The organism is Cellulosimicrobium sp. E-16 (assembly GCF_049913115.1).
In the GTDB taxonomy this organism is placed as follows: domain Bacteria; phylum Actinomycetota; class Actinomycetes; order Actinomycetales; family Cellulomonadaceae; genus Cellulosimicrobium.
Genome location: NZ_CP183974.1, coordinates 4,452,203 through 4,508,296 on the forward strand (window position 1 = coordinate 4,452,203; position 56,094 = coordinate 4,508,296).

Annotated in this window: 49 protein-coding genes and 1 riboswitch (2 of these 50 only partly in view); of the genes, 26 read left to right on the top strand and 23 right to left on the bottom strand. The window is 73.7% G+C overall.

Annotation, left to right across the window (positions count from 1 at the left end; all coding sequences use genetic code 11):
* Window positions 1-978: the 3' portion of a cation acetate symporter gene (locus ACN9MS_RS19565; protein WP_426310046.1), read on the top strand. Its footprint begins 546 nt before the window's first position; 978 of the gene's 1,524 nt are visible here — the last part of the coding sequence; the start codon falls outside the window, past its left edge; it ends in the stop codon at window positions 976-978.
* A gap of 69 nt (window positions 979-1,047) precedes the next feature.
* On the opposite strand, the gene ACN9MS_RS19570 is transcribed toward ACN9MS_RS19565, so the two are convergent.
* Complete coding sequence (locus ACN9MS_RS19570; RefSeq protein WP_426310047.1) at window positions 1,048-1,311, bottom strand: hypothetical protein; 264 nt, start codon at window positions 1,309-1,311, stop codon at window positions 1,048-1,050.
* A 148-nt stretch (window positions 1,312-1,459) separates the two neighbouring features.
* A riboswitch (SAM riboswitch) is annotated at window positions 1,460-1,562 on the top strand.
* Window positions 1,563-1,725: 163 nt separating this feature from the next.
* Between ACN9MS_RS19570 and ACN9MS_RS19575 the strand changes: the two genes are divergently transcribed.
* The 3 genes from ACN9MS_RS19575 (at window position 1,726) to ACN9MS_RS19585 (ending at window position 6,856) form a co-directional block, all read left to right on the top strand.
* Window positions 1,726-2,721, top strand: a complete 996-nt coding sequence (locus ACN9MS_RS19575) for a methylenetetrahydrofolate reductase (protein ID WP_426311936.1) — start codon at window positions 1,726-1,728, stop codon at window positions 2,719-2,721.
* Between the two features lie 32 nt (window positions 2,722-2,753).
* A complete protein-coding gene (gene metE / locus ACN9MS_RS19580; RefSeq protein WP_426310048.1) occupies window positions 2,754-5,252 on the top strand; it encodes a 5-methyltetrahydropteroyltriglutamate--homocysteine S-methyltransferase in 2,499 nt (832 codons plus the stop codon).
* A 149-nt stretch (window positions 5,253-5,401) separates the two neighbouring features.
* Window positions 5,402-6,856, top strand: coding sequence for an ATP-binding protein (locus ACN9MS_RS19585; RefSeq protein ID WP_426310049.1), 1,455 nt, complete (start codon window positions 5,402-5,404; stop codon window positions 6,854-6,856).
* Window positions 6,857-6,940: 84 nt separating this feature from the next.
* Here the strand turns inward: ACN9MS_RS19585 and ACN9MS_RS19590 are convergent, their stop codons facing one another.
* Both ACN9MS_RS19590 and ACN9MS_RS19595 read right to left on the bottom strand, forming a co-directional pair.
* Window positions 6,941-7,174: a hypothetical protein gene (locus tag ACN9MS_RS19590; protein WP_378230060.1), complete on the bottom strand. Its 234-nt coding sequence runs from the start codon at window positions 7,172-7,174 to the stop codon at window positions 6,941-6,943.
* Window positions 7,175-7,194: 20 nt separating this feature from the next.
* Window positions 7,195-7,443, bottom strand: a complete 249-nt coding sequence (locus ACN9MS_RS19595; RefSeq protein WP_426310050.1) for a DUF2630 family protein — start codon at window positions 7,441-7,443, stop codon at window positions 7,195-7,197.
* Window positions 7,444-7,535: 92 nt separating this feature from the next.
* On the opposite strand from ACN9MS_RS19595, the gene ACN9MS_RS19600 reads away from it, so the two are divergent.
* Complete coding sequence (locus tag ACN9MS_RS19600) at window positions 7,536-7,934, top strand: VOC family protein (protein WP_426310051.1); 399 nt, start codon at window positions 7,536-7,538, stop codon at window positions 7,932-7,934.
* 3 nt (window positions 7,935-7,937) lie between these two features.
* On the opposite strand, the gene atpC is transcribed toward ACN9MS_RS19600, so the two are convergent.
* Window positions 7,938-8,252 carry an ATP synthase F1 subunit epsilon gene (atpC, locus tag ACN9MS_RS19605; protein ID WP_052877342.1) on the bottom strand — a complete coding sequence of 105 codons (315 nt, stop codon included), beginning with the start codon at window positions 8,250-8,252 and terminating at the stop codon, window positions 7,938-7,940.
* A 682-nt stretch (window positions 8,253-8,934) separates the two neighbouring features.
* Between atpC and ACN9MS_RS19610 the strand changes: the two genes are divergently transcribed.
* Window positions 8,935-9,441, top strand: a complete 507-nt coding sequence (locus ACN9MS_RS19610; RefSeq protein WP_426310052.1) for an FBP domain-containing protein — start codon at window positions 8,935-8,937, stop codon at window positions 9,439-9,441.
* A 12-nt stretch (window positions 9,442-9,453) separates the two neighbouring features.
* Here ACN9MS_RS19610 and ACN9MS_RS19615 read toward each other — a convergent pair whose 3' ends face one another.
* On the bottom strand, window positions 9,454-11,652 hold the full coding sequence (locus tag ACN9MS_RS19615) for an MMPL family transporter (protein ID WP_426310053.1): 2,199 nt from the start codon (window positions 11,650-11,652) through the stop codon (window positions 9,454-9,456).
* 255 nt (window positions 11,653-11,907) lie between these two features.
* On the bottom strand, window positions 11,908-15,231 hold the full coding sequence (locus ACN9MS_RS19620) for a family 16 glycoside hydrolase (protein ID WP_426310054.1): 3,324 nt from the start codon (window positions 15,229-15,231) through the stop codon (window positions 11,908-11,910).
* A gap of 167 nt (window positions 15,232-15,398) precedes the next feature.
* Between ACN9MS_RS19620 and ACN9MS_RS19625 the strand changes: the two genes are divergently transcribed.
* From ACN9MS_RS19625 to ACN9MS_RS19635, 3 genes are all read left to right on the top strand, one after another.
* Window positions 15,399-16,349: a PhzF family phenazine biosynthesis protein gene (locus ACN9MS_RS19625; protein WP_426310055.1), complete on the top strand. Its 951-nt coding sequence runs from the start codon at window positions 15,399-15,401 to the stop codon at window positions 16,347-16,349.
* 120 nt (window positions 16,350-16,469) lie between these two features.
* Entirely contained in the window at window positions 16,470-17,807 is a 1,338-nt protein-coding gene (locus tag ACN9MS_RS19630; RefSeq protein ID WP_426310056.1) for an MFS transporter, read from the top strand.
* 98 nt (window positions 17,808-17,905) lie between these two features.
* A complete protein-coding gene (locus ACN9MS_RS19635; protein WP_426310057.1) occupies window positions 17,906-18,703 on the top strand; it encodes an alpha/beta hydrolase in 798 nt (265 codons plus the stop codon).
* Window positions 18,704-18,764: 61 nt separating this feature from the next.
* Here the strand turns inward: ACN9MS_RS19635 and ACN9MS_RS19640 are convergent, their stop codons facing one another.
* From ACN9MS_RS19640 to ACN9MS_RS19660, 5 genes are all read right to left on the bottom strand, one after another.
* Complete coding sequence (locus ACN9MS_RS19640) at window positions 18,765-19,751, bottom strand: sugar phosphate isomerase/epimerase family protein (protein ID WP_426310058.1); 987 nt, start codon at window positions 19,749-19,751, stop codon at window positions 18,765-18,767.
* Between the two features lie 378 nt (window positions 19,752-20,129).
* Window positions 20,130-20,522 (bottom strand): nuclear transport factor 2 family protein, encoded by a 393-nt coding sequence (locus ACN9MS_RS19645; protein WP_426310059.1) that lies wholly within the window; start codon window positions 20,520-20,522, stop codon window positions 20,130-20,132.
* A gap of 28 nt (window positions 20,523-20,550) precedes the next feature.
* Window positions 20,551-21,246 (bottom strand): DNA alkylation repair protein, encoded by a 696-nt coding sequence (locus ACN9MS_RS19650; protein ID WP_426310060.1) that lies wholly within the window; start codon window positions 21,244-21,246, stop codon window positions 20,551-20,553.
* A 75-nt stretch (window positions 21,247-21,321) separates the two neighbouring features.
* Complete coding sequence (locus ACN9MS_RS19655; protein ID WP_426310061.1) at window positions 21,322-22,116, bottom strand: SDR family NAD(P)-dependent oxidoreductase; 795 nt, start codon at window positions 22,114-22,116, stop codon at window positions 21,322-21,324.
* Window positions 22,117-22,256: 140 nt separating this feature from the next.
* On the bottom strand, window positions 22,257-22,829 hold the full coding sequence (locus ACN9MS_RS19660) for a DUF6993 domain-containing protein (protein WP_426310062.1): 573 nt from the start codon (window positions 22,827-22,829) through the stop codon (window positions 22,257-22,259).
* 134 nt (window positions 22,830-22,963) lie between these two features.
* On the opposite strand from ACN9MS_RS19660, the gene ACN9MS_RS19665 reads away from it, so the two are divergent.
* A complete protein-coding gene (locus tag ACN9MS_RS19665) occupies window positions 22,964-23,446 on the top strand; it encodes a glutathione peroxidase (protein WP_378230090.1) in 483 nt (160 codons plus the stop codon).
* Window positions 23,447-23,495: 49 nt separating this feature from the next.
* Here the strand turns inward: ACN9MS_RS19665 and ACN9MS_RS19670 are convergent, their stop codons facing one another.
* A complete protein-coding gene (locus ACN9MS_RS19670) occupies window positions 23,496-24,143 on the bottom strand; it encodes a uridine kinase (protein ID WP_426310063.1) in 648 nt (215 codons plus the stop codon).
* 5 nt (window positions 24,144-24,148) lie between these two features.
* Window positions 24,149-24,754, bottom strand: a complete 606-nt coding sequence (locus ACN9MS_RS19675; protein ID WP_426310064.1) for a TetR/AcrR family transcriptional regulator — start codon at window positions 24,752-24,754, stop codon at window positions 24,149-24,151.
* Between the two features lie 116 nt (window positions 24,755-24,870).
* On the opposite strand from ACN9MS_RS19675, the gene ACN9MS_RS19680 reads away from it, so the two are divergent.
* The 3 genes from ACN9MS_RS19680 (at window position 24,871) to ACN9MS_RS19690 (ending at window position 27,515) form a co-directional block, all read left to right on the top strand.
* Entirely contained in the window at window positions 24,871-25,734 is an 864-nt protein-coding gene (locus ACN9MS_RS19680; RefSeq protein ID WP_426310065.1) for an SDR family NAD(P)-dependent oxidoreductase, read from the top strand.
* 65 nt (window positions 25,735-25,799) lie between these two features.
* Window positions 25,800-27,068 carry an MFS transporter gene (locus ACN9MS_RS19685; protein ID WP_426310066.1) on the top strand — a complete coding sequence of 423 codons (1,269 nt, stop codon included), beginning with the start codon at window positions 25,800-25,802 and terminating at the stop codon, window positions 27,066-27,068.
* 9 nt (window positions 27,069-27,077) lie between these two features.
* A complete protein-coding gene (locus ACN9MS_RS19690) occupies window positions 27,078-27,515 on the top strand; it encodes a VOC family protein (RefSeq protein WP_426310067.1) in 438 nt (145 codons plus the stop codon).
* 27 nt (window positions 27,516-27,542) lie between these two features.
* On the opposite strand, the gene ACN9MS_RS19695 is transcribed toward ACN9MS_RS19690, so the two are convergent.
* Window positions 27,543-28,223: a FadR/GntR family transcriptional regulator gene (locus tag ACN9MS_RS19695; RefSeq protein WP_426310068.1), complete on the bottom strand. Its 681-nt coding sequence runs from the start codon at window positions 28,221-28,223 to the stop codon at window positions 27,543-27,545.
* 3 nt (window positions 28,224-28,226) lie between these two features.
* Here ACN9MS_RS19695 and ACN9MS_RS19700 point away from each other — a divergent pair, with 3 nt between their 5' ends.
* The gene (locus ACN9MS_RS19700) at window positions 28,227-29,522 is read left to right on the top strand and encodes a CynX/NimT family MFS transporter (RefSeq protein WP_426310069.1); all 1,296 of its coding nucleotides are present in this window, start codon (window positions 28,227-28,229) and stop codon (window positions 29,520-29,522) included.
* A gap of 197 nt (window positions 29,523-29,719) precedes the next feature.
* Here ACN9MS_RS19700 and ACN9MS_RS19705 read toward each other — a convergent pair whose 3' ends face one another.
* Window positions 29,720-33,112: a CARDB domain-containing protein gene (locus ACN9MS_RS19705; RefSeq protein WP_426310070.1), complete on the bottom strand. Its 3,393-nt coding sequence runs from the start codon at window positions 33,110-33,112 to the stop codon at window positions 29,720-29,722.
* A 410-nt stretch (window positions 33,113-33,522) separates the two neighbouring features.
* Between ACN9MS_RS19705 and lepB the strand changes: the two genes are divergently transcribed.
* On the top strand, window positions 33,523-34,176 hold the full coding sequence (gene lepB / locus ACN9MS_RS19710) for a signal peptidase I (RefSeq protein ID WP_426310071.1): 654 nt from the start codon (window positions 33,523-33,525) through the stop codon (window positions 34,174-34,176).
* On the opposite strand, the gene ACN9MS_RS19715 is transcribed toward lepB, so the two are convergent.
* Complete coding sequence (locus ACN9MS_RS19715) at window positions 34,098-34,706, bottom strand: TetR/AcrR family transcriptional regulator (RefSeq protein ID WP_426310072.1); 609 nt, start codon at window positions 34,704-34,706, stop codon at window positions 34,098-34,100. The two genes, lepB and ACN9MS_RS19715, sit on opposite strands and share 79 nt — an antisense overlap.
* Before the next feature lie 129 nt (window positions 34,707-34,835).
* Between ACN9MS_RS19715 and ACN9MS_RS19720 the strand changes: the two genes are divergently transcribed.
* Window positions 34,836-36,365, top strand: coding sequence for a serine hydrolase domain-containing protein (locus ACN9MS_RS19720; RefSeq protein WP_426310073.1), 1,530 nt, complete (start codon window positions 34,836-34,838; stop codon window positions 36,363-36,365).
* 51 nt (window positions 36,366-36,416) lie between these two features.
* Window positions 36,417-37,586, top strand: a complete 1,170-nt coding sequence (locus ACN9MS_RS19725) for a serine hydrolase domain-containing protein (RefSeq protein WP_426310074.1) — start codon at window positions 36,417-36,419, stop codon at window positions 37,584-37,586.
* A gap of 138 nt (window positions 37,587-37,724) precedes the next feature.
* Here ACN9MS_RS19725 and ACN9MS_RS19730 read toward each other — a convergent pair whose 3' ends face one another.
* Complete coding sequence (locus ACN9MS_RS19730) at window positions 37,725-38,930, bottom strand: SLC13 family permease (protein ID WP_426310075.1); 1,206 nt, start codon at window positions 38,928-38,930, stop codon at window positions 37,725-37,727.
* 65 nt (window positions 38,931-38,995) lie between these two features.
* Here ACN9MS_RS19730 and ACN9MS_RS19735 point away from each other — a divergent pair, with 65 nt between their 5' ends.
* Window positions 38,996-40,012: an FUSC family protein gene (locus ACN9MS_RS19735; RefSeq protein WP_426310076.1), complete on the top strand. Its 1,017-nt coding sequence runs from the start codon at window positions 38,996-38,998 to the stop codon at window positions 40,010-40,012.
* Here the strand turns inward: ACN9MS_RS19735 and ACN9MS_RS19740 are convergent.
* Together ACN9MS_RS19740 and ACN9MS_RS19745 are read right to left on the bottom strand one after the other, a co-directional pair.
* Window positions 39,991-40,719: a cation transporter gene (locus ACN9MS_RS19740; RefSeq protein WP_426310077.1), complete on the bottom strand. Its 729-nt coding sequence runs from the start codon at window positions 40,717-40,719 to the stop codon at window positions 39,991-39,993. The two genes, ACN9MS_RS19735 and ACN9MS_RS19740, sit on opposite strands and share 22 nt — an antisense overlap.
* Entirely contained in the window at window positions 40,716-41,051 is a 336-nt protein-coding gene (locus tag ACN9MS_RS19745) for an ArsR/SmtB family transcription factor (protein ID WP_047230949.1), read from the bottom strand. The genes ACN9MS_RS19740 and ACN9MS_RS19745 overlap by 4 nt, the downstream gene beginning before the upstream one ends.
* A gap of 188 nt (window positions 41,052-41,239) precedes the next feature.
* Here ACN9MS_RS19745 and ACN9MS_RS19750 point away from each other — a divergent pair, with 188 nt between their 5' ends.
* The 3 genes from ACN9MS_RS19750 (at window position 41,240) to ACN9MS_RS19760 (ending at window position 44,500) form a co-directional block, all read left to right on the top strand.
* The gene (locus ACN9MS_RS19750; RefSeq protein ID WP_426310078.1) at window positions 41,240-41,653 is read left to right on the top strand and encodes an ArsR/SmtB family transcription factor; all 414 of its coding nucleotides are present in this window, start codon (window positions 41,240-41,242) and stop codon (window positions 41,651-41,653) included.
* On the top strand, window positions 41,650-42,675 hold the full coding sequence (locus tag ACN9MS_RS19755; RefSeq protein WP_426310079.1) for a cation diffusion facilitator family transporter: 1,026 nt from the start codon (window positions 41,650-41,652) through the stop codon (window positions 42,673-42,675). Before ACN9MS_RS19750 ends, ACN9MS_RS19755 begins: the two co-directional genes overlap by 4 nt.
* A gap of 175 nt (window positions 42,676-42,850) precedes the next feature.
* Window positions 42,851-44,500: an ATP-dependent DNA ligase gene (locus tag ACN9MS_RS19760; RefSeq protein WP_426310080.1), complete on the top strand. Its 1,650-nt coding sequence runs from the start codon at window positions 42,851-42,853 to the stop codon at window positions 44,498-44,500.
* 5 nt (window positions 44,501-44,505) lie between these two features.
* On the opposite strand, the gene ACN9MS_RS19765 is transcribed toward ACN9MS_RS19760, so the two are convergent.
* Window positions 44,506-45,135: a hypothetical protein gene (locus tag ACN9MS_RS19765; protein WP_426310081.1), complete on the bottom strand. Its 630-nt coding sequence runs from the start codon at window positions 45,133-45,135 to the stop codon at window positions 44,506-44,508.
* A 132-nt stretch (window positions 45,136-45,267) separates the two neighbouring features.
* Window positions 45,268-50,397, bottom strand: a complete 5,130-nt coding sequence (locus ACN9MS_RS19770; RefSeq protein ID WP_426310082.1) for a glycoside hydrolase domain-containing protein — start codon at window positions 50,395-50,397, stop codon at window positions 45,268-45,270.
* Window positions 50,398-50,667: 270 nt separating this feature from the next.
* Between ACN9MS_RS19770 and ACN9MS_RS19775 the strand changes: the two genes are divergently transcribed.
* The 4 genes from ACN9MS_RS19775 to ACN9MS_RS19790 all read left to right on the top strand — a co-directional run bounded on the left by ACN9MS_RS19775 (window position 50,668) and on the right by ACN9MS_RS19790 (window position 53,734).
* Entirely contained in the window at window positions 50,668-51,564 is an 897-nt protein-coding gene (locus ACN9MS_RS19775; protein WP_426310083.1) for a DUF4397 domain-containing protein, read from the top strand.
* Window positions 51,561-52,283 carry a class F sortase gene (locus tag ACN9MS_RS19780; protein WP_426310085.1) on the top strand — a complete coding sequence of 241 codons (723 nt, stop codon included), beginning with the start codon at window positions 51,561-51,563 and terminating at the stop codon, window positions 52,281-52,283. Before ACN9MS_RS19775 ends, ACN9MS_RS19780 begins: the two co-directional genes overlap by 4 nt.
* 130 nt (window positions 52,284-52,413) lie before the next feature.
* Window positions 52,414-52,986, top strand: coding sequence for an RNA polymerase sigma factor (locus ACN9MS_RS19785; protein WP_426310086.1), 573 nt, complete (start codon window positions 52,414-52,416; stop codon window positions 52,984-52,986).
* Window positions 52,970-53,734 (top strand): anti-sigma factor domain-containing protein, encoded by a 765-nt coding sequence (locus ACN9MS_RS19790; RefSeq protein ID WP_426310087.1) that lies wholly within the window; start codon window positions 52,970-52,972, stop codon window positions 53,732-53,734. Before ACN9MS_RS19785 ends, ACN9MS_RS19790 begins: the two co-directional genes overlap by 17 nt.
* Before the next feature lie 23 nt (window positions 53,735-53,757).
* Here ACN9MS_RS19790 and ACN9MS_RS19795 read toward each other — a convergent pair whose 3' ends face one another.
* A complete protein-coding gene (locus tag ACN9MS_RS19795) occupies window positions 53,758-54,336 on the bottom strand; it encodes a dihydrofolate reductase family protein (protein WP_426310088.1) in 579 nt (192 codons plus the stop codon).
* A gap of 76 nt (window positions 54,337-54,412) precedes the next feature.
* On the opposite strand from ACN9MS_RS19795, the gene ACN9MS_RS19800 reads away from it, so the two are divergent.
* On the top strand, window positions 54,413-54,985 hold the full coding sequence (locus ACN9MS_RS19800; RefSeq protein ID WP_426310089.1) for a TetR/AcrR family transcriptional regulator: 573 nt from the start codon (window positions 54,413-54,415) through the stop codon (window positions 54,983-54,985).
* A 36-nt stretch (window positions 54,986-55,021) separates the two neighbouring features.
* On the opposite strand, the gene ACN9MS_RS19805 is transcribed toward ACN9MS_RS19800, so the two are convergent.
* Window positions 55,022-56,094 carry the 3' portion of a BTAD domain-containing putative transcriptional regulator gene (locus tag ACN9MS_RS19805; protein ID WP_426310090.1) on the bottom strand. 874 nt of this gene lie beyond the right edge of the window, so 1,073 of the gene's 1,947 nt are visible here — the last part of the coding sequence; the start codon falls outside the window, past its right edge; it ends in the stop codon at window positions 55,022-55,024.

The following is a 56,094-nucleotide window of genomic DNA, read 5'->3' on the forward strand; positions in this document are numbered from 1 at the left end:
TGGGTCAAGCTCACGGCGCTCGCACTGCCCCTCGTGTTCGTGCTCATGGCGCTGGGCGGCGCGTTCGAGCCGGGTGGCGCCACCGTGACCTTCGACCCCGCGGCGGTCTTCCCGCACGACGCCGGCCCCGGCGGCCTCGACGCGTACGCGACCGTGTCGCTCCTGCTCGCGCTGCTGCTCGGCACGACCGGCCTGCCGCACGTCCTCGTGCGCTTCTACACCTCGCCCGACGGCGGCTCGGCCCGCCGGACGACCGTCGTCGTGCTCGTGATGATCAGCGTGTTCTACATGGTGTCCAGCACGCTCGGGCTCGTCGCGCGGGTCGTCGCACCCGACCTCGCCGCGCCCGGCGTCGCCGACACCGTCGTCCTCACGCTGCCGACCCGCCTCGTGCCCGGGCTCGGCGGCGAGCTGCTCGCGGCCCTCGTCGTCGCCGGCGCGTTCGCGGCGTTCCTCGGCACGTCGTCGGGGCTGGTCGTGGCGCTCGCGGGCGTCGTGAGCCAGGACCTGTTCGGCGGGACCGTGCGGTCGTTCCGGTGGTCGGCGGTCGCGTGCACGCTCATCCCGCTCGCGTTCGCGCTCGTCACCATCCCGCAGGGCCTCGTGACGAGCGTCGGCACGGTGTTCGTGTTCGCCGCCTCCGCGCTGTCGCCGGTGATCCTGCTCGGCGTGTGGTGGCGCGGCCTCACCGCGCGCGGCGCGGTGGCGGGGATGGTCGTGGGGTCCGTCCTGTGCGCGACGGCGCTGCTCGCGTCGTCCGCGCTCGTCGCCGCCGGCTACGGGGCCGGCACGTCCGGCACGACGGCGGAGGGCATCCCCGGCGTCGTGCGCGCCCTGCTCGCCCAGCCCGCGGCGTGGACGATCCCGCTCGCGACGGCGACCGTCGTCGTCGTGTCCCTGCTCGACCGCCACGGCCCACCGCTGCGCACCGACCGGTTCCTCCGACGCCTGCACGTCCCGGAGCTCCGGCGCCGTTGACGACGGTGCGGGGCCTGAGATATTTAGCGTAGAAAGCGTGAGATCTGTAGCGCAGGGGCTCTGACCTGGTCAGATCCAGCGCGCGCCGATCTCGTCGTGGAGCTGCTGCGTCTTCTGCACGCGGAGCACGCCGTCCTCGACCGCGGCGTCCAGCCCGACCTCCCGCGCGATCGCGACGATCGCGTCGCGCTGCTCCGGGTGGTCGTCGGCGTCGCCACCGTCCCACAGCTCGAGCCACCGGTCGGTCGGGTCGTCGCTGCCGCAGTCGGCCCACACCCGGCAGATCCGGTCGAGCTCGTCCTGGGTCATGGGGCGGGTCGGGGTGGCGTACACGGCGGGCTCCTGGGTGGGACAGGGTCAGAGGGCGGTCGGGTCCCACCCTAGGTGCGCGCCCCTCGCGTCGACCGCTCGGCACGGACCACGGCACATCTCACCTGGCGGGCACGCTCGACCGCATGTCGGATGGGCCGTAGGATCGTGGCAACCATCCAGAGCGGTCGAGAGTCCTGGCTCGACGACACCGCAGCAACCCGCCGACGGAAGCCTCCCGAGGACAAAGGTGCTAACGCCAGGGTCGATGGAGCGACTAATGGTCTCAGAGGCATCCTTCGCGCACCGTCAGGGCAGCCCGTGCCCGACGGCGGTCGCGCACGCACGCACCCCGGTCGGGACGACGCCGTGAGCGTCGCGGACGCCGTCGGGCAGGCGCACGGCGGCGCGGCCCGTCCGACGGTCTCGTTCGAGCTCATGCCCCCGCGCCGCCCGGACGCGGCGCCGAAGTTCTGGGAGACGGCACGCCGTCTCGTCGCGACCCACCCCGACTTCGTGTCCGTGACGTACGGGGCGGCCGGCACCGACCGCGCGACCGCGCGCCAGGTCGTCGGTCGCCTGCTCCAGGGCACGCCCGTGCTGCCGATCGCGCACCTCACGTGCGTCGGTGCGTCGCGCGAGGACGTCGAGGAAGTCATCAACGACTTCCTCGACGAGGGCGTGCGCAGCTTCCTCGCGCTGCGGGGCGACCCGCCGCGCGACCAGCCGGACTGGCAGCCCGCGCCCGACGGCGTGCGGTCGTCGACCGAGCTCGTCGCGCTGCTGCGCGAGGTCGAGGCGTCGCGCTGCGCGTCCGACCCGGCCGCCGCCCTGCGTGGCGCCGCCCGCCCGCTGACGATCGCCGTCGCGACGTTCTGCGACGGCAACCCCGCCGCCGGCACCACACGGAGCCAGGAGGTGCGCCGCCTGTGGCAGAAGCAGCAGGCCGGCGCGAGCTTCGCGATCACGCAGCTCTTCTACGACGCGTCGTCGTACACCGACTTCGTCGCCGAGGCCCGCGCGGCCGGCGTGACGATCCCCATCCTCGCCGGGCTGCTGCCCACGACGGAGCCCGCGCGGCTCCGCCGCGTCGAGGAGCTCACGGGCGTGCGCGCGCCCCAGCACCTGCTGGACGCGCTCGACGCCCTGCCCGACCCGGAGGCGCAGCACGCCTACGGGATCGCGTACACCGTGGACCTCGCGCAGCGCGTCCTCGACGCGGGCACGCCCGGTCTGCACGTGTACACGTTCAACAAGCACCGCGCCGCTCTTGACCTGCTCGAGGGTGTCCACCTCGGCGGCGGGTCGCGCGGGACCGGGGGCAGCACCAGCGCTGCCGCCGCCCCGCTCGTCCCGGACCTGGCCAGCGGGCCGTGGGTCACCGGCACCTCCCTGCCCACGACGAGCGCCGCCACGCACGGCACGCCCGTCTGACCGGTCCTCCGGACCAGCAAGAGGTTTCGATCATGGCCACTTCCGTACCCTCCCCTACCCAGATTCAGGTCGGCTTCCCCGCGGGCACCGTGCTCGGCTACCCGCGCATCGGGCGTCGTCGTGAGCTCAAGAAGGCCGTCGAGGCGTTCTGGGCCGGCAAGACGTCGGCCGAGGAGCTCGAGGCCACGGCCCGCGAGCTGCGCCTCGCGACCGTCCGCCGGCTCGTCGACCTCGGCCTCGGCGCCGACGACGCGTCCGTCCCCGGGTCGTTCTCCTTCTACGACCAGGTGCTCGACGCCGCGGTCCTCCTCGGGGCGGTCCCGTCGCGGTTCGCGTCGCTCACCGACGACGCCGGGCGCCTCGACCTCGCGGGCTACTTCACCGTGGCGCGCGGCCAGGGTGACGACGCTCCGCTCGAGATGACCAAGTGGTTCGACACGAACTACCACTACCTCGTGCCCGAGATCGGCCCGGACACCCCGATCCGGTTCGTCGACGACCGCGTCGTGCGCGAGTTCGTCGAGGCGAAGGAGGCCGGCGTCGTGACGCGGCCCGTCGTCGTCGGGCCCGTGACGTTCCTCGCGCTGTCCAAGGCCGCCGACGACGCCCCCGCCGGGTACTCGCCTCTCGACCGCCTGGACGACGTCGTCGCCGCCTACGCCGAACTGCTGCGCGCGCTCGCCGCCGCGGGCGCGCCGTGGGTGCAGCTCGACGAGCCGATCCTCGTCACCGACTCGGTCGACGTGCCGTTCGCCGACCTCGCCGCCGCGGTGGAGTCGGCGTACCGCGCCCTCGCGACCGACCTCCGCCCCGTGCCGAACCCGGGGTCTGCGCCGGACTCGTCCGCGGACCCGGCCGCGAACCCGGGTTCGGCGCAGGACGCGCGGCCCGCGATCCTCGTCGCCGCGCCGTTCGGCGCGCTCCAGGCCAGTGCCGAGACCGCCGGTGGAGCGGCCCGGGACGGGCTTGCGCTCCTCGCGGGCACCGACGTCGACGCGATCGCGATCGACCTCGTCAAGGGCGCCGTCCCTACGGCGGCCGACGGCGGCGTCCCCGGCCTCGCCGGCAAGACGCTCGTCGCGGGCGTGATCGACGGGCACAACGTGTGGCGCGCGGACCTCGCAGCGAAGCTCGAGGTCGTCGACGCCGTCGAGGGACTGGGTGCCGGCGCGGTCTCGGTCGGCACGTCGACGTCGCTGCTGCACGTGCCGCACGACGTCGAGGACGAGACGTTCGCCGAGCCGGGCACCACGTCAGGCACGACGCTCGACCCGCGCCTGCGCGACTGGCTCGCGTTCGCGGACCAGAAGGTCGGCGAGGTCGCGACGCTCGCCCGCGCGCTCACCAAGGGTCGCGACGCCGTCGCGGCGGAGATCGAGGCGTCCCGCGCGGCCGTGGCGTCGCGCGTCGAGGCGAGCGGCGTCGTCGTGCCCGCGGTGCGCGAGCGTGCCGCCGCGCTGACCGACGCGGACTTCGCCCGCGGCGACTACGCCGAGCGCGCGGCCGCGCAGCACGAGCGCCTGAACCTGCCGCCGCTGCCGACGACGACCATCGGGTCGTTCCCGCAGACCCCGGAGATCCGCCGCGCCCGTGCGCAGTGGACCAGGGGCGACCTCTCCGACGCGGACTACACGGTCGCGATGCGCGAGGAGATCGCGCGCGTCGTCGCGCTCCAGGAGGAGCTGGGCCTCGACGTGCTCGTGCACGGCGAGCCCGAGCGCAACGACATGGTCCAGTACTTCGCCGAGCACCTCGACGGGTTCGCCGTCACCGCGAACGGCTGGGTGCAGTCGTACGGGTCGCGCTGCGTGCGCCCGCCGATCCTGTGGGGCGACGTCACGCGCCCGGAGCCCATCACGGTCGAGTGGTCCGCGTACACGGCGTCGCTCACGGAGAAGCCGGTCAAGGGCATGCTCACCGGACCGGTGACGATCCTCGCGTGGTCGTTCGTGCGCGACGACCAGCCGCTCGGCGACACCGCGAACCAGGTGGGCCTCGCACTGCGCGACGAGATCGCGGACCTGGAGGCCGCGGGCATCGGGATCGTGCAGGTCGACGAGCCCGCGCTGCGCGAGCTGCTGCCGCTGCGCAAGGACGACCAGCCCGCGTACCTCGACTGGTCGGTCGGCTCGTTCCGGCTCGCGACGTCGGGCGTGGAGGCGGCGACGCAGATCCACACGCACCTGTGCTACTCGGAGTTCGGCGAGGTCATCGGCGCGATCGACGGCCTCGACGCCGACGTGACGTCGGTCGAGGCGGCGCGCTCGCGCATGGAGATCGTGCCGGAGCTGCGCGACGCCGGGTACGCGCGCGGCATCGGGCCGGGCGTCTACGACATCCACAGCCCGCGCGTCCCCTCCGCGGAGGAGGTCACGGAGCTGCTCGAGCTCGCCGTGAAGTCGATCGACCCGAAGGTCGTCTGGGTCAACCCCGACTGCGGGCTCAAGACGCGCCGTTACGAGGAGACCGTGCCGTCGCTCGAGCACCTCGTCGCCGCAGCGAGGGCGGTCCGCGCGAGCCTCGCGAGGTAGTACCGCAGTCCGCGAGGTAGTACCGGGGTCCTGACCCCGGTACTACCTCGGCCCGCGGCGCCGTGAGCGACGGCTCACAGCACGCCCGAGCCACCGCACGAGGCCCTTTCGCGATTCCATTAACAGACATGCGATGTATGCTTCACGGTATGTCTGCTACCTTCAATGAAGGTTTGGTCCGCCGTGCGACGAGCACGAACGCTCTCCGGTCGCATCTGGATGCCGTGGTCGACCACGGGACCGGACGGATCGTTGCACTGCGCGGGCGAAGGCAGGTCGGCAAGTCCACCCTGGTCGGACAGTTCGTGGAGTCGGTCGAGGTGCCGTCCGTCTACGTCCCCGGCATCTACGGGTCGTCGTTGCGACGCCAGCTCGACGACGCCACCCGGGCGATCATCGAGTCTCGCCGGCCGCTGCCGGACGCCGAGCTCTTGACCCAGACACCTGCCGTCTCGTGGCGGGAGTGGCTCGGACGCCTCGCCGTCGCGGCACGTTCAGGACCCGTGATCGCCGTCCTCGACGAGTTCCCGTGGATGGTCGACGGCGATCCGTCCCTCGAGGGCGAGCTGCAGGCCCAGTGGGATCGCACCCTGGAGAAGCTGCCGGTCCTGATGGTCCTCATCGGCTCCGACGTGGCGATGATGGAACAGCTCGCGTCGCACGGTCGCCCTCTCTTCGGGCGACTGCGACCGTGCGCCGTGGCATCGCTCGACCCGGCCGAGGTGGCGTCGGCACTCCCTGGTCGCAGCGCGTTCGACGCCTTCGAGGCCTACCTGGTCACCGGCGGGTACCCACGCCTCGTCACCGACCTCGCGAGGTCGGGGCTGAGCCCGGAGGAGTACGTCTGGGCCGCACTGGCCGACCCCTACAGCCCGCTCGTCACCACGGCGCGGCTGACGCTCGACGCCGAGTTCCCCGACGCACCCGCCGCGTACCGGGTGCTCGCGGCGATCGGCTCGGACGACACGGCGAACCCCGGGTTCAGCGACGTGCTCTCCGCGATCCAAGACTCCTCCGACCGCAAGGCGCTGGAGACCGCGACCACCCGGGCGCTCAAGAGCCTGACGGAGACGAAGTCGCTCGTCGAGCGCGAGGTCCCGGCCTGGGCCGCACCCACGGGCCGCCTCCGTCGCTACCGGGTCACGGATCCGTACCTGCGCTTCTGGTTCCGCTACGTCGAGCGGAGGGTGGAGCAGATCGCGCGCGGTCGGGAGGATCTTGCCATCACCGCGTTCGATCGCGACTGGGCGAGCTGGCGAGGACGAAGCATCGAACCGGTCGTCCGAGAGGCGCTCACCCGCCTCTCGCGGTCCGACGAGCGGCTGGCAGAGGTCGAGACGGTGCGTCCGTGGTGGACCCGGGACGGCAGCGTCGAGATCGACGTGGTCGCCATGACACGCGATCGCTCGTCGCTGATCGGCTCCATCAAATGGCGGCGGGAGCGCGGCGTGTCGCCCCGGGAGGTCGCCGCGCTGCACTCCGTCCGTGACCGGGTCCCGCGCTCGGCTGACGCGCGGATCGTCGCCATCAGCCCGTCGGGCGAGACTCCCACCGGCGCCGACCTCGCCTTCAGCGCAGACGATCTGCTGGGCGCCTGGGCGTAGACGACGGGACGGGGCGCGCCGCGGCGGTCGCGACTCCGGAGGCTCCCGCACGGCGCCGCATGACGCCGCGCGGGAGCGGGCCGGTCAGCGCTCCGCGGCGCCCGACATCGGGAGTGCGAACGCGAGCGTCGAGGCGGCGAGGCCGCCGACGAAGAGCCACACGCCGCCGTCCACGCCCGACATGCCCGAGCCCATGAGCACGAGCCCGCCCACGAACAACGCGAAGGCGACGACGAACCGGGCGACCGCGCCCGCGCGGTCCGCGACGTCGCGCCCCTCGGTGCCGGTGGGGATCTGCTGCGTGTCCTGCGTGCTCACAAGGGCTCCTTCGGTGCGGGTCAGTCCAGGTACCCCTCCACGGTACCGGGGTCGCGCACGGTCGCGGCATCCGGGTCGCTCCCGAACTCGCGGGCCGCGTCGCGCTGGCGCAGCAGGTCCCAGCACTGGTCGAGCTCGACCTCGATCGCGCGGAGCCGCTCGTGCTCCTGCCCCCCGGTGATCTCCCCCTGCGCGAACTGTTCGCGGAGCTCGCGCTCCTGCGCCACGAGGTCGCTGATCGTCCTGCGGATGCCGCCGTCGGTCGCCATGCGTCCACGGTATGCCCGACGGCGCACGTGCGCCCCGGGAGGTCGGGCGTCGGGCGGGCGGGGACGTCGGCGGCACGGCCTAGGCTCGCCGCATGACGACGACGATCGGCCGCACGGTCATGCTCTGCCGTGACCTCGACGCGAGCGCCGCATTCTGGTCGGACGGGTTCGGGTTCGGGACGCTGTTCCGCGGCGAGACCGAGGGGTTCCCGCTGCTGCACGTCGGACCCGGCCGCGTCGACGAGCCCGGGCTGTGGCTCGTCCCGCTCCCCGACGGCGGCGCGCCCCTCGTGCGCCACGGGCTGCCGAACCTCGTGCTCTACGTCGACGACCTCGATGCGATCCTCGCCCGGCTGGCCGACGTGGGGGTCGAGCCGTTCGTCGGCCCCGACGCCGACGCCGAGTCCGGGGACCGGTTCGCGCACGTCAACGACCCCGACGGGCACCGGATCGTCGTCGTGCAGCTCGGTCCGGTGGTCGACCCCGCGTAGGGACTAGCGGGCCTGCACCCAGGTCGCGTCGTCGGCGAGGATCGTCACCTCGTCGTCGTCGACCACGACGAAGCCGCCGCCGATGCGCAGCTCCGCCGTCGGGCGGTCGGGCGTGCGCAGCCGCACCCGCCCCGCCTTGAGCGTCGCCGCGACGGGCTGGTGCCGGGCGAGGATCCCCAAGGTCCCGGACACCGACGGCACCGTGACGCTGCGCGCCGGGCCCGACCAGAACACCCCGGACGGCACCACCACCTCGACGGACACCAGGCGCTCCCCCACGGGTGCGGCGGTCTCGGACGGTGACGGCGCGACAGGCACGGAGGATCCTCCTCGACGACGGGTGGCGGAGCCTCCGAGTCTCGCGCCCGGCAGAGCCCGGACCCGTCGTCTTTCGTCCCGTTCCGGGCGCCGGAGGTCACCCGGGCGCGACACGCGATGCCGAACCCGGGGTCGCTCCCCACGCGGAGCGCATCCTGAGGAGGAACCCCGGGTTCGGCGGCTGGACGTCGCCGCGCGAGCGGAATCACGTTGACGGCGGCGGTGTGCGAGGCGCACCATCGAGGGTGACGGTTGCCGAGGGCAGCCGTTCGTCGTGCCGGACGGGCACGACCACGGATCAGGTCGCGCCGGACGGCGCACCGAACGGGACGAGGAGACGCGGATGCACGGCACCGCAGGCTGCGAGGTGGCCATGGCGGCCTGCTCGGGCGCCCTCCCCTCCCGCACCGTCACCCGCTGAGCCGTTCAGCGGGACGCCGACCCGGCGCCCCGCCCCGTCGAGCGCTGGGCATTCGTCGTCATTTCCCCGACGACAGATGACCCGCGCTCAGCAGGTCTTGGCGACGGCGGTCGCGGGCACGCCGTCATCCCCACCCTCCCCGCTCGGCCGAGCGGCGCCGTCGTGCGCCATGGCGACCCTGCGTCGTCGTGAGCCGACCGCCTGCGCCGCGGCACGCCGTCGGGCAGGGTGGGACCGTACCGACACGGAAGCCCTGAACCCATGATTCCCCTGACCGAGAAGCAGATCCGCGCGTCGTTCGTCAACGCCTCCAAGCGCGAGGCCGCACAGGCGACCCTCCCCGACCTCGACGCGCTCGACTGGGACCGCCTCGACTACCTCGGGTGGCGCGACCGCAAGGCGCCGCTGCTCGCGTACGCCGTCGTCGTGGTCGACGGCGAGCCGCGCGGCGTCCTGCTGCGCTCCACCGACGCCAAGACGGGCGGCATGCGCAAGCGCGCCGTCTGCGCGTGGTGCGAGGACGTCGTCGTGACGGACGACGTCAGCCTCTACGTCGCGCGGCGTGCCGGCGCCGCCGGACGCCGCGGCAACACCGTCGGCACCCTCATCTGCACGCAGTTCCTGTGCTCGCAGAACGTGCGGCGTGCCCCGACCCGCACCGAGATCGGCGACGACGAGTCGATGCGCGAGCTGTTCGTCGAGCTCCGCGTCGACGGCCTCCGCGAGCGCTCCGCCCGCTTCGTCACCGAGGTCATGCGCGACGCCTGACGCACCACGGCTCTACCTCGGCCCAGCAGAGACCCGCCCCGCCCCCGCGGAGGTCTCGGCGGAAGCCAGACCCGCGTCGTCCGACCGCCCGCCACTCCCCGGCCACCAGTTCCACCGCCCGAGGAGCGTCATCGTCGCGGGGAGCAGGAGCCCGCGGACGACGGTCACGTCGAGCAGCACGGCGACGGCCATGCCGACGCCGACCTCCTTCATCGCGACGAGCTCGCCCGCCGCGAAGCCGAGGAACACGATGCCGATGGCGACGGCCGCCGTCGTGACGACCGGGCCGGTCGCGGTGATGCCGCGGAGCACGGCCCGGTCGTTCGCGGCGCGGGGGTCCTCGCCGGGCGTGCGGGCGCGCCACTCCTCGGCCGTCCGCGCGAGGAGGAACACCTCGTAGTCGGTGGACAGGCCGAACACGAGCATGCCGATGAGCAGGGGCGTCGTGACGTCGAGCGCACCCCACGGCTCGAACCCGAGCAGCGAGGCGCCGACGCCGTGCTGGAACACCGAGACGAGCACGCCGAGCGTCGCGGCGAGCGTGAGCAGGTTGAGCACGAGCGCCTTGAGCGGCACGACGAGCGAGCCGGTGAGCAGGAAGAGGAGCGCGAACGTCGCGAGCACGACGACGCCCGCAGCGAGCGGGAGGCGCTGCGCGAGGTGCTCCTGGGTGTCGACGACCTCGGCGGCCGGGCCGGCGACGTGCACGTCGAGGCCAGCGGTGTCGATCGCGCGGATCGCGCGCAGCAGCTCCTGGGCCTCGGCGGCGGTCGCGTCGCCGCCCTCGCCGACGTCGGGCGTGACGTCGACGACGAGGACCTCGGGCGGGTAGTCGGTGTCCTGCATCGCGTCCTCGACGCCGGGCAGGGCCGCGACCTGGTCGAGGTAGGCGGAGGCGGCCTCGTCGCCGCGGGGTGCCTCGACGAGCACCGTGATCGGGGTGACGCCGAGGTCGGCGAAGCGCGAGGTGGACGCGTCGGCGGCGAGGCGCGCCTCGGCGTCGGCGGGCAGGGAGTGGACCTCGGAGCTGCCGAGCGTCATCGAGCCGAGCGGCGCGGCGAGCGCGAGGAGGAGGGCCGTCGCGCCGAGCGTGACGAGCACGGCGTGCCGCTGCGCGGTGCGGGCGAGGCGGCCGAGCGTCCCGGCGCCGCCGCGCCCGGTCCACGGGTGCGACCAGGTGCGGGCGCCCGGGGCGGGGATGGCGCGGTGCCAGGTCGCGACGAGCGCGGGCACGAGCGTGAGCCCCGCGGCGGTCGCGACGAGCACGACGATCGCGCCTCCGACGGCCATGCCCGAGAGCAGCGAGTCGCCGAGCAGGAGCAGGCCGGTGAGGGCGATCGCGACGGCGAGCCCCGACGCGAGCACGGCACGCCCGGCGGTCGCGAGGGTGCGCCCGACGAGCTCGTCGAGGGGGAGGCCCGGGTTCTCGGCGCGCTCCTCGCGGAAGCGCGCCAGGACGAGCAGGGAGTAGTCGACCGTGAGCCCGAGGCCGAGCAGCGTCACGACGTTCACGGCGAACTCGTTGACGGGCACGATCCCCAGGAGGCCGCTGAGCACGAGCAACGCGACCGCGATGGCGGCGAGCGCGGACAGCAGCGGCACCAGGCCCGCGCGCAGGCCACCGAGGACGACGACGAGCACGACGAGGAGGACGGCGATCGCCACGCCCTCGCCCACGGCGGCGTCGGTGATCGCCTGGTCGACGAACGCCTCCTCGGCGAGCAGCGCCCCGCCGACGAGGACCTCGGGGGTGTCGATGGTGTGGAGCGCGTCGGCGACCTGGTGCGCGAGGGCCAGCGCCTCGTCGTCGGACAGCGCGGGGTCGAGCTCGACGATGACGAGGGAGCCCTGGCCGTCGTCGGCGATGAGGCCGCCGCCCGTGTAGGCGTCGAACAGCTCGACGACGCCCGGCGTCGCGCGGATGCCGTGCATGACCTCGCTCGCCTGGGCGATCAGGTCCGTGGAGAAGTAGTCGCGCCCTGAGAGGACGGCGACGACGGTCTCGCCCTCGGGCTCGAGCTCGTCGAGGCGCTCGGCCGCGAGGGCGGAGGCGCTGCCGGGCGGTGCGGGCTCGACGTCGGTCGTCTTGTCGAAGACGGCGCCGCCGAGCACCGCGCCGAGGACGAGGAGGACGGCCCAGACGCCGAGGACGACGGCGCGACGTCGCGCGGCGAACCGTCCGGTCCGGTGCAGGAGGCGTCCGAGCGCCATGGGCTGTCCTCCTCGTCGAGGAACGTCGTGCGGGAGTCGTGCGAGGCCCCGCGGGAGCGAGGACGTGAGGTGAGCACCCTACGCGAGGGTGGGAGCGCCGTCGGACCACGCTCCGCCCGTGCGAGGGGCGCGCCTCGGGTTCACCGAGATGGAGAAAGAGGGTGAGACGGGACGGGCGGAGACGGCTCGTGCTGCCGCCCCCGCCCGGTCCGTCCCGGGGCGGACGGCTCACGCCGCCCGCCCCGGGGTCTCACGTCAGCCGCAGCTCGCGGCCTCGTAGGCGACGTCCGCCTGGAACGTCAGGTCGCCGCCCGTCGCCGCCACCTGGGCGGTGCCCGCGTCGACCGAGGCCGAGCGCGTCGCGAACGACTGGTACGCGGAGGCACCCGGCTGGACGCCGGTCACCGTCTTCGTCCCGAACGGCGTCGTCAGCGTGATGTCCGCCGGCACCGTGTCGTCGTTCGTGGCACGGACCGCGACGTAGACCTTGCCCGCCATGCAGCGGGTCTGGACCGTCGTCGAGATCGCGAGCTCCTCGACCGGCTCGTCGGTCAGCTCCTTGAACCGGATGTTCCGGTAGTTGACCATCTCGCCGTTGCCGTGGTTCTGGATCCCGATGAAGCTGTTCACCAGTCGCGCGGGGTCGGTGCTCGTGAAGTCGTTGACGAGCACGTCGTTGAGGTAGATGCGGATGCGGTCTCCCTCGACCCGGATGTCGTACGCGTTCCACTGCCCGACCGGCTTGAGGGCGGCGTCCCGGGCTGCCTCGTCGGCGCCCTGGAACGTGTAGACCGCGCCGGTGGTGCGGTCGTCGGCGTCCGTCGCGTCGATCTGGATCTCGTAGCCCTTGTTGACGGCCACCCACGGGTCGTCGCCCGGGTTCGGGAACCCGACGAACACGCCGCCGTTGTCGTCCTTCGTGAGCTTCCAGTCGAGCTTCAGGCTGTAGCTGTCACCGAGCTCCTGGTCGTACCAGAGCAGGCCCATGCCACCCGCACCGCGGATCGAGCAGTCGTCCTGGCGGCCGAAGCCACCCGGACCGGCCATGCGCCAGCCCTCCTGGAGGCTCGCGAGGGTGCCGTCGTAGATCGCGGTGTAGCCGTCCTCGACCTCACCCGGGCTGCAGATGTCCGGGTTCTCGCCGAGCGACAGGACGTCGATGTTGATGTTGCCCTCGTCGCCGGTCTCGTACGCGAGCGTGATGGTGTTCGTGCCGGCCTGGAGCTCGAGGTCGCGCGTCTGCACGCCCCAGTCCTTCCAGCTCCCGGTCGTGGGGAAGTTCCACTGACCGAGGTCCGCGCCGTTCACGTGGAGCGACACGTTCTTCGCCCGCAGCGTGGTGTACGGGTGGATGCCGTTGGCGTAGCGCACGTTGACCGGGTAGGTGCCCGCCTCGGGAACGGTCACGGAGAACGTGCGGCCGGCGCCGACGTTCGTCATGCCCGCAGCGAAGCCGGAGCCCGAGTAGTTGCTGTGGTCCGAGCCGATGCTCGAGCTGCCGAGGGGCTGCGCGAGCTCCGCCTCGTACCAGCCGCGGTCGGCCGGGGCGACGTATCCGGGGAGCGAGTTGAGCGTGTACCAGGCCTCGGTGCTGAGGAGCTCCGTGCCCTCCGCGGACGCGAACGGACGCGGCGAGCGGATGTAGACGACGTGGCCGGGCTTGAGACCGTCGATCTGCAGCGTGACGGTCGTGCGGTCCTCGGACACCGTGGCGTCGGTGACGAAGAGGGGCTCCTCGTCGACCTTCGGGCCGCCGTACTGCTGCGTCGGCACGTAGCGCCACTGCTTGACCTGGTACGCGTCGGCGAGCTTCTCGACGACCTCGTCGGACACCGGGTCGGTGTACTCGATCTCGAAGCCGCCCTCGACCACGCGCATCTCCTTCATGTCGAAGGAGTCCTCGTTCACGGGGACGAGCTTCTGGAGGCCGAACCGGAGCTTGCCGGACTCGCCCCAGTTGCCGCCCTCACCGGTGCCGCCGACGTAGATCGCGCCGTCGGGCCCGTAGATGGTGCGGTTGGCGCCGACCTCGAGGCCCGCGGTGTGGCGGAAGACCGCACCCTGGAACTCGCCGTCGACCTTCTCGAGGAACGCGCGCTGGATGCCGCCGTACGTGACGTCGCCGAGCAGCATCTGGCCGGCGAACTCGCCGTCCTGGACGAGGACCGGGTTGCCCGGGGAGTTGGCGATCTCGTTCTGCGGGAGCCACACGGCCGGCGGGGCGACGGGGTTCGCGTCGAACGGACCCGCCGGGTTCGTGTAGTGGTTGTAGAAGTTGTCCTGCTGAATGTGGATCAGCTTGTTCGACGGGAGCCAGGCGCCCTGGTTGTCCGTCGCGAAGATCTCGCCCTCCGGGCCGAAGCCGATGCCGTTCGGCGTGCGGAGGCCACCGGCGACGTACGTGACCTCGCCCGTCTCGCGGTCGATCTTGATCGACGTGCCGCGGTTGGCCGCCGGCTGCGGGTTGGTCGTCGCGCCGCCGTTGTTGATGGCGACGGAGAGGTTGACGTAGAAGTAGTCCTCGTCGTGGATCAGGCCGAACGCGAACTCGTGGAAGTTGCCGCCGTCGGGCCACTCCGCGATCTTCGTGTGCTGGTCGTAGAAGCCGTCACCGTCGGGGTCGGTGAGCTGCGTGAGCTGGTACCGCTCCGAGACGAAGATCGAGTCCTCGACGACCTCGATGCCCATCGGGTTGAGCAGCTCGTCCGCGACCTTGGTCACCGTGACGTCCTCGGGGCCGTCCGCGCCCACGACGCCGTCGAGGAAGTACACCTCGCCGGACACCGGGTCGGGTCGCCAGCCGCCGGAGCTGACCTCGCCCGTCGTCACGACGGCGAGCTTCTCGTCCGGCGTGAACGCCAGGCCCGAGACCTTGGGCTCGAAGCCCGCGGGGCGCAGGTCGACGAGGTCGTAGTTGGGGTTGACCGTGTCGAGGCGCAGGCCGTCGCCGGCCGTGTCGGTGGCGCCCTCGCAGTACTTGTAGCCGGGCGCGGTCACGCGCACGACGCCTGCCTCGGTGCTGAGCGCCGACGTCGGGATGGTCGTGAACGTCGAGCTGCCCGGCGTCTTCCACGCGAGCGTAAGGCGCTGCTTGTCGCTGCCCTCGTAGTAGTCGACCCGCAGGTCGTGCACACCCGCCGTGAGCGTCGCGCTGCCCTCGACGGAGGTCGAGTCGTTCGGGCCGTCGTTCTCGACGACGAGCTGGCCGTCGATGTACACGAGCGCGCCGTCGTCGTTGGTGACACGGAACTGGTACTGGCCGTCGGCGGGGACGTGCAGGTTCGCGCTCACCTGCGAGATGAAGTTGTCCTCCGCGCCGAACTGCTCGGCCGTCGACCAGTCGATGGTCGGCATGAGCTTGTCGACGTTGGGCGTCTGGCCGGACTTGAGGGTGCAGACGGCCCCGGGGTTCTGCGCGAGCTGGAAGGTGCGCAGCGTGACGCCGGGCTCCTGCTCGGGGAGATCTGCTGCGGCGGGGACGGCCCAGCCCGCGACGACCACGGCGCCGAGGGTGAGGGCGGCCGCGCCGCGTCGGTACCTGATCCGGCGGGATACCGGCAGGCTGGTGCGTTCGAGCATCGTTGCTCCTTACTCGGTCGGACTTCGAGTCCACGGAGCGTAACCCCTGCCTGGCTCCGTCGATGACAACGCTGGACAGGCTAGCCCTCGTTCTATCGATGTGTCTACAACTTCCGACTTACGATCGACAAAAGTGCTCTGGCCTGCCCGGACGTACGCTCAGAGGTATGAGCGCACGCCACGGCGACATCGCCGACAGCACCGCGTCCCGGCCGTTCGCGCAGGTCGACGTGTTCACCGAGGTCCCGACCCTCGGCAACCCCGTCGCGGTCGTGCTCGACGGCGACGGGCTCACGGACGAGCAGATGGCCGCGTTCGCCCGCTGGACGAACCTCTCGGAGACGACATTCCTCCTCCCGCCGACCGCGGAGGGGGCCGCCGGAGGCGCCGACTACCGCCTGCGAATCTTCACCCCCGCCGGCGAGCTCCCCTTCGCCGGGCACCCGACGCTCGGCTCGTGCCACGCGTGGCTCGAGGCGGGCGGCGCGCCCCGGGCGGGCGACGCCGTCGTGCAGGAGTGCGGCGTCGGCCTGGTGACGATCCGGCACGAGTCGCGGGGCGCCGGCGGGTCGGACGAGGAGTCCGACGGGGACCGCTCGGGCAGGCTCGCGTTCGCCGCGCCGGACCTGCTCGCCGACGAGCCGGTGCCGGCCGACGACCTCGCGGCGATCGTCGCCGCGCTGGGCGTGCCCGACGACGCCGTGCTCGACCACCGCGTCCTCGACAACGGGCCCGGGTGGCGCGTCGTGCTGCTCGACTCCGCCGACCGCGTCGCCGGGCTCGCACCCGACTGGTCACGCCTGCGCGTCGAGCACCCCGACCTCTCCGTGGGCGTCGCCGGGCTGTACGGGGACGACGGCGGACCCGACGGCGCCGCGGTCGAGGTCCGCGGGTTCGCGCTCGCGATGGGCATCCCGGAGGACCCGGTCACCGGGAGCCTCAACGCCGTCGTCGGGCAGTGGCTCGTGCGCGACGGCCGTCTCCCGGACCGCTACGTCGCCGCCCAGGGCGCGGCCCTCGGCCGGGCCGGCCGCGTGCACGTCGAGCGGGACGGCTCGGGGACGGTCTGGGTCGGCGGCGCGAGCGTCACCTGCGTCGCGGGGACCGTCCGGCTCTGAGGTCTGCCCCGGTGACGGCCCAGGTCCCGCGGCCGACCCCGGGGACACCGCCGGGTCCCGTGCCCGATCCCGGTGAAATCCACGGGCCCGGCGGGTCTCGGGCTCCGTAGACTGGGGCAAGTGTCAAGAACCCCACCTGTTTCCGGGTCCGACCGCGCCCTGACGGACCGCGCGGTCGTCGCGCGCGCCCGCTGGGCGCTCATGGTGCAGTTCGGGCTGTTCGGGGTCATCGGCGCGTCGTGGATGAGCCGCCTGCCCTCGGTCCGGGAGGCGCTCGGGATCAGCGCGAGCCAGCTCGGCCTGCTGCTCGTCGTCGGCGGCCTGGGGTCGCTCGTGTCCGTGGTGTCCGCGGGCGCCGTCGTGGCACGGTTCGGCAGCCGCACGACCCTCGTCGTCGCGACCGTGGGGAACGTGGTCGGGTTCGGGCTCGTCGCGCTCGGCACCGGCACGGGCGGCGTCGTCCTCTTCGCGGTCGGCGCGTTCCTCAACGGCGTGTGCGGCGCACTGACCAACGTGCCGATCAACATCTGCGCGGCGTCCGTCGAGCAGCACGTGGGGCGGGCGATCCTCCCCCACTTCCACGCCGCGTTCTCCATCGGCGCCGCGTGCGGCGCGCTCGTCGCGGCCGCGTTCTCGTGGGCGCACGTCGGCATCACCGCGCAGATCCTCGTCGTGACGCTCGCCGTCACGGTGGCGCGCGCCGTGCTCATCGCCCCCGCGACCGCGCTCGCGCCCGACCAGGTCGCCTCCGGCGCGCCTGCGTCGGCGGGCACCACGGACCTGGTCGACGGCGCCGCACCCGCGGCCGCGACCTCGCCCCGCCGTGGGGCCGGGGTCCGCGCCGCGCTCGCCGCGTGGCGCGAGCCGCGCACGCTGCTCATCGGGCTCGTGCTGCTCGCGTCGTCGCTGTCCGAAGGGTCGGCGGGCAACTGGCTCTCGATCGCCGTCGTCGACGGGTTCGAGGTGCGCGAGGCGCTCGGCGCCGTCGCGTACGGCACGTTCGTCGGCGCGATGACGGTGTTCCGCTTCGCCGGGACGGGTCTCATCGACCGCTTCGGGCGCGTGTCGGTGCTGCGCGCGTCAGGCGTCTCCGCGCTCGTCGGCCTGCTCGTCTTCGGCCTCGCGCCGAGCCTCCCGCTCGCGTGGGTCGGCATCGTGCTGTGGGGCTGCGGCGCCGCGCTCGCCAACCCCGTCGCCATCGCCGCTGCCTCCGACGACCCCGCCCACGCCGCGCCGCGCGTCGCCGTCGCGACGTCGTTCTCGACCGTCGCCATGCTCACCGCGCCGCCGCTGCTCGGCCTGCTCGTCGACCAGGTGGGGGCCCGCCACATGCTCCTGGTCATCTGCGCCGCGACCGTCCTGTCCCTCGCCGTGGCCGGCCAGGTGCGCCCGCTCCCCCACCCGGCGCCCCACCCCGCCACGACGACCCCCGCGGAGGACGCCGAGCCCGCGAGGTAGAGCGGTGGTCACGCGAGCGAGGACGGCGGTCCCGCGAGGGAGGACCACGGTCGTCCGCCTCGTCCGCGGTGCCCGGTCGCATGACCGAGAATCGACCCGTGGAGCTCGCCGAGAAGGTCACGGCGCTGCGGCGTGAGGCGCGCGAGCGCGCCCTGGTCCGGCCCCGGCAGCCGTTCGCGGGAACGATCCGGGACGAGACCCGGGACGGCGTCGCGATGCGCCGCTACGTCCCGGAGGCGCACGGCGCCGGCTCGGCGGTCGTGTTCCTGCACGGCGGGTACGGGCTGTTCGGGGACCTGGAGCTCCAGGACGCCTCGTGCCGGCGCATCGCGACCACGCTCGCGACCGTCGTCGTCTCGGTCGACTACCGGCTCGCGCCCGAGGGCACGCTCGTCGAGGCGGCCGACGACGCGCTCGTCGCGCTCGCGCTCCTCGGCGCGGAAGGGGTCGAGCGGCTGGCGCTGTTCGGCGACTCGGCGGGCGGGGCGGTCGCGGTCGCCGCCGCACACCGGGCGCACGGCACGCCGCTCGCCCCGGCGTGGCTGGCGCTCACCAACCCCAACCTCGACCTCACGCTCGGGTCGTTCGACCGGGACCGACCGGGCGGGCCCGACGCCGCGCTGTCCGCCGAGTCCTTCCGCGCGTGGGCGCGCGTGGAGGGCCTCGAGGACGCGCCGCGGCTCGACCTCGACGCGTCGCGGCTCCCGGCGACGTTCCTCGCGGTCGGCGACCAGGACGCGCTGCTCCCCGAGGCGCGGACGCTCGCCGCGTCGTGCGCGCGCGACGGCGTCCGCTGCCAGCTCGTCGAGGTGCCCGGCGCCAGCCACGGGTTCCTCGGCGGCGACGACGGGCCCGCGGTGCTCGCGGGTCTCCGGGCGTTCGTGCGCGACGTCTGACCGCGCACGCACGAGGGCCCCGCCCGCGCAGCCGCGGACGGGGCCCTCGAGGCCGGGTGCCTCAGCCGCGCAGGCCGAGGATCGACGTGTAGCTGCGCCGGGCGTTGCCGAACGAGTCGACCGGGTTCGGCGGGACGGCCGTCGTGGGGGCGTTGTCCTGCTCCCAGATGCCCCAGCGCGTCCCACGTGCCTTCGTCGCACGGAGGAACTCGCGGTAGGGCAGGTCGCCCGCGTCGAACTCGATGATGTCGAACCCGTTCGGGTTCGCCTCGTTGCGCGCGCCGTCCTTGAGGTGCAGGAGCGGGTAGCGGTGCGGGTTGTTGCGCACGTAGTCGATGGGCTCGAAGCCGGGGAAGCGGTACTGGCCCACGAAGGCCCAGTAGACGTCCATCTCGAGGAACACGGTGCGCGGGTCCGTGTTGTCGAAGAAGACGTCGTAGAGACGCACCTCGGGCTGGTCCGTCGCGAACGCGAACTCTCCCGCGTGGTTGTGCTGGTAGAGCTTGAGCCCTGCGGCGCTCGCCTGGGCGCCCCAGGCGTTGAACTCGTCCGCGGCGGCGCGGTACCCGTCGACCGTGTTGACGTTCGACGGGGCGTTGGCCGTGCCGACGTGCGGCATGCCGAGGATGTTGGCGATCTCGAGCTGGCGCGGGAGGTCGTTGCGCAGCGCGTTGATGCTGACGTGGGAGCCGACGGCGCGCAGCCCGTTGTCGTCGAGGAGCTGGCGGATCTCCTCCGGCGTGATCGCGCCGACCTGACCCTGCGTGTAGCCGGCGAACTCGATCTCGGAGTAGCCGATGTCGGCGAGCTGCTCGAACACCGTCCGGAACCCGAGGCTCGAGACCTTGTCACGGATCGAGTAGAGCTGGATGCCGATCTTGCCCGGGGGGACCAGGCGACCGTTGCCCGCGGCCGCGAGCGGCCCGGCCGCGGTGGGAGCGGGGGCGGCGTTGGCCACCGGGGCGACGGCGGCACCGAGGCCGACTGCCACGGTCGACGCCGCGAGCGCCTTGATCAGGCTGCGGCGCGTCATCTGAGACTTGCTCATCGTCTCTCCTTCGAGGGATGTGACGGTGCGGCTCGGGCGAGTCGCACCGCGGTGGTACAGGTCGGCAGCGAGTCAGCGGCACTCGGCGCTCGTCGTCGCCGACAGGTCCTCGGGCGGCCCGCTTCGTCGTCCGTCCTGGTCAGGGCCGAACAGCGCCCTGCGTCTGGTCCTCCTCGTCTCGTCCTCGAGCGAGTCCTCCGCACGTCGTCGTGCCGGAGGAGCGCGTCCAACGGTGTCGGGCGGGCTCTCACCTACCACCCGGTCGTCATCCTACGAAGCTTCTGTCGGGTGTCAATCAAAAGTCGAAAGTTCTTCGATGGGCGGTCTTCGGCGAGCCCGAGCACGCCGCACCCGGGCTGGGCCGCGGGCTCCCGTCGGTCACGTCCCGCCCGACCTGGCGGGGACGACCGCGGTGTGGACGCAGCGCCACGCGTCGCCGCGACGGACGAACGTGTCGACCGACCACTCCTCGTCGCGGAACGGCGTCCCCCGCCACGTGCCCGCGGAGACGCCGCGGGCGAGGGTGACCGCGACGTCGTCGTGCACGCTCACCGTGACGAGCTCCGACGACATCTCGGTGTGCACGAGCTCGCCCGACGCGACGACCGCGAGGAAGCCGTCGCGCGGCTGGGCGTTCCCGTCCGTCCCCACGACCACCCAGCCCGGGTCGACGAACGCGTCGATCGCGGCAGGGTCGTTCGCGACGAGCGCGTCGCCCCACGCGCGCAGCAGCGCCGCGAAGGCCGCGCGGGTCCTCGGGTCCTCGGTCATGACGTCGCTCCCCGCTCGTCCGCGCCCGTCAGCGCGCGAGCCACTCCTTGCGCTCCGCGGGCGGCAGCTTCTCCACCGCGGCGCGCAGCACGTCGCGCGGCATGGTCGCGGCGTGGTCCTCGAGGAACGCGCGCAGCCGCTCGGGCTCGACGTCGCCCGCGTGGCGCAGCATCCAGCCCACGCCCTTCTGCACGTAGGGCTCAGGGTCGTCGACGAGGACCTCGGAGAGCCGGAACGTGTCGTCGACCTGACCGCGGCGCAGGAAGGCGGCCGTCGCGACGATCGCCGAGCGACGCCGCGGCCAGTCGGGGGCGCGTGCGAGGTCGTCGAGGACGTCGCGCGGCCGGTCGACGAGCCACGACCCGAGCACCTGGTACGCGGTGAGGTCCACGAGGTCCCACGTGTCGATCCGGTCGTGGCGGCGCAGGAAGAGCTCGACGAGCTCCGCGTGCCGTTCGACGGTCACGCGCCGCGCGGTCGCCGCCTTGCCCATGATCGAGCAGCCGCCGGCTCGCACCTCGTGCACCCGGTCCTCGAGCAGCAGCTCGATCTGGTCGACCGGGAGGTCGAGCGCGCTCTTCGCGAGCGTGAAGACGTCGCCCATGCGCACCCCGGCGAGCGTGTCGTCGCCGGGGAAGTACCGCGTGTAGGCGCGGCGCTGGGCCGCGGTCGCGCGCGCGAGCAGGTCGGCGCGGAAGTCGGTCGCCGTCGTGTACGGCGGCATCGTCCTCCTCCTCTCGTGCGGGCGGTGGCCCGCGATCCCGTGGTCCGCGCCGCGGCGCGCCCGTGGTCCGTGCGCTCAGCGCGGCGCCATGCGGATCGCGCCGTCGAGGCGGATCACCTCGCCGTTGAGCATCGGGTTCTCGACAATCGCGCGCACCAGGTGCGCGTACTCCTCCGGGCGGCCGAGCCGGCTCGGGTGCGGCACCTGCGCGCCGAGCGACTCCTGCGCCGCCTCGGGCAGCGACGCCATCATCGGGGTGCGGAAGATGCCCGGCGCGATGGTCATGACCCGGATCCGGTGCTGCGCGAGGTCGCGCGCGAGCGGCAGCGTGAGGCCGGCGACGCCCGCCTTGGAGGCCGCGTAGGCGGCCTGCCCGACCTGCCCGTCGAACGCCGCGACCGACGCGGTCTGCACGACGACGCCGCGCTCCTCCCCGGCAGGGTCCTCACCGTCAGACCCGCTGGGCCCCAGCGGGTCGAGCGCGAGCATGCGCTCGGCCGCGAGCCGGACGACGTTGAACGTCCCCACGAGGTTGACGTCCACGACCCGCCGGAACGCGTCGAGGGCGTGCACCCCGGACTTGCCGAGCACGCGCTGCGCAAGCACGACCCCGGCGCAGCTCACGACGACGCGCGCCCCGCCGAGGGCGTCCGCCGCGTCGAGCGCCCGCGCGACGTCGGCCTCGCTCGTCACGTCCGTGGGGACGAACCGCGCCGCGTCGCCCAGCGCACCGGCGACCGCGACGCCGTCGGACGACGCGAGGTCCGCGAGGACCACCCGCGCCCCCGCCGCGACCAGGCCCTCCGCCGTCGCGCGCCCGAGGCCCGAGGCCCCTCCTGTCACCAGGGCGACCGTGCCCTCGATCCGCATCTCTCACCCTCCGTCACCTGCGGGGGCTCCGTCGCCCGCCCCGTTGACCGTACCCAGGTCGACCCGCAGGTCGCGAGATCGACCCACCGAAGGTCGATCTCGGACGCTCGGGCCGATCTCGCGTCGGCACCTGCGGGACGTCAGTGCGACGGCATCTCCAGGCACCCGCCGTCGGCGATCGGCCCCCCGGCCTCGAGCGTGACGGCGTCGGGCGTGACCGCCCCGTACACGCAGCCGCCGGGCACCCCGACGCCCACGCCGACGACCGGGACGAGATCACCGCTCGCGTTCTGGTCTGAGACCTGCACGTGCTCGTAGCCCGCCGCGACGAGCGTGTCCCAGACCTCGTCACCCGTGACGGCGGACCCGTCGGCGAGCGGCTCGAGAGCGGTCTGGACCGCAGGCACGGAGAGCGCCGCCTCGGCGTGGTCCTCGGGCGTGCCCATCCGCTGCCGGTATGCCTCGTTGGACGCGTCGAGCCCGGACTCCTGCCCGACGGCGGCCGTGTCCTCGTCCTGCGCCGTCGCCGTGACCTCGGTGGCCGAGGAGTCGTACGAGTCCGCCCACTGCTGCATCGCGTACGACATGAAGAGGAAGTACCCCACGACTCCCACGAACGCGAAGATCGCGATCCCCACGACCACGCCGACGACCGCGCGCCCGAGGCGCGAGGTGCCGTCTGAGCCGAGGTCGTCCGGGTCCGGGGTGGCCATGAGGCGAGTCTTGCGGGCGGGGTGCTCCGCGGCGACCGCGGGCGCGACCTCGACCCCGGATCTTCACATCTCGGGCGTCGTCGGGTGCAGGATGGGAGGCGAACAACACCGTCCGACCGTCAGGAGAGTCCCGCATGAGCCTGTACGACATCCCGTTCGACGCCATGGACGGGACGACGCACACCCTGCGCGAGCACGCGGACGACGTCGTGCTCGTCGTGAACGTCGCCTCGCGGTGCGGCCTCGCGCCGCAGTACGCGACGCTCGAGGCGATGCAGGAGAAGTATCGCGACCGCGGGTTCACGGTCATCGGGTTCCCGAGCAACCAGTTCCTCCAGGAGCTCGGCACGAACGAGGCGATCCAGGAGTTCTGCTCGCTCACGTACGGCGTGACGTTCCCCGTGGTCGACCGTGTGCGCGTCAACGGACGCCACGCCCACCCGCTCTACCAGGAGCTGAAGAAGGCCGAGGACGCCGAGGGCAAGGCCGGCCGGGTCACGTGGAACTTCGAGAAGTTCGTCGTCGTGCCCGGCGGCGAGGTGCACCGCTTCCGCCCCCGCACCCTGCCCGACGACCCGGCGATCGTCGACCTCGTCGAGACGCACCTGCCCCGCTGAGCGCACCACCCGACTGCGGGTGTCAGCGCGCGATGCCCGAGGACGCGCGTCAGCGCACGACGAGCGCCGGGTGCCGCGCGTCGTCGACCCGCGCGACGACGTCGGCCACCTCCGCGGGCCGCACGTCCCGCTCGTAGCGCGCGTACGCGTCGAGCGTCCAGGTGTCCTCGGGCGCGGTGCGGCGCGCGAGCGTCGGCGCGCGCAGCGCCAGGTGGACGGAGAGGTCGACGGAGAGCCCGTGGCCGAGGGACAGCGCGCCGTCGAGCACGACGACGAGCCCCGGCTCCGCGGCGACGTACGCCGCGCGCGTGGACCGGCTCGTCGCGGGGTCGCGCAGGCTCGGCACGTAGCGCCCGGGCCCGCCCGGGCCGACGGCGTCGAGCACCTCGCGGTTGAGGCCCGCCACGTCGATCCACGCGTCGAGCAGCGCGTCCGGGTCCTCCCGGCCGTGCTCGAGCCGCAGCGACGCGGGACGCCAGAAGTCCTGCACACGCACCCGCGCGACCGGTCGGCCGGCAGCCCGCAGGGGTGCGACCAGCAGGTCCGCGAGCGCCTCGGGCCGTGTGGACGGGTGGCCGTCGACGAGGAGCCGCACCGCGCCGTCAGGCCCCGTCGCCTGGTCGCCGCGCCGGAACCCGAGGACGAGGTCCACGACACGGTCCACGAGGACGCCCCCGGTCACCGGTTCGACGCGCACGGCCGTCAGGAGGCCTCGGCGCGCCGCAGCATCCCGCGGAGCGCGATGTCGAGCAGCGCGTCGACGTACTCGTCGGTCAGGGGACCGCTGCGCTGGAGCCACCGGTTCAGCACGGGACCCCAGATGATGTCGGCCGCGACGTCGAGGTCGAGGTCGTCGGCCAGCTCCCCGGCCTCCTGCGCGCTGCGCAACCTTGCCCGCTTGGCCTCGCGGAGCGGGGCGTCGAGGCGCTCGTGGTACGCCGCGGCCAGCGACTCGTCGTGCGCCACCTCGGTGGCCAGCGCGCGCATCGGCTCGGCGAGGCGGGGGTCGTTCAGCTCGGCGACGGTCGCCCGGAGCACGAGGGTGAGGTCGGCCCGGAGGTCTCCGGTGTCGGGGAGCTGCGGCGCCTCGCCCTCCCCCGCCTCGCTGAGGAGGAGGAACGCGTCGAAGAGGACGGCGGCCTTCGAGGGCCACCAGCGGTAGATCGTCTGCTTGCCGACGCCGGCGCGCGTCGCGATGCCCTCGATGCTCAGGCGCGCGTAGGGCACCTCCTGGAGGAGGTCGAGCGTGGCCGTGAGGACGGCGCGGCGTGAGCTCTCGTTGCGGCGTGCGGGGTCGGGGGTCGACATGCGCTCAGCCTAGTCCGGCCCGAGACGAGACGTTGCGTATTGCCAAACGCGCGGACGTGTCCTACGGTCGACCTCTCAACGAGACGCAACGTCTCGTCTCATCAGAGGAGCATCCCGTGCGCCACACCTCCCCCTCTCCCCGCACGTGGTTCATCACCGGCGCGAGCCGCGGCCTGGGGCACGCGCTCGCCGTCGCCGCGCTCGAGCGCGGCGACCGGGTGGTCGCCGCGGCGCGGACCGCGAGCGCCGACGCGTTCGACGCCCGGCACCACGACCGCGTCCTCGCGCTGGCCCTGGACGTCACCGACAAGAGCGCGGTCGACGCCGCGGCGGCGACCGCGGTCGACCGCTTCGGCCACCTCGACGTCGTCGTGAACAACGCCGGCACCCTGTCCATGGGCATGGTCGAGGAGTTCACCGAGACCGAGGCCCGCGCCCAGCTCGAGGTCAACTTCTTCGGCGCCCTGTGGGTCAGCCAGGCGGTGCTGCCGCACCTGCGGGCGCAGGGCTCGGGGCACCTGCTCCAGGTCTCGAGCATCGCCGCGCTCGGCGGCTTCCCGAGCACGGGGCTGTACAGCGCGAGCAAGTTCGCGCTCGAGGGCATGAGCGAGGCCCTCGCGGCGGAGGCCGCGTCGTTCGGCGTGAAGGTCACCGTCGTGCAGCCCGGCGGCTACTGGACCGACCTGTACACGAGCATGGCCTCGACCACCCCCGCCGAGCCGTACGCGCCCCTGCGCGCCGAGCTCGAGCGCCAGTGGGCCGACGGGTCCGTGGACAGCGACCCGCGGCTCGCCGCCGAGGCGATGCTCACGCTCGTCGACAGCGACGACCCGCCGCTGCGCCTGCTCCTGGGCAGCATGGTCTACGACGTCGCGCAGCACGTCACGGCCCGGCGCCTCGAGACCTGGGCCGCGTGGGAGCACGTCAGCCGCGCCGCCGAGCAGGCCGTGGCTCAGCCCGCGGCGGCGCCGTCCTCCTAGGGTGGGAGCATGCTGCGCGCTGTCGCCCTCGACCACCCCGCTCCCCTGCAGGCCGAGACGGACGCATGACCGCCCCCTTCCGGCCCGGCACGGTCCGCGAGGCGATGGGCGGCATCGTCGCCCTCGGCCTCGCGACGTTCGTCGCCATCACGACCGAGCTCGTGCCCGTCGGGCTGCTGCCGCTGCTCAGCGCGGACCTCGACGTCACGGAGTCCGTCGCGGGGCTGCTCGTCACGGCGTACGCGGTCATGGTCGCGGCGCTCGCCGTGCCGCTGACGCTCGGCACGGCGCGCCTCCCGCGCAAGGGCCTGCTGCTGACGACGCTCGGGCTCTACACGGTGAGCAACGTGCTCGTCGCCGTCGCGCCGACGTTCGCCGTCGTCGCGGCGGCGCGAGCCCTGGGCGGCGCGTCGCACGCGGTGTTCTTCTCGGTGAGCATCGGGTACGCGACCCGGCTCGTGCTGCCGCACCTCACCGGCCGCGCGCTCTCGCTCGTCACCGCGGGCGCGGCCGTCGGGTTCGTGCTCGGCGTCCCGCTGACGACGACGCTCGGCACCGCGATCGGCTGGCGTCCCGCGTTCGGCGTCCTCGCGGGCGCGTGCGCGCTGGCCACCGTGCTCATCGCGTTCCTGCTGCCGCCCGTGCCCGGGGGCGGCGCTCCGCCGTCGGACGCGTCGAGCGCGAGCCGGCGCTCCGCGCTCGCGGTGGCGACGACCACCAACTCCCTCGCGTATCTGGGCCAGTACACCGTCTACACCTTCGTGTCGCTCTTGCTGCTGGGCGCGGGCCTCCAGGAGTCGGCGCTCGGCCCGGCGCTCCTCGTGCTCGGGGCGCTCGGGCTCGTCGGGACGGCGTTCGCCGCCGCGCGCCTCGACCACCGGCCGCGCCGGACGACGGTCGTGACGCTCGTCGCGGTCGTGGCCGGCATGCTCGCCGTGGGGCTGGCGTTCCCCGGGACCGTCGGGGTGCTCGTCGCCATCGGGGTGTGGAGCGCGGGGTTCGGCGCCGTCGCGCCGGTGTTCCAGGCGGCGGCGATCCGCGCGCACGGGGCGTCACCCGATCTCACGGGCGCGCTCGTCAACGCGACGTCGAACGTCGGCATCGGCGGGGGCGCCGCGCTCGGCGCGCTCGTCCTCGCGCGCTCCGGGCTCGACGTCGTCCCGTTCGTCGGGGCGGGGATCGTCGCCGTCGCGCTCGTCGTGGTCCTCGTCGCGCGACGCACGTTCCCTGCGGCGCCGACCGCACCGGCGCCGACCACGCCGGTGGCGGACGCACCGGTGACGGATGCGTCAGGGCCGGAAATGCCCTCCGGCCAGGAGGACCCGCACGCCTAGGGTGGCGGGATGACGACGACGGTCAGGCAGGTCCAGGTCACGTTCGACTGCGCGCAGCCGGAGCGCGTCGCCCGGTTCTGGTGCGAGGTGCTGGGCTACGTCCCGCCGTCGCCACCGGACGGCTTCGCGACGTGGGACGACGCGAACGCCGCGCTCGCGCCGGAGCAGCGCGACACCTGGTTCGCGTGCAGCGACCCCGGCGGGGTCGGGCCGCGCCTGTACTTCCAGCGGGTCCCCGAGGGCAAGGTCGTGAAGAACCGGGTGCACCTCGACGTACGCGTCGGTACCGGGCTCGTCGGGGCCGAGCGCCTCGCCACGCTCGAGGCCGAGCGCGACCGGCTCGTCGCCCTCGGTGCGACGTGCGTGCGCGTGATGGTCGCGGACGAGGAGAACGAGTCGTGCATCGTCATGCAGGACGTCGAGGGCAACGAGTTCTGCCTGGACTGAGCGCGGGTTCGGCGGCAGCGCCGCGGCTCAGCGCAGGAACGGGTCCATGATGGCGGCCACCGCCGCGGCGGCGCGGGCGGCGTCCGCGTCGGCGATCGCCTCGACCAGCTCGTGGTGGTGCCGGTGCGCCGCGTCCTCGTCCTGGTTCTCCTCGTCGCGCATGTGGACGGCGAACACGTCGAGCATGCTCGAGTACAGCGTGACGTACAGGGGGTTGTGCGTCGCCTCCACGATCGCGCGGTGCAGGTCGAGGTCCGCGCTCGCGCGCGCGTCGGGGTCGTCGGTCGACCACGCCGCCTCCCGCAGGTCGCGCAGCTCGCGCAGCAGCACGACGTCGGCGTCCGTGCGGCTCGCGGCGGCGAGCGACGCCGCGGTGCTGTCGAGCGCGAGGCGCAGCTCCAGGTAGTGGCGGCGGGTCCCGCCGGCGAGCTGGCGCTCGAGGGTGCCGGTCAGCTCGGAGCGGGAGATGACGAACGTGCCGCGCCCCTGCTCGCGGCGCAGCAGGCCCGCGTGCACCAGCGACTGGAGCGCCTCGCGGACCGTGTTCCGCCCGATGCCGAACTCGGCCACCAGGGCGGCCTCGGTCGGGATGCGCTCGCCGACCGCCCAGCGCCCGGAGACCACCTCGTCGCGGAAACGTGCCGCCGCCTGGTCGATGAGGCCTACTCGACGCAGGGGCTCACGCGTGTCAGACTGCTCCAGATTCATCCCATGATCCTATCGTCGGTCGACATTGCAGCGGAGTTCCACGTGGCGACACTCTCCCCTACCCGCGTCCCCGCAGGGCGTGCACGCCTCACCCTGTGGGCCGGGCTCGCCGTCGCGCTGACGGCGATCAACCTCCGGACGGCCGTCACGGGGTTCACCCCGCTGCTGGAGATCATCGGCGCCGACCTCGGCTACGGCGTGGCCGTGGCCGGGCTGCTCGGCACCGTCCCCGCGGTGTCGTTCGGTCTCTTCGGGTTCCTCGCCCCGGTGGTGACGCGCAGGTTCGGGCTCGAGCGCACCGCCACGGTGGCGCTGGGGCTGACGGCCCTGTCGCTCGTGCTGCGCGCCGTCTCCCCGTCGACCGGCTGGCTCGTGGCGTCGACCGTGCTGGCCCTCGCCGGGATCGGGGCGGCGAACGTCGTGATCGTCCCCCTGGTGAAGGCCTGGTTCCCCGACCGCATCGCCCTGTGGACGTCGCTCTACCTGATCCTCATGCAGACGGGGCAGTTCGTCGCCCCGCTCCTGGCGGTCCCGGTCGCCGAGGCGACGACCTGGCGGTTCTCGATCGGCATCTGGGCCGGACCCGCGGCGCTGGCCGCCGTCGTCTGGCTCGTCCTGGCGGCCCGCCTGCCCGCCGACCACCACGCGCCGGCCGCGACCGCCGCGTCCGGGGCGAGGCCGCGGATCGGACGGTCGTCGACCGTGTGGGGACTGGTGGTCCTGTTCGCGGCGATCTCGCTGTCGAACTACGGGATCATCACCTGGGTCCCGGCCGTCCTCACCGACGCGGGCGGGAGCGCCGCGCTCGGCGGCACCATGGTCGCCCTCTACTCCGCCTGGGGCATTGTCGCCGCGCTGGTCGTGCCGCACCTCGCCACGCGGCTGGCGAACCCGTTCGTCGTGGTCGTCGTGTGCGCCGTCGTGCTCGTGACCGGATACCTCGGCCTGCTCCTGTCCCCGCTCGACGGCACCGTGCTCTGGATGTGCGCGCTCGGCATCGGGGTGAGCACGTTCCCCCTGTGCATGACCCTCATCAACCGGCGGACCCGGACGCCGCAGTCCGCGTCGGCCGTCTCGGGCTTCGTCCAGGGCCTCGGGTACGCGCTCGCGTGCTTCGGCCCGATCGGCCTGGGCCTGCTGCGCGAGGCGACCGGGTCGTGGTCCGTCCCGCTCCTGGTGCTCGCCGCCACCGCCGTTCCCGGGGTGGTCGGCGGCTGGTTCGCCTGCCGCCCGCGCTACGTGGAGGACACCGTGCCCCCGGCCCCGGAGCCCGTCGCCGACCAGCTGCCGCCGCGCTGATCTCGCCGCGGCGAGCCCGGTCGCCACATCATCCGGCACCTGGCGACCCCGGTGTGACCGTGGCTGATGACCAGACCCGACGGCCCGCCGTCGAGCACGACGTTCTCGCCCTCGAGAACGACCTGGGGGCCGTTATCCGGCGGATAACGACCCCCACGTCGTGCTCGGCACCGCGAGGGTGATCCGGAGTGGGCCCCTTACTGGCCCGTGAACGTGAACTGCGAGCCGGGCTCCTTCGCGACGTCGCCGTCGCGCGAGTTCGTGACGGTCACGTTCGACAGGATCGCGTTGCCGCGGGCGCCGCCCATCGCGAGGATGCCGGAGCCGTTGTTGGACTGGTCGATCCGCACGTTCGTGATCTTCACGTCCGGCATGTTCCCGCCGCCGTTCTTGAACTGGATGCCGTCGTACGTGGAGTCGACGATGTCCGTGTCGCGGATGGTGACGCCGACGATGTCGTGCGTCTGCGGGAAGATCGTGATCGCGCCGAACTCCTGGTCCTCGTTCCAGAACGCCCCGCCGGTGCGGTAGAGGCCGTTGTTGGCGATGAGCGTCGTCCCCGAGAACGGCAGGGGGTCGTGGTCGGTCGCCAGCATGATGCCGGGGTAGTTCATGGTGTCGTAGACGAGGTTGTTCTCGATCGAGTTGTCGTACCCGCCGTAGATGGCGATGCCGTTGGCACGCCACGGGAGCTGGACGGTGTTGTTGCGGAACGTGTTGGAGTGCCCGATGTCGACGGCCCGGTCCTTGACGTACGGGTTGGCCCAGACGGCGAGCGCGTCGTCGCCGGTGTTGCGGAACGTCGAGTTCACCACCGTCGAGTTGCGCGTCCCGTTGCTGAAGTTGATGCCGTCCGCGTAGGTGTTGCGGATCCGCATGCCGGAGAAGACCAGCCCGTCACCCGGGTTCCACAGCTCCGGGATGTTGGAGTAGTCGCGCCCGACCCACACGCCGACGTTCGCGTGCTCGATCCACACGTTGGTGATCTTCGTGTTCTTGCCGAAGCGGCCGTTGAGCCCGACGCCGCCCTCCTCCTGGCCGTTGTTGCCGCGGATCGTGCCGGAGCCGAAGATCGCGAGGTCGGAGATCTGGGTGTTGTCGTCGACGTCGAACCCGAAGTTGCCCTCGTGCGGGTGGTTGATGACGCCCGGGGCGAGGTGCGGCGGGATGAGGCTGTAGAGCTGCGAGTGCCACATGCCCGCGCCGCGGATCGTCACGTCGCTGATGCCCACCTGGTTATGCATGCCGCGGTTGAGCGGGTCGTCGGTGAGGATCTTCTTCTCCTGGCGCCACTGCCCCGCCGGGATCCAGACGCAGTCGATGTCGCCGTTCTGGTTCGCGGTCACGGCAGCCTGGATGGCGGTCGTGTCCTCGAGCCCGTCGTTCGGTACCGCGCCGTACTCGGTGATCGACGTGCACTGCGCGGGCTTGGCCAGCGGCGGGGCGACCTGCTCGAGCTCGACGAGGTCGATGACGTAGAACGCGGCGTCGTCGCCCGCGTCGCGCTGGAGCTTGAACACCGTGCCCGCGGGGAACGACCGGCCGAGCAGCGCGTGCGACTCGTCGAAGAGCCGGCGTGCGTCGCCGCCCGGCGTGTTGACCAGGCCCTCGGGCTGGTCGGTCGTGCCGTAGAGCCAGGCGTGCTTCGACGACAGCGTCAGCTTCTGCACGAACTGGCCGTCCGCGTAGAGGCTGATCGTCTTCTCCTGGCCCCCGCCGCCGGGGGCGTCGGGGATCGAGCTCCGCACGACGATCGAGTTCGTCGGGTTGGTGGACGTGAACTGGACGTACTGGCCCGTGCTGGTCAGGCGCACGGACTCACGGCCCGACGACTCGGTCGCGAAGTTCGTGTGGCCGAACGTGCGCAGCGCGTCGGTCTGGAGCAGCGTGCCCGTGTGCTGGCCGTCCTCCGCCTCGTACGTCGTGTACGGGACGGCGGCGCCGCGCCCGACGGTCACGGCGAGCGTGCCGGTGTTGTTGCCCTCGTTCGTCTCGGCGACCACGCCCGTGGCGTCGGCCGTCGCGGTCACGGTGGCCCCGCCGTTGGTGGCGGTCCACGAGCCGCTCGGCGTGACGGTGACGGTCGCGCCCGCGGGGACGGCCGGCGTCGTGCCGCTGAGCGTGGTGGACCCGGCGACGACGCGCGTCACCGACCCGGCCGCGACAGGCTGGTTGCCGCGGTTGCGGACCTGCACCGAGAACGTCACGGCCGTGCCGACGGCGGGGTTGGCCGGGTTCGAGGAGACCGAGACGACCTCGAGGTCCGGACCGGGCGCCTCGCCCACGACGAGCTTCGCCGTCGCCGTGAACGCGTTGTCGGTCTCGTTCTGCTCGACGACGGTGTTCGCCGGGTCGACGACCGCACCCACCGTGTACTCGCCCGCGGGCCGGGTGCCCGCCGCGACCTGGACCTGCGCGCTCGCGCCGGGCTGGAGCGCGGCGACGGCGGCCGAGCCCGCGGTCGAACCGCCGAGCTTCCCGTCGAGCGTCGTGGCCGACGACGCACGGTCGCCCGTGTTCTTCACCGTCGCCGTGAGCGTCACGGGGGTGGTCGCCGTGGGCGACGCCGGGGACGCGGTCACCGCGGTGACGGTGAGGTTGGGGTTCGGCGCCGGGGCGCCGTAGACCTCGAGCTCGGCGACCTGGCCGTTGCCCGCGCCGGTGTTGCCCGTGAACCGCAGGCGCACGTCGGTGGCGGTGCCGGTCACGGGGACGTCGACGAGGTTGCCGCTGCCCGGCGCGAACGCGTAGCCGGCAGACGCCTTGAGCTCCTGCCAGGCGCCCGTGCCGGTGCGCCCCCACACGGAGAACGTCTGCGTGCGCGGGCCCCACGCGGCGTCGGGGTTGAGCCGGACGCGCACGCTGCTGAGCTGCGTGGGCGCGGCGAGCGCGACGTCGAGCGTCGACGGGTACTGCCCGCCCGCGCCCTCCCAGTAGGTGGTCGCGCTGCCGTCGACCGCGTTGCCGGCGACGAACTGCCACTCCGTCGACGACGCCGTGGCGGGACGGCTCTTCGCGTAGTTGGTGCCGGTCGGGTCCGTCGGCCCGGTCGGGTCCGTCGGGTCGGTGCCGCCCGTGGGCGTACCCCACACCTGGAGCTCGGACACCTGGCCGTTGCCTGCGCCCGTGTTGACCGTGAAGGCGAGGCGCACCTCGTCGACCTCGGCGTCGAGGGGGATCTCGACCTTGTTGCCGCTCGCGGGGTCGAACCCGTACGCCGCCGACGCCTTGAGCGTCCGGAACGACGTCTCGCCGTCGGACCGACCGAGCACGCTGAACGTCTGCGTGCGTGACGACCACACGGACGGCGGGGGCAGCGTGACGACGACGCGGTCGACGTCGGCCTCCGCCCCGAGGTCGACGGTGAGGTGCGACGGGTACTGCCCTCCCGCGCCCTCCCAGTAGGAGCCGGCGTTCCCGTCGTTGGCGTTGCCCGCGACGTAGGTCTGCGTCACCGACGACGCGGCGATCGGCTTGCCGAGCGCCAGGTTGGCGGCGTCCGCGGCGTGCGCCACGGCGACGACGCCCAGCGGCGCGACGAGCGCCACCGCGGCGCCCGCCACGACCGTGTGCTTCCAGGGGGTTCTCATGAACGTCCTCGTTCTCCCGCCAGGGCGGGCTCGTCCACCCGCGGGCAACGGTGCCCGACGGCGCGCGCGGCAGTGCTGGTGCCGCGCCCACCGTCGCGGGTGGGTCGGGTCAGGGCTGGTTCAGGGTCGGCACCGGGATCGACCCGAGGTCGAGACCGGTCGGCCCGGGGTGCCACGAACGACCCGTCAGGGATGGTCACCGGTCGGACCCGTGGCGGCATTCGAGAGTTGCAGCGTGTGCACTGCTTTGTGCTGGGCTTCTGTCAACTTCTTGCGTGGTGCAGTACGGACGTTACGAGACGGACATCCGGGGCGTCAAGGGTGCGCACCGACGTGGCAGGTGAGGCCCGTGCTCGACGACGCCACGCTGCGCGATCCGCTCCCTGGTTCGACCCTCGACACGGAGACCGATGCCTGTCCGGCGTCGGGCGCCGGCGACGACGCCGCGCCGACCGGGCTCCGCCCACGTCTGTCGCTGCTGCGCGAGATCGCGATCATCGTGGTCAGCGCCGCAGGACACCGGCGAGCACCTCATCAAGCGGGTGATCGGCACGCCGGGAGACCACGTGGTCTGCTGCGACGCGGAAGGTCGCGTGAGCGTCAACGGGGTGTCGATCGACGAGACCTACATCAAGCCCGGCTCGATCCCCAGCCGGGACCCGTTCGACCGGACCGTGCCCGAGGACATGCTGTTCGTCATGGGCGACAACCGGCAGAACTCGGCGGACTCGCGCTACAGCACGGGCAAGCCCGGCGGCGGGTTTCGTGCGGATGCGCAACGTCGTCGGGACGGCGTTCGACAAGGTCTGGCCGCCCACCCGGGCCTGCTGCGCAACCCCAGCGGTCCTCGCCGTTCTCGCTCGACGACGGCGTGGAGATCGTGGCTTCTGGTGAGGGAGAGACGGGTGGTGCGATGGCCCGTCAGGCCGTCCGACCGCGAGGGTCGTCCTGCGATCAGGCCCCAACACGATGACGAGCGGGCACGTCAAGCCGACCGAGCGACCGATCGCAGGACGTGCTCGACGAGCGTCCGCAGCTCGTCGACGGTGTGCAGCTCCCCTTGATGGAGCAGGAGCCGGTAGTAGAGCGGCGCGTAGAGCAACTCGATGATCAGTTCGGGGTCGGCCCCCTGGTCGATCTGCTTCGTGTCGCGGGCCGTGACCAGACGGTGGCGCGCCTCGTCGACGCGCGGGCGGAAGAGGTCGTCGACGAGGCCCCGCGCGAGCTGAGGATCGTGTTGCGTGTCGGCGATGAGCCCGACGAGAGCCCGGCCGAAGCGTCGGTCGGACAACAACCCGCGGACCAGGCCCTCCATCTGCGTGACCAGGTCTTCACGCAGGTCCCCGCTGTCAGGAAAGTCGGCGGCAGGGTTCGCCGCGTCGTCCAGGGCCTCGAGCACGACTGCCCCCTTGGAGGGCCACCACCGGTAGATGGTCTTCTTGCTGGCCCCCGCCCGGGCCGCGATCGCCTCGACCGTGACGGGGCCGTACCCGTGCTCTGCGCACAGGTCCAGGCTCGCCGTGAGGATGGCGCGGCGGCTCGTCTCGCTCCGCCGTCGATGTGGGGCCTGCGCCGGTGCGCTCTGCTCGGGCATGCCTCCGATCCTAGAGGAAACGACACGGGGCGTGTTGACAGCCTCGTGCGACGGGAGCAGACTCTGGCAACGGAAACGACTCGTGTCGTTTCGCAACAGATGACGTCCTGCCTGTCCCGCAAGGAGCCGATGATGACGAACCATGGCCAGGTGCCGCGCGCTCCTCAGGCCGATGCGGCCGAGCACGACCGACCGGCCACGGGCCGCGCGTCACGGGAGATCGCCCACCTCCTGCCACGGTCGGCGCCCAGTGCCGCAGGCGTGTCGTCCCGGGCGGTGACGGCGCTGCTGGATCGGCTCGAGGCTGACGGGGTCGAGTGCCACTCGGTCATGGTCGTGCGCCACGGCCACGTCGTCGCCGAGGGCTGGTGGTCGCCCTTCTCGGCCGAACGCCCGCACCTGCTCTACTCGCTGACGAAGTCGTTCACCGCGATCGCCGTGGGGCTCGCGGTCGCGGACGGCCTGCTCTCGCTCGACGACCGGGTGGTCGACGTCCTGCCCGACCACGTCCCGGCAGACATATCTGACCAGGGGCGGCGCCTGACGGCACACCACCTGCTGTCGATGACCACCGGGCACGACGGGGACAGTCTCGGCGAGGCGTGGCAGCTGGAACCGGACGACCTGACCAAGGGCTTCCTGCGGGTGCCGTTCACCGACGCCGCAGGAACGCGGCACGCCTACGACAACGGCTCCACCTACGTGCTGGCCCGGATGGTCGAACGGGTCACCGGTCGAGGCCTTCCGGAGCTGCTCGACGAGCGACTCTTCGGCCCGTTGGGCGTCGACCACGCCGAGTGGGACCGGGTGGCGAGCGGGGCTGCCTTCGGCTTCCACGGTTTGCACCTCACGACCGAGGCCGTCGCGGCGTTCGGGGAGCTGCTGCTGCGACGCGGCCGGTGGGGCGGCGAGCAGCTCGTCCCCGGCAAGTGGGTGGACCTCGCCACCAGCAGGCACGTCGAGACGCACCGGGTCGAGGGTTGGTCGGACAACCTCGACACCCTGCAGGGCTACGGCTACCAGTTCTGGATGTCACGCCACGGGTATCGAGGCGAGGGTTCCTTCGGCCAGGTGTGCCTGGTCGTCCCGGCGCACGATCTCGTGGTCGTCGCGACGAGCGCCCTCGCCCACGGTGGCGAGACTCTGCTCGAACCCGTCTGGGAGCTCCTGCTTCCCGGCCTGGACCACTCCGACGACCCTGACGACGACGACGAGCTCGCAGTGCGCCTGCGGCGCCTCGCCATTCCGTGTCCGCAGGGCACCGCCGAACGCCGCAGGTCCGTGACCGCCTGGCTCGACACCTCCCCCCCGGGCTCGGCCCTGCCCGACGGCACCACCGTGATCGTCGAACCCACGGACGAGGGGTGGCTCCTGCGGCTCGGGACGACAGCGCCCGACGTCCTGATCGACGTCGAGGTCGGTCACGGCGCGTGGCGGGAGAGCTCACCGCTCGGCCGTCCGGTCGTCGCTGCGGGCGCGTGGCAGCGCGACGCGTTCGTCGCCGACCTGTTCGTGATCACCACACCGCACCGTGTCCGTCTGGCTGTCGACGCATGCACCGGGACAGCGACCGCGACGTGGAACCTCGTCCCCCTCACCGGCCCCGACCTGGCGCTGCACCTACGGTCCCCGCTCATGACGCGACCCGATGTGGCGTAGCGGGCCGCACCGCAGTCCCCACCCACCCCTCACCACTGGAGGAGCATCACCATGACGAACCCGACGAACCAGAACCTCGCGCCGAACGACATCGACGAGAGCCGCACCGCGCACGACAGGCCCGCCCTGAGACGCGCGCTCCAGGACATCGTCGACTCCGGGTTCACCGGCATCCAGCTACGGGTCAACGACCACCGTGGCGAGTGGGTCGGCAGCGCCGGGACGAGCGTGCTGGGCGAGCCAGCCACGCCGTCGACCGACGGGCACATCCGGATCGGCAGCAACACCAAGACCTTCGTCGCAGCGACTGCGCTCGGGCTGGTCGCCGACGGCGTGCTCGCGCTCGACGAGCCCGCCGCCGCCTACCTGCCCGACCTCCCGATCGACTCACGCATCACGGTGCGGATGCTGCTGCAGCACACCAGCGGGATCTTCAACTTCACCGGGGAGATCTACGCCGCAGACGCGGACGTCGAGGGGATCCCGTGGAACGGCGCGACGCTGGTGCCCGGGATCCCGTGGCAAGGCAAGCAGTGGGTGGACGCACGATTCACGCACTACACGACCGAGGAGCTCGCATGGTTGGCGCTGTCCAGGCCGGCCCGGTTCGAGCCCGGCACGGACTGGAGCTACTCCAACACCAACTACGTCCTGGTCCGCCTCATCATCGAGCAGGTGACCGGCCGCACGCTCGCCGAGGAGATGCACCGGCTCGTCCTGTCGCCGCTCGGCCTGACGCAGACGCAGGTCCCGGGCACTGCGTCGATCCCCGAGCCTCATGCCCACGCCTACTACCGGTACGAGGACGACGGCCAAGGCACGACGGTCGACGTCACCCTCCAGGACCCGTCGTGGATCTCCAGCGGGGGCGACATGATCTCCACCACCCAGGACCTCCACCTCTTCCTCTCGGGCCTGACGAGCGGCCGGCTCCTGCCCGCACCGCTGCTCGCCGAGATGCTGACGCCGCACCCGGCGGCCGGGTACGGGCTCGGCGTCTTCGTCCAGGACACCGGCCACGGCACCGTCATCACCCACAACGGCGGCATCGCCGGTCACGGCGCGCTCATGTACTCCACTCCCGACGGCGCCACGACCCTCACCGCGGGAATCAACTACGTGGACGACGCCGCGATGTCGCTGAGCGCAGCGTTCCAGACCGCCTTGCAGCGACTGGTCGACGAGGTCTTCGGCGACCTGCCGGGGACGTTGGCCGACTAGGATCGCCGAGGCGCCGGCTACCAGGCTCGAGCACACCACCACACGACCTCGCCGTTCGCCGTCGGCCAGGCCGCTGACGTGCGCGACGAGGGTGCTCGTGTCGCCGTCGCCGTATCCCGCGGACCGGCCACGAGACATCTAGCCGAACGCGACGACCGCGACCCCCGCCGCCACCGCCAGGGGTGCGAGCACGAGGCCTTGCCGGACCACGTGCCACGCCGGTGGAGGGCCGTGCTCGAACGCGTGGCGCCGGTACTGCTGCCACCACAGCACGGTCGCGAGCGATGCCCACGGCGTGATCAGCGGCCCGGCGTTCACCGCGACGAGCAGCGTCGCGAGCCGGTCGACGCTCTCCCCCGCCGCCGGCAGGAGCGCGAGGAACGCGGGCAGGTTGTTCACGAGGTTCGCCGCGCCGACGCCGGTCGCTGCGAGCTGCGCGAGGTCGCCCGGTCCGGCGCCTGTGCCCGCGACGGTGGCGAGGAGGTCGCCAAGCCCGTGCGCGTGCCAGGTCTCCACCAGCACGAACAGCGCCGCGACGACGAGCGCCGACCGCCACGGCAGCATCTCCCGGACGGGGACCAGGGGGCGCACGCGCCGCGACCACGTCGCGAGCGCGAGCACCGCGGCGCCCGCGAGCGCCGTCGGCGCGACCGGCAGCTCGAGCGCGAACGCGACCGCGAGGAGCCCGACGACCGAAGCCGTGAGCCGCAGGAGCAGCCGGTCGGGCGGCGTCGGTCCGGCGCCCGCGAGCGTGAAGCGCCCGCGCAGGTCCCGGCCGTGCAGCACCAGGAGCACGAGGACCGTCACGGCCAGGACCGCGAGCGCGGGCGCCCACATCACCCCGACGTACCCCGTGCCGAACCGGTGCGCCGCGAGGAGATTCGTGAGGTTCGAGACCGGCAGGAGCAGCGACGCCGTGTTGGCGAGCGCGAGGACCGTGAGCGCGAGCGGCAGGGGCCGCGTGCCCGTGCGGCGCGCGAGGGCGAGCACGACCGGCGTGACGAGCACCGCTGTCGTGTCGAGCGAGAGCACGATGGTGCTCGCCGTCGCGAGGAGGACGACGAGTCCCCACAGGACGAGCCGCCGTCCCCGGGCGAGCCGCGCCGCCCGGGCCGCGACGGCGTCGAACAGGCCGGCGCCCGCGCACAGCTCGGCGATGACCGTGATCGCGAGGAGGAAGACCAGCACCGGGCCGGTGCGCACGAGCAGGTCGCGTGCGTCGGGGGCCGGGAGCAGCCCCGTCGCGGGCAGGGCCACGACGACGACCGCCGCGACGAGCCACAGCGGCAGGCGGCGCCGTCGGGGGCGGGGTCCCGCGGCATCGGCGGAGGGTTCGGTCGTCACGGCGGTCAGGGTACGGCCGGAGCGCGCCCCAGGCGCCCCGGTCCGCCGTCGGGTAGAAAGCGAACATGACCCCGCAGCCGCCGCCCGTCGCGTGGTCGTGGTCCCGTGTGCTCCTGGGCCTCGCGTACGTGGCGCCCGCGGCGGCCGTGGCGCTGACGCTCGACCCGGCCCGTGGGCTCGTCGTCGCCGTGGGCGTGCTCCCCGCCGCGGCGCTGCCGCTCCGGGGGCCGCGGCGGCGGCGCGCGCTCGTCGTCCTCGTCGGCGCGGTCGCCGGCGTCTCGCTCCTGCTCGGCTCCCTCGTGGGCGGGACGCCGCCGCTCGCCGTCCTCACGATCCTGGCGCTGTGCGTCGCCGTCGCGACGGCGACGGCCGTCCCCGAGCGGCGCCTCGCTCCCCTGGCTCTGGGCCTCGGCGTCCCGCTCGTGGGGGCGGGGCTCTCGCTCGACGGGCCCGCGGTCGGAGCGGAGGCCGCGGCGCTGCTGGTCGGCGGGTCGGTGTACGCGTGGCTCGTGTCGCTTGCCTGGCCGGTGACCCCGGCGCCGCCGCGAGCCCACCGCCCACCGCCCTCACCCGGCACGGCGGCGCTCTACGGGCTCCAGGTCGGGTTCGCGGGCGCGACGGCGGCCGCCCTGGGGTTCGCCGCCGGGATCGACCACCCGGGCTGGGCCCCGACGGCGGCCCTGCTCGTGAGCCGCCCGCGCTGGGACGCCCTGCGCAACCGGGGTGTCGGGCGGGCGGTGGCCGTCCTCGCGGGGGCGCTGCTCGCGTGCGCGGTCGCGGCGACGGCGCCGCCGCCCGTCGTGCTCGCCGCGGTCGCCGTCGTCGCGATCGGGGGCGCGGCCGCCACGGCCGGGAGCCGATGGTACGTGCTCCCCTTCTTCTCGACCCTGCTCGTCCTGTCCCTGCTCCTCGTGCACGACGACGCGCCGTCGACCCACTGGTTCGTCGAGCGCGTGGGCGAGACCCTCGTCGGTGTCGGGCTCGCGATCAGCGCGGCCTGGCTGGTGCCGAGGGTCGCGGCCCGGATCGTCGCGAGGTCGGCGGCGCGGTCAGGGGCGCGTCAGCAGCAGTCGCACGACTGATCTGCGCGCCCGGCGGGCCGTGCCGGGCGCACCTCGTGGGGCTCGTGCGTGTCCTGCGGTACCGCGACGGGTACGCAGCACGCGTCCCCGCGCCACGCCTCCACGCCCTCCTTGACGGCGACGGCCGCGATGACGAGCGCGGCGAGCGGGTCAGCCCAGGACCACCCGAGCGTCGCGTTGAGCACGAGCCCGACCAGCAGCACCGCGGACAGGTACGTGCACAGGAGCGTCTGCCTCGAGTCCGCGACGGCGGACGCCGACCCGAGCTCGCGGCCGGTCCGGCGCTCGAACCACGACAGGAACGGCATGACGGCGAGGCTCACCGCCGCGAGCCAGATACCCACGGCGGAGTGCTCAGGCTCCGCGGCGCCGAGCAGCGACCGGACGGCGTCCACGGAGACGAAGACGGCGAGGCCGAAGAACGACACCGCGATGAGGCGCATCGCGACCCGCTCGCGCCGGTGCGGGTCGGGCGCGGCGAACTGCCAGGCCACCGCGGCGGCGGACAGGACCTCGACGACCGAGTCGAGCCCGAACCCGACGAGCGCGGCCGACGAGGCGACGCGGCCCGCGGTGATCGCGACGGCCGCCTCGACGACGTTCCAGGTGATCGTCGCCGCGACGACCCACCGGACCCTCCGCTCGAGGACCGCACGGCGCGCGGCGGACAGGGCGGCAGGTGTGGGACCGATCGAGACGGACGTCATGAGCAGGTGCACCCGTCGGGGCCGCAGCACGTGGGGTCGACCTGGACGACGAGCCGCAGCAGGTCGTCGAGGGCGGGGGCCAGGTGAGGGTCCGCGAGGCGGTACCAGGTGCGACGGCCGTCGGGGATCGCCTCCACCAGCCCGCACCCGCGCAGGCACGCGAGCTGGTTCGACATGACCTGGCGCGAGACGCCGAGCGCATCGGCGAGGTCGGACGGGTAGGCGGGCGCCTCCCGCAGCGCGAGGAGGACGCGCGTGCGCGTCTCGTCCGACAGGGCGTGCCCCAGCCGCGCGAGCGCCGCGGTGTGGGTGAGCGTGACCGTCTCGACCATGCGCTCGACAGTACATGAAAGCGTGTATTCAGGGAATGATGTATCGATGCGCAGCGCGGGACCCGCCGAACCCGGGGTTGTCGCCCGTCAGGTCGCCGAACCCAGGCCTGTCGCCGGGTTCGCGGCGTAGATGAGCCACAACCCCGGGTTCGGCACCATGTCGCGGCGCGCTCCGTTAGTATCTGCGTATGCGTGAAGATACGAAGGCTTGCACGTTCGGGGTGGACAGCCAGTACGTCGAGCTCGCGGCGGAGGTGTTCTCGCTGCTCGCGGACGCGACGCGGGTCCGGATCGTCCTCGCCCTGCGGGACACCGAGCTGCCGGTCAACGCGCTCGCGGAGACCGTCGGCAAGTCCCCGACGGCGGTGTCGCAGCACCTCGCCAAGCTGCGGTGGGGACGCATCGTCCGCGCCCGCCAGGAGGGCAACCGCGTCTTCTACTCGCTCGTCGACGAGCACGCGCGCACTCTCGTGACCCAGGCCGTCTTCCAGGCCCAGCACGCCGTCGACGAGCATCCCGCACACCACGCCGACGACGCGCACGTGCTCGACGGGTCCTCCCCCACCCCCGGGGCCGTCGCGGACGCCGAGGTGCAGCGGTGAGCACGACCCGACCGGCCGCGGTCGGTCACGACCACGACCACGACCACGACCACGACCACGACCACGACCACGACCATCGTCACCCGACCGCGCTGCGCGGCTGGCTGCACGAGGTGTTCGTGCCGCACTCGCACGACGCGGCCGACTCCATCGACGACGAGCTCGTCGCGAGCGGCCAGGGCATCCGGGCGGTCAAGGTGTCCCTCGTGGTGCTGGGCGCGACGGCGCTCGCGCAGCTCGGCATCGTCGCGGTCAGCGGGTCCGTGGCCCTGCTCGCGGACACCGTGCACAACCTCTCCGACGCGCTCACGGCCGTGCCGCTGTGGATCGCGTTCGTGCTCGGCCGTCGTGCCGCGACGCGGCGGTACACCCACGGCTACGGCCGTGCCGAGGACCTCGCGGGGCTGTTCATCGTCGCGATGATCGCCCTCTCGGCTGTCGTGGCGGGCGTCGAGTCGGTGCGGCGCCTCGCGGATCCCCAGCCTGTGGACAATCTCGGTTGGGTGATCGCGGCGGGCGTCGTCGGCTTCGCGGGCAACGAGGCGGTCGCCGTGTACCGGATCCGCGTCGGGCGCCGCATCGGCTCGGCCGCGCTCGTCGCGGACGGCGTGCACGCGCGCACCGACGGGTTCACCTCGCTCGCGGTCGTGCTCGGTGCGCTCGGCGTCCTCGCGGGCCTCCCCCTCGCGGACCCGCTCGTCGGGCTGCTCATCACCGTCGCGATCCTCGTGCTCCTGTGGGGTACCGCGCGCGACGTCGGGCGCCGGCTCCTCGACGGCGTCGACCCGGAGCTCACGGACCGCGCGCGCCATGCGCTCGACGGCGTGGACGGGCTCGAGGGTGTGGACGACGTCCGGCTGCGCTGGTCGGGACACCGCCTGGCCGTCCAGGCGCGCGTCCTCCTGCCACCCGACACGCCGGTCGCCGCCGCCGACCAGGTCTCGGCCGCGGCCGACAGGGCGCTGCGCCGCGCACTGCCGTCGGTCGGGACGGTCGACGTCGCGGTGGCACCCGACCGCTGACCGGCCGCCCCGCCACGGCTCCCCGCTGCCGAACCCGGGGCACCCTGGGCCCCGGGCTCTCCCGGGTCGGCGAACCCGGGGTTGCTCCCCACGCGACGCGATCGTGGGGAGAGAGCCCGGGTTCGGCACCGGAGGGAGCGCGGGCGGGCGTGGGTGGTCGGCGTGAGGATGGAGCATGCTGCTCGCCGAGGTCGCCGCCACGTCCGACGCCGTCGCCGCCACGCGCTCGCGCCTCGCCAAGCGCGCGGCCATCGCGGACCTCCTGCGCCGCGTCGCCGACGACGCCGCCCCTGCCGGCGCCTCGGACGACGCCCACGAGGACGCCCGCGACGAGGTCGAGATCGCCGTCGCGTACCTCGCGGGCGAGCTGCGCCAGCGCCGCACGGGACTCGGGTGGCGCTCGCTGCGCGACCTGCCCACCCCGGCCGAGGAACCGACCCTCACGCTGACGGTCGTCGACGCCGCGTTCGCCCGCATGGCCGACCTCTCCGGTCCGGGCTCCGCGACGGCCCGCCAGGCCGAGGCCGGCGCGCTGTTCGGTGCCGCGACGGCGCGCGAGCAGGCGCTCCTCGCGGGGCTCGTCTCGGGCGAGCTGCGGCAGGGCGCGCTCGACTCCGTGGTGGTCGACGCCGTCGCCGAGGCCGCCGGGGTCCCCGCCGACGCGGTGCGCCGCGCGGTCATGCTCGCCGGAGCGACGGGACCGGTCGCGCGCGCCGCGCTCACGGCCAGGAACCCCGAGGCCGCGACCGAGGCCCTCGCGACGTTCCGGCTCACGGTCGGCCGCCCGGTGCGGCCGATGCTCGCGCAGTCCGCGCCCGACGTCGGCGCCGCGCTCGAGAAGCTGGGCGCCGGTCCGGGGACGGACAGCGACGACGACGCAGGGGAACACCCGCCGTCGGGCACCGCCGTGGCCGTGGACGTGAAGCTCGACGGGATCCGCATCCAGGTGCACCGCGACGGCGACGACGTGCGCGTGTTCACCCGCTCGCTCGACGACATCACCGAGCGCGTCCCCGAGATCGTCGCCGCGGCGCGGGCCCTGCCCGCCCGGGCGCTCGTGCTCGACGGCGAGGCGCTCGCCGTCGGGCCCGACGGCGTCCCGCGCCCGTTCCAGGAGACCGCCGCCCGCTCCGCGACCCAGGGCGAGCGGAGCGCCGTCGAAGAGGCCGAGCTCGCGGCGTCGCTCGAGCTGTCGCCGTTCTTCTTCGACGTGCTCCACGTCGACGGGCGCGACCTTCTCGACGAGCCGCTGCGCGACCGGCTCGCGGTGCTCGACGACGTGGCGGGCCCCCACGCCGTGCGGCGCCTCGTCACCGACGACCCCGACGCCGCCACCGCGTTCTTCGAGGGCGCCGTGGCCGAGGGCCAGGAGGGCGTCGTCGTGAAGTCGCTCGACACCCCCTACGCGGCCGGCCGGCGCGGCTCGGGCTGGGTCAAGGTGAAGCCCCGGCACACGCTCGACCTCGTCGTGCTGGCGGTCGAGCAGGGCTCGGGTCGCCGCCGCGGGTGGCTCTCGAACATCTGGCTCGGCGCGCGCGACCCGGACGGCGGGTTCGTCATGCTCGGCAAGACGTTCAAGGGTATGACGGACGAGATGCTGGAGTGGCAGACACGCCGCTTCCGGGAGCTGGAGACCTCCGACGACGGGTACGTCGTGCACGTGCGGCCCGAGCAGGTCGTCGAGATCGCGTTCGACGGCCTCCAGCGGTCGACCCGCTATCCCGGCGGCCTCGCGCTCCGGTTCGCGCGTGTGCTCCGGTACCGCGACGACAAGACCGCCGCCGAGGCCGACACGATCGACGCGGTGCGCGCGCTCGCGCAGTAGCGACGTCAGAGTGGCATGTCGGTCGGCTCTGGATCGACGGACCGGACCGTGCCGTCCGCTGCGACGACGGCGCGTCGCCCGCTCCAGTCGTCACGGACGACGACGTCCCCTGATGCCACCGTGACGGTGAACGGTTGACGGCCGCCGTACAGGGGCACAAGGCCCAGGGCCAGCTTTCCGACCTCCGCCAGGTGCCGCTGTTCCGGCGTGAGGACGCCCCAGGAGAGTCTCTCTCGCAGCCACGCCGGTTGCTGGTCGACCTCGCGCGGATACTGCTCCAGGTCCCGCACGAAGCTCTTCGGCTCGACCGGAGGGACGAAGTACGGCTCGGTGTCGAAGTCGTACGACGCGTCGACCTCGCCATCGGCGCGGACCGTCAGCGAGATCGTGAACCAGGCGCCCAGGTCGGCCGATGCGGTGACGGCCCGCAGCTCGGCGAGCGCCTCCGCGAACGCCTGGGAGGTCGGCTTCTGCGCCGGGGCCGGTGGCCATCCTCCGACGAGCGATGCATGCGCCTGCGTCCGGTCGGCCACGACGAACGCCTGGTACGACAGCTCGTCCCAGGGCGCGGTCTGCACCGCCGCCAGCTCCCGCGCCAGCACCGTCACCAGACGCCTCTGCTCCTCGACCGCCATCGCACGCCTCCCGTCCCGGTCCCTGGACCGGGACCGACCTCCGGGAATTCTCCCGCACCCCGCCAGGGCACCCGGAGACGAGCGCGCCCGCGCCACGGCGCGAGGCCGTGGCGCGGGCACGTCGGGTGCGGGTCAGCAGGTCGGGACGGTGACCGTCTGCTCGACCGTCTGCTCGCCGTCCGCGCCGGTGGCGGTCACGGTGACCACGAGGTCACCGGTGACGCCGCGCGCCGCGAACGACTGGTAGGCGTTCGCCCCGGGCGCGAGGTCCGTGAACGTCTTGGCTCCGAGCGCCGAGGCGAGCTCGACGTCCACCGCGGCGTCGGAGACGTTCACCGCGCGGACCGCGACGTACGGCTTGCCGGCGAGGCAGCGCGGGCTGAGCGTGACCTCGACGAGCTCGACGTCGGCCGGCTCCTCCAGGGCGTCGATCGCACCCTGGAGCGCGAGGCGCGCGTCGCGCAGCGTCTCGTCCGACGCCGCGGCGTCGTCCCGGGTCTCGGTCGCCGCAGCGAGCGCCGTACGGAACGCCTGCCACGACTCGGGGCTGTACCCCTCGTCGGTCAGGGCCTCCGCGCTCGTCACGAGATTCTCGAGACGACGACGCTCGGCGGGTACGAGCTGGTCGGTCGCCAGCCCGAGGCGCCGCGCCCGCTCGTCGACCTGCGCTTGGGTGGCGCCGTCGGTGCCGAGCAGCGTGCGCGCAGCCGCGAGCTCGCGCGAGAAGACGCCCGCGTCGATCCGGCCGTACCGCTCGATCTCCGCCTCGAACGCCTCGGCGTCCTCGACGGACGCGGCGAGCGCGGCGGTGTCGGTCGTCGGTGCCTCGACGTCGTACGCGTCGGTGAAGAACCGCATGCTGTCGAGGTTCGCCACGTACGGGTGGTCGGCGTACGCCTCGGTCGACAGGCGCACCCACACCTGGTGCTTGCCGCGCACCGTGCTGGGCAGGTCGACGACGGCGGTCCCGTCCGTGGTCCAGCTCGACCCGGTGCTCGCCAGCGGGACGCTGACGAACGGCTCGCCCGGGTTCGCCGGGTCGAACGCGTCGAGGTACACCGACAGCGCGGAGTTCCGCCCGGACCGGTTGGAGTTGTGGACGTAGTGGACGGAGAGCTGGTCGAGCGCGGCGGAGCCGAGGTCGATCTCGCCGTACGCGAGCCAGTCGCCGTCCGCGGTGCCGCCGACGTTCGTCACCGGCCCGCTCGTCCACGTCGAGGACTCGTTCTTCAGCCCGCGGCCGGAGTTCGACGTCCAGGCCTCGGACTCGACGACGACCGACGTCGGGCCGCCCGGTGCGAACGTCAGGCTGTCGAGGTTCGCGACGAACGGGTGGTCGGCGTAGGCCTCGGTCGACAGGCGCACGAAGACCTCGTGCGCACCCTGCACCGTCTCCGGAAGGACGACGGTCGCCGTCCCGGCCGCGGTCCAACTGGGCCCCGTCGTCGGCAGCGGCACGGTGACGAACGGCTCGCCCGGGTTCGCCGGGTCGAACGCGTCGAGGTACACCGACAGCGCCGAGTTCCGTCCGGACCGGTTCGAGTTGTGCACGTAGTGGACCGACAGCTCGCCGAGCGGGAGCTCGCCGAGGTCGACCTCGCCGTACGCGATCCAGTCGCCGTCCGCGGTGCCGCCGACGTTCGTCACCGGCCCGCTCGTCCACGTCGAGGACTCCTTCTTCAGCCCGCGACCGGAGTTCGCGGTCCAGTCCTCGGCCTCGACGGTCACCGTCGGGGACTCGCCCGGCTGGCCCGGGGTCGCCGGGTCCTCGGCGCTGAACCGGAACCAGTCGAAGTTGCCGACCCAGCTCCGGCCCGAGGGCGCGAGGAGCTCGAACGTGACGGCCTTCGCGTCGACGAGCGCCTGCACGTCGCCGAGCTCCGCCGTCACCTCGGCGTACTTGCCCCAGCCGCTCGTGCCCTTCAGGTCGACGGTCGCGACCACGGGGCCGGCCACGTCGCCGGCGTGCACGCGCACGGTGCTCGGCGTGTCCGTCGGGGCGAAGCTCGTGTCGTACCGGACCGTGAGGAAGCGCGGCGGGGTGTCCCCGTCGGCGGTCTCGAAGGTCATGTCGCGGTACTGCACCCACGACCCGGAGCGCACGCCGCCGAGGTTGCCGGACGAGCTGTTCGCCTCGTTCTTCAGCTCGCCGCCCGACCACGCCTCGGACTGCTCGGCCTCGAGCGTGCGGTAGCCGCCGCCCGTGAGGTCGAGCGCGTCGATCGCCGCGCCGAGCCGGTCGGCCGCGAACCGCAGCGCGATGCTCGTCGCGGCCTCGTCGGCGAGCGCCTCCTGCGCCTTCGTCAGCGCGGTGGAGAACCGGTCGAACGTCACCGAGGAGTAGTTCCCGTGCCGCACGAGCACGGCGTCGTCGACGAGCCCGGCGAGCGCGTCGCGCTCGGCAGACGCCACGGACAGGCGCAGCGGGGAGAGCACCGAGACGCCCTGGCCGCGCAGCGACGACGCCGTGACGCCGTCGGCCAGCGCGCCGTCGCCCAGGTGGACGTAGAAGCGCGCGTCGGCGGACGCCGTCCCCGTCAGGGAGACGGTGAGCGCGGTCGGGGACGCGACCGTCACGGCCGCCGTGACGCCGTCGGGCAGCCCGACGACGCTCGCGGCCCCGCTCGCGACGAGGTCCGTCCCGGCGGACGCGGCGAACCGCGCGCCGTCGAGCGTGAGCGTCACGGTCGCGTCGAGCGCGCCGCCGTCACCCGTCTGCACGGTCGTCGGGTCGGCGCTGACGCGCGGGCCCGCGGCGGGCTCGTCGGTGGCGGTGCTCATCGAGAACGCGGGCTCGGTGTCCGTGCCCCAGTCGCTCGGCTGCTCGCCCATGCGGAACGCGAGGTCCGCACCCCCGATCACGGTCTGGTAGTCGACCCACGTGTTGCCGAACGCCGCGCCGTCGAGCGTCGCCGACTGGACGTAGAACGCGTCCTCGGAGACGCCGTCGGCCGTCACCGTGAAGGCGCCGCCGTCGTCGTAGGTGATGGTCGTGGAGTCGAAGAACGGCGACCCGATCTGGAACTCGGACGACCCGGCGGTCACCGGGAACAGCCCGACGGCCGCGGCGACGAACATCGTCGACATCGTGCCGGCGTCGTTGTCCATCGTGGGGAGCATGCCGCGCGGGTCGAGCTGGTAGACCTTCGTCTTCACCGGGGGCGTGAACTCGCCGCCGCCGCTCGGGACCGCGCTGGAGGAGCCGGTCGCGATGTACCGGTTCCAGGTCTCCTTCGTGTAGATCGCGCGCGTCCACTTCTGGGTGAGGCTCGGCTCGCCCGTGTAGTTGAAGAGGTACGGCGCCTGGAGGTCGATCTCGTTGGCGTTCGAGTGGAGCATGGCCTTGCCGTCGTCGGGCGCGTGCTCGCCGAACATGTGGCGCATCGCGAGGCGCGCCGCCTCGGTGCCGCCCATCGCCTCGACGAGCGCGTCCATGTCGTACGCGTCGTACCAGTGGTACTGCCAGAGCGTGCCCTGGTAGAGGCTCGCGGCCTCGAACTTCGCGTAGTCGGCGGTCTGCCACGAGCCGTCGGCGGCGCGCGGGGTGAGCAGGCCGACCTGCGTGCCGTCGGCCGCGGTCCACGCGCCCGGCTTGGTGAGCTTCTCGATCGGCCACGACGCCTGCTCCCGCATCGTCTGCGCCTCGTCCTTCATGCCCAGCTCGTCCGCGATCACCGACAGGCCGTACTGGTCGTAGCCGCGCTGCACGGACGCGCCGGGGTTGCCCGCCACGTAGCCGCGCTGGAGCTCGTCCGCGCTGTACTGCCCCACGAGGCGCTTCAGCGCCGGGTACGCCTCGTCGAGGCGGTCGAACCCGTCGAAGCCCTTGGCGATCGCGTCCGCGACCACCACGGACGAGCGCTCCCAGCGGACCGTCGGGACCGAGTGCACGAACCCGCCGAGGCCGCTGCCCGTGCCGGTCGCCTCGGCGTCGGCGAACAGGTAGACGAGCGACTGCACCATGTCGCGGTACAGCGCAGGGTCGATGTAGGCGATGACGGAGAACTTGCGGAAGTCGTCCCACGTGGCCCACGAGTCGTAGTACGTGAAGCCCTGCGCGGCGTGCACCGCGCCGTCGACGCCGCGGTACGTGCCCGACGTGCTCGTCGCGTTCATCGGCATCGCGAACATGCGGTACAGGTGCGTGTAGAAGAGCTTCTGGAGCTCACCGGTCGGGTCGGTCGCCGTCGACGCGTCGATAGCGACCCGCCCGAGCGTCGCGTTCCACTCGGCGCGCGTGCGGTCACGGATCTCGTCGAACGACAGCTCGCCGAGCTCGACCTGCTGGTCGACCCGCGCCTGCTCGACGCTCACCGGCGACAGCGTGACCTGCAGGCCGACGTTCCCCGCGTCGGCCGGGTCGAACGTGAGGATCGCGCCGGTGTCGACGCCGTCCTGGGCCGTGGCGTCGACGAGCTTGTCGTCGTCGCCCCAGGTCTGCACCGTCGCGGGCTGGAGCGTGCGCGCGGTGTAGTACAGCGTGTACGCGGCGTTGTAGAAGTAGCCCGTGACCTGCCCGGACAGCTCCACGGTGCCGTCCGCCCGCGTCTCGACGTCCACCGACGACGACCGGCGGCTCGTGTTGTTGGTCTCGAGGTCGACGACGAGGCTCGGCGTCGAGCCCTCGGGGAACGCGTAGCGGTGCACGCCCGAGCGCGTGGTCGCCGCGACCTCGGCCTCGATCGTGCCCGGCGCGGCGGCGATGGCGCCGTCCTTGCCCGCGGTGTTGCCGAGCCCGACGGAGTAGAAGCCCGGGCCGGCCTGCTCGTCGTCGTGCGAGAAGGTGTGCGCGTACGTGCCCGTGCCCGGCCGTGCGGTGTACGACCCGGACGTCGGGACCACGAGGATGTCACCGCCGCCGCCGGAGCCCCCCACCCCGTCGAGGTTGGTGTGCGTGAAGCCCGAGATCTTCGACTGCGCGTAGTCGTAGCCGGTGTTGTTGCGGCCCGGCGTCGTGCGCGGGTTCACCTTGGCCAGGCCGTTGGGCGCCTGGGCGGCCGGCATGTCGTTGCCGTAGTCGCCCTCGGTGCCGACGAACACGTCGACGAGCGACGCGAGGTCGCTCTCGGCGGCGTTCGCCGCGGGGGCCGCGACGGCCGCGGCCGGCGGCAGGACGCCGACGGCGAGCGCCGCGGCGAGAGCCCCGGCGAGGGCTCCGCCGAGCCGGCTGCGGCGGCCTCGTCGGGGGTGGGGGTCGGACGTCGGGCTGGCCCCGCGTCGTCCGACAGCGCTGTCAAGACGCGCGGCAGATGGTCTGGCCACGAAAGCTCTCCTTGGGGGGTCGTGCCGAGGCTGCTCCGCCTCGCCGCGCCCACGGTACGTGCCGGACCGGGCCGCCTCAAGACCCCGTCCGCGAAGTTCACCTGCCCGACGGGCACGGTTCCTTGCCCCGACACCGGTCTGTCGCGCGCTCCGCGGCCGTCCGAGAGCTCGCGTCGAGACGCTGCATCCGTTCGGGCCTCCGCACCGGAAGAGGGGGTGTCAACAGCCCGAGCGCCCGGTCCCGACCGGGCCGACCACCGGAGGACACCCATGCACCGCACCGCACGACGCAGCGCCGCGCTCGCGGGCGCAGCCACCCTCGTCGCCACCCTCGCCGGGACGGGAGCTCTCGCGCTGCCCGCCCACGCCGCCACCGCCGACGGCGCCTCCCTCTCCGTGCTGCACGGCGTGCCCGACACCCCCGTCGACGTCTGGGTGAACGACGAGCTCACGCTCGACGACTTCCAGCCGGGCGACCTCGCCGGCCCGCTCGACCTCCCGGCCGGGTCGTACAGCGTCGCGATCACCGCGCCGGACGCGACCGACACGAGCTCGCCGGTCATCGGCCCGGTCGACCTCGACCTCGCCGCCGGCACGAGCTACACGGCCGTCGCGCACCTCGACGCGGGTGGCGCGCCGACCGCGACGCTCTTCACCAACTCGACCGAGCCGACGGCGGCCGGCCAGGGCCGCCTGACTGTCCGCCACGTCGCGGCGGCGCCCGCGGTCGACGTGCTCGCGGGCGGCACCGCGGTCGTCACGGGCCTCGAGAACCCGAAGGAGGCCGTGCTCGACCTCCCGGCCGGCACGGTGTCGGCGACGATCGCCGCCGCCGGCACGACCGACCCGGTGCTCGGGCCGGCCGACCTCACGGTCGCCGAGGGCGTCAACACGATCGCCTACGCGTGGGGCAGCCTCGAGGCGGGCAACCTCGCGCTGGCCACGCAGACGGTCGAGGGGCTCCACTCGTCGCCGTCCGGCGTGCCCGCGGGCCTCTCCGGCCTCGCTGCCGAGGCACCGAGCAGCACCGCCACGGGCGTCGCGATCGCGTTCGGCGCGTCCCTGTTCGGGCTGCTCCTCTTCGCGGCGGTCGTCATGCTCGCGCGCGCATGGCGCGAGCAGCACGCGCAGGCCACGCACCCCGTCCGGAGCGACCGGGACGCATGACGCAGCGCACGATCCCCGGTCCCGCGCACCCCACCCGGGGTGCGCGGGCCGGGCTCCTGACCCTCCTGGGGGCGGTGCTCGTCACCGCAGCGGTCGTCGGCGGATGCTCCCCGCCGTCCGCCGACGGGCCGGCCGACGGACTCCTCGGACCGACGGCCGACACCCCGCCCGTCCCGGTCCCCCACCGGGACGGGCCGGGGACCGCAGGAGGGACCTCGGGCCCCGCCCAGGACGTCCCCGTGCGACCGGCCCGGGACGTGCCCGACCCCGCGCCGCCCGCGCCGACGCGCGTCGTCGTCGCGGACCTCGACGTCGACCTCCCCGTCGAGCCGGCGGGCGTCGACCCCGAGGGGCGGATGGCCCTGCCGGGCAGCGGCGACGTCGCCGCGTGGTACCGGTTCGGCCCGGCACCCGCGAGCCCCGCCGGGACGACGCTCGTCGCCGCCCACGTGGACGACCCCGACGGCGTCGGGCCCTTCGCCCGGCTCGCGGAGATCACGACGGGGGCCCGCGTCGACGTCGTCGACGCGACGGGCGCCTCGTACACCTACACAGTGACGGACGTGCGGAGCGTCCCCAAGCCCGACGTCCCGCTCGACGAGCTCTTCGAACGCACGGGCGAGCGCCGCCTCGTGCTCGTGACGTGCGGGGGCGCGTGGGACCGCGACCGGCGCTCGTACTCGGACAACGTCGTCGTGACCGCGGCGCCCGCCCGGTGACGCCCCTCGCGGGCCGCCGCTCGCGGGGCGCCCCGCGAGCGTACGGCCGCCCCGGCGCTACGATCGCTGCTACCCGCTCGCCGCTGCCGCCCGTGCGGTCGGCGCCGACCCTCGAGGACCCGCCCTGAACGTGACCGAGACCGGGACGCCCGACCCGGACCTGTGGCGCCTCGGCCGCGCGTTCGCGGACGGCGACGAGAGCGCCCTCGCGGAGGCCTACCGGCGGTGGTCCGCGCTCGTGCACACCCTGGCCCTGCGGTCGCTCGGCACGCGCGCCGACGCGGAGGACGTGACCCAGCAGGTGTTCGTCGCGGCGTGGCGCGGGAGGTCTCGGTTCGACCCCGACCGGGCCCGGCTGCCCGCGTGGCTCGTCGGGATCACGCGGCACACCGTCGCCGACGCGCACGAGGCCCGCGCCCGGGTGCGCCGCTCCGAGCAGGCGGCCGCCACGGAACCCCGGCCCGCCGTGGACGAGGACGCCGACGTCGGACGCGTCGCCGACCGCGTGCTCCTCTCCGAGGAGCTGCGGCGGCTCGGCGATCCCGGCCGGACGATCCTCGAGCTCGCGTTCTTCCGCGACCTGACGCACGTGCAGATCGCCGAGGAGCTCGGACTCCCGCTGGGTACGGTCAAGAGCCACGTACGGCGGAGCCTGATCCGGCTGCGCGACCGATTGGAGGTGGACGGTGCAGCACATCGATGACGAGACCCTCGCGCTCCTCGCGCTCGGCGAGGACGTGCTCGGCGACGACGCGCGCGCGCACCTCGCCTCCTGCGCGGAGTGCGCCGACGCCGCCGCCCGGCTCGCACGCGTGGCCGACGCGTTCGACGGCGCCGACGCGCCCGACGAGCTCGTCGAGCCGTCCCCGACGGTGTGGTCCGCGATCCGTGCCGAGCTCGACCTGCCCGCGGCGAGCACGGACCTCGACCAGCCCGCCGCCGGCACGCCGTCCCGGGCCGACGCGCCGGACGGCGAGCGTGCGGGGGCCGTCGTCGTCCCGCTCGCACCCCGGCGTCGGCGGGTCTGGGTGCCCGTCGCCGCGGCGTCCGCCGCGCTCCTCGTCGGCGTGGCCGGCGGCGTGCTGTGGGAGCGGCGCGAGGCCGAGCCGCCGGAGACGACGGTGGCCAGCGCGACGCTCGACGCGCTGCCCGACTGGGAGGGGGCGACCGGCGACGCGCGCGTCGAGGAGCAGCCCGACGGGCGGCGACAGGTCGTCGTGACGGTCGACGCCCCGGTGCCCGAGGGCACCTACCGCGAGGTGTGGCTCCTCGCCGAGGACCTCAGCGGCCTCGTGAGCCTCGGTGTGCTCGACGGCGCGGAGGGCCGGTTCGACCTGCCCGACGGCCTGGACCTCACGCAGTTCCCCGTGGTCGACGTCTCCGAGGAGCACTTCGACGGCGACCCCGCGCACTCGGGCGACTCCGTCGTGCGGGGACCGCTGGACGTCTAGCCGCTCGCGACCGCGCCGGGGCTTCACGCCCGCGCGTACTCCGCGAACGTCACGCCGGAACGGAAGGTCTGCGTGCTCGTCGACCGCCAGGGCAGGGGCGCGTAGGTGCGCTCGCCGAACAGCGGGATACCGGCGCCGAGCAGCACCGGGTTGACCTTGAGCGCGAGCCGGTCGATCTCGTCGACGAGCACCGCGGCCAGCGCGCCCCCGCCGCACAGCCAGATGCCCTTGCCGTTCTCCTGCTTCAGCGACCGCACCGTCTCGACCGGGTCGGCGTCCGTGAACTCCACCCCCTCGCTTCCCTCCGGCGCCTCGTGCGTCCGGGTGAACACGACCTGCCGCAGGTGGCGGTAGGGGTTCGGCAGGTGGTGGTCGGGGAGCCCGACGGCGTAGGTGTTCCACCCCATGAGGACCGTGTCGAAGGGGCCGTCGTCGACGGAGAACCCGACGGCCTCGGCCAGGTCGGTCGGCGCCGTCCCGCGGTACCGGTCCCAGATCGGCTCCATGTGGTCGCCCTCGGCGAGGAACGCGTCGAACTCGCCGCCCGGACCGGCGATGTACCCGTCCAGGCTGACGGCGACGTAGTAGGTCAGCTCTCGCATCATCTCTCCAACTACTACAGGTGAAGTGGTCGGGATCAGACTACAACAGGTGCAGTGGTTGCGATAGCCTCGGCGCATGGCCAAGAACTCCACGCGCCGGAGCGCGCTGGCGGACGCGGGGATCGCCGTGCTCGCGCGCGAGGGGTCGCGCGGTCTGACCCATCGCGCGGTCGACGACGAGGCGGGCGTCCCGATGGGCACGACCTCGAACTACTTCCGGAGCCGGGACGCCCTCGTCGCGGGGCTCTTCGAGCGCATCGGCGAACGCCTCGCGCCCACACCGGAGGACCTGGAGCGACGCGCCGCCCAGAAGCCCGACCGTGCGCTCTTCGCGGACTACCTCCGTGACATCGTGCGCCGGCTGACGGCCGACGCCGACGTCACGCGCGCCCTGCTCGAGCTGCGGCTCGAGTCCGGCCGCCGTGCCGAGCTCGCGGCCCTGCTCGGGCCGTGGCTGCGCGCGGGGTTCGAGGCCGACGTCGAGTTCAACCGGTCGGCCGGCCTGCCCGGAGGGCCACGCGAGATCGCCCTGTTCCACTACGCCGTCGACGGGCTCCTGCTCGATCGGCTGACCACACCGGTCGACCCCGACGTCGCGACCGACGACGTCATCGACGCGCTCGTGGCGGGGTTGCTCCCCGAACGTTGAGCCGCCTCGTCACCCCGTCCGGGGGTAGGACCCGCGCTACGCGCGGCGACCGTCGAGTCGGCCGAGCCACGTCCGGACCGAACCTGCGGACACGAGGCCCGAGCCCGCCCCGGCGAGCTCGTCCGGCACGCGCGCGAGCGCGTGCCGGGCACGCCGTGCGAGGCCCGCGTCCCCGAGCCGGACGGCGGTCTCCGCGACGAGCGCCCACCGCAGCTCGCGCAGGTGGTCGGCCGGGGGCTCCGGGACCGCGCGGGCGAGGTCGGCGGCGCCGGGACGGTCGCCCGTGTCGAGCGCGAGCAGCGGCGCGACCCACGGCGTGTACGGCCCCGGGTCGCCGAGCCCGGCGAGCGGGCGGCCGTGGCGGAGCCGCACCGTGAGCAGCGCGAGCGGGAGCAGCCCGTCGCGCACGCCCGGCATGCGCACCCCCGCCAGCAGGTCGTCGGCGGCCCGGTACGCGCGCGCCGCGGCGTCGGGCGGCGCGGTCTCCGCGTCGCGCATCGCCCGGTACCAGGCTGTCAGCATGGGGACCACGGGCGACTCGTACCCGGCCGCCACGTCCTCCGCCGCGGCGGCGTGGGCGTCGGCGTCGCCGAACCGCCCGGCCCCCGCGGCGGCCTGCATCCGGACGAGGTGCCCGAGGATCGCGAACGTCGGCAGGTCGTGAGCCTCCGCCAGCGCGACGAGCTCCGCGCCGGTCCGGTCCCGCTCAGCGCCCGCGCCCGACCCCTGGAACGACTGGAGGAACCGCGCGTTGAGCGCCAGCGCGAGCGTGCCCGGGTCGCCGACGTCGCGCGCGATCCCCACGGCGTCCTCCGCCGCGGCCCACGCCCACGCGTCGCGCGTCCCCCGGTGCTCGATCCCGACGACGGCGAGCAGCCGCGCCCGCAGGACCGGCGCCGCGTCGGGGCCCAGGCGGCGCAGCGTGCGCCGCGCGACGCCGACGAGCGCGTCCGCCGCTTCGGGGTCGTCGCTCCGGGTCCAGACCGCCGGGACGTCGTACCCCGTGACCGTGCGCGCGGTGAGCACCGGGTCGCCCGTCGCCTCGGCCGCGAGCGCCGCGGCGACCCGCTGCTGCTGCGCGGTCGCGAGATGGTCTCCCCCGGCGATCG

Excerpts from the sequence above, each read along its gene's own strand:
- ACN9MS_RS19575 (WP_426311936.1), top strand. The coding sequence starts at position 1,726 with ATGCCCCCGCGCCGCCCGGACGCGGCGCCGAAGTTCTGGGAGACGGCA.
- metE (WP_426310048.1), top strand. The coding sequence starts at position 2,754 with ATGGCCACTTCCGTACCCTCCCCTACCCAGATTCAGGTCGGCTTCCCC.
- ACN9MS_RS19585 (WP_426310049.1), top strand. The coding sequence starts at position 5,402 with ATGTCTGCTACCTTCAATGAAGGTTTGGTCCGCCGTGCGACGAGCACG.
- ACN9MS_RS19595 (WP_426310050.1), bottom strand. The coding sequence starts at position 7,443 with ATGGCGACCGACGGCGGCATCCGCAGGACGATCAGCGACCTCGTGGCG.
- ACN9MS_RS19600 (WP_426310051.1), top strand. The coding sequence starts at position 7,536 with ATGACGACGACGATCGGCCGCACGGTCATGCTCTGCCGTGACCTCGAC.
- ACN9MS_RS19610 (WP_426310052.1), top strand. The coding sequence starts at position 8,935 with ATGATTCCCCTGACCGAGAAGCAGATCCGCGCGTCGTTCGTCAACGCC.
- ACN9MS_RS19615 (WP_426310053.1), bottom strand. The coding sequence starts at position 11,652 with ATGGCGCTCGGACGCCTCCTGCACCGGACCGGACGGTTCGCCGCGCGA.
- ACN9MS_RS19620 (WP_426310054.1), bottom strand. The coding sequence starts at position 15,231 with ATGCTCGAACGCACCAGCCTGCCGGTATCCCGCCGGATCAGGTACCGA.
- ACN9MS_RS19625 (WP_426310055.1), top strand. The coding sequence starts at position 15,399 with ATGAGCGCACGCCACGGCGACATCGCCGACAGCACCGCGTCCCGGCCG.
- ACN9MS_RS19640 (WP_426310058.1), bottom strand. The coding sequence starts at position 19,751 with ATGAGCAAGTCTCAGATGACGCGCCGCAGCCTGATCAAGGCGCTCGCG.
- ACN9MS_RS19645 (WP_426310059.1), bottom strand. The coding sequence starts at position 20,522 with ATGACCGAGGACCCGAGGACCCGCGCGGCCTTCGCGGCGCTGCTGCGC.
- ACN9MS_RS19650 (WP_426310060.1), bottom strand. The coding sequence starts at position 21,246 with ATGCCGCCGTACACGACGGCGACCGACTTCCGCGCCGACCTGCTCGCG.
- ACN9MS_RS19655 (WP_426310061.1), bottom strand. The coding sequence starts at position 22,116 with ATGCGGATCGAGGGCACGGTCGCCCTGGTGACAGGAGGGGCCTCGGGC.
- ACN9MS_RS19660 (WP_426310062.1), bottom strand. The coding sequence starts at position 22,829 with ATGGCCACCCCGGACCCGGACGACCTCGGCTCAGACGGCACCTCGCGC.
- ACN9MS_RS19665 (WP_378230090.1), top strand. The coding sequence starts at position 22,964 with ATGAGCCTGTACGACATCCCGTTCGACGCCATGGACGGGACGACGCAC.
- ACN9MS_RS19675 (WP_426310064.1), bottom strand. The coding sequence starts at position 24,754 with ATGTCGACCCCCGACCCCGCACGCCGCAACGAGAGCTCACGCCGCGCC.
- ACN9MS_RS19685 (WP_426310066.1), top strand. The coding sequence starts at position 25,800 with ATGACCGCCCCCTTCCGGCCCGGCACGGTCCGCGAGGCGATGGGCGGC.
- ACN9MS_RS19690 (WP_426310067.1), top strand. The coding sequence starts at position 27,078 with ATGACGACGACGGTCAGGCAGGTCCAGGTCACGTTCGACTGCGCGCAG.
- ACN9MS_RS19695 (WP_426310068.1), bottom strand. The coding sequence starts at position 28,223 with ATGAATCTGGAGCAGTCTGACACGCGTGAGCCCCTGCGTCGAGTAGGC.
- ACN9MS_RS19700 (WP_426310069.1), top strand. The coding sequence starts at position 28,227 with ATGATCCTATCGTCGGTCGACATTGCAGCGGAGTTCCACGTGGCGACA.
- ACN9MS_RS19705 (WP_426310070.1), bottom strand. The coding sequence starts at position 33,112 with ATGAGAACCCCCTGGAAGCACACGGTCGTGGCGGGCGCCGCGGTGGCG.
- lepB (WP_426310071.1), top strand. The coding sequence starts at position 33,523 with ATGCCTGTCCGGCGTCGGGCGCCGGCGACGACGCCGCGCCGACCGGGC.
- ACN9MS_RS19715 (WP_426310072.1), bottom strand. The coding sequence starts at position 34,706 with ATGCCCGAGCAGAGCGCACCGGCGCAGGCCCCACATCGACGGCGGAGC.
- ACN9MS_RS19720 (WP_426310073.1), top strand. The coding sequence starts at position 34,836 with ATGATGACGAACCATGGCCAGGTGCCGCGCGCTCCTCAGGCCGATGCG.
- ACN9MS_RS19725 (WP_426310074.1), top strand. The coding sequence starts at position 36,417 with ATGACGAACCCGACGAACCAGAACCTCGCGCCGAACGACATCGACGAG.
- ACN9MS_RS19735 (WP_426310076.1), top strand. The coding sequence starts at position 38,996 with ATGACCCCGCAGCCGCCGCCCGTCGCGTGGTCGTGGTCCCGTGTGCTC.
- ACN9MS_RS19740 (WP_426310077.1), bottom strand. The coding sequence starts at position 40,719 with ATGACGTCCGTCTCGATCGGTCCCACACCTGCCGCCCTGTCCGCCGCG.
- ACN9MS_RS19745 (WP_047230949.1), bottom strand. The coding sequence starts at position 41,051 with ATGGTCGAGACGGTCACGCTCACCCACACCGCGGCGCTCGCGCGGCTG.
- ACN9MS_RS19750 (WP_426310078.1), top strand. The coding sequence starts at position 41,240 with ATGCGTGAAGATACGAAGGCTTGCACGTTCGGGGTGGACAGCCAGTAC.
- ACN9MS_RS19760 (WP_426310080.1), top strand. The coding sequence starts at position 42,851 with ATGCTGCTCGCCGAGGTCGCCGCCACGTCCGACGCCGTCGCCGCCACG.
- ACN9MS_RS19765 (WP_426310081.1), bottom strand. The coding sequence starts at position 45,135 with ATGGCGGTCGAGGAGCAGAGGCGTCTGGTGACGGTGCTGGCGCGGGAG.
- ACN9MS_RS19775 (WP_426310083.1), top strand. The coding sequence starts at position 50,668 with ATGCACCGCACCGCACGACGCAGCGCCGCGCTCGCGGGCGCAGCCACC.
- ACN9MS_RS19780 (WP_426310085.1), top strand. The coding sequence starts at position 51,561 with ATGACGCAGCGCACGATCCCCGGTCCCGCGCACCCCACCCGGGGTGCG.
- ACN9MS_RS19795 (WP_426310088.1), bottom strand. The coding sequence starts at position 54,336 with ATGCGAGAGCTGACCTACTACGTCGCCGTCAGCCTGGACGGGTACATC.
- ACN9MS_RS19800 (WP_426310089.1), top strand. The coding sequence starts at position 54,413 with ATGGCCAAGAACTCCACGCGCCGGAGCGCGCTGGCGGACGCGGGGATC.